The 55,705-nt window shown below is 71.1% G+C and carries 44 protein-coding genes and 3 pseudogenes; 23 read left to right on the top strand and 24 right to left on the bottom strand.

What is annotated here, in order from left to right; genetic code table 11:
- On the top strand, positions 1-782 hold a 782-nt coding region (locus tag AOK03_RS12895), incomplete at its 5' end, for an MFS transporter (protein ID WP_341845801.1).
- A gap of 52 nt (positions 783-834) precedes the next feature.
- Here the strand turns inward: AOK03_RS12895 and AOK03_RS12890 are convergent.
- Positions 835-1,638 carry a 2-phosphosulfolactate phosphatase gene (locus AOK03_RS12890; RefSeq protein ID WP_055565359.1) on the bottom strand — a complete coding sequence of 268 codons (804 nt, stop codon included), beginning with the start codon at positions 1,636-1,638 and terminating at the stop codon, positions 835-837.
- Positions 1,639-1,702: 64 nt separating this feature from the next.
- Between AOK03_RS12890 and AOK03_RS12885 the strand changes: the two are divergent.
- The 6 genes and pseudogenes from AOK03_RS12885 to AOK03_RS43435 all read left to right on the top strand — a co-directional run.
- A pseudogene (locus AOK03_RS12885) lies at positions 1,703-2,083 on the top strand (VOC family protein); the annotation flags it as partial.
- Between the two features lie 276 nt (positions 2,084-2,359).
- Positions 2,360-3,514, top strand: coding sequence for a hypothetical protein (locus tag AOK03_RS12880; RefSeq protein WP_055565358.1), 1,155 nt, complete (start codon positions 2,360-2,362; stop codon positions 3,512-3,514).
- Positions 3,515-3,521: 7 nt separating this feature from the next.
- Positions 3,522-4,685: a protein kinase family protein gene (locus AOK03_RS12875; protein WP_425264377.1), complete on the top strand. Its 1,164-nt coding sequence runs from the start codon at positions 3,522-3,524 to the stop codon at positions 4,683-4,685.
- A gap of 67 nt (positions 4,686-4,752) precedes the next feature.
- The gene (locus AOK03_RS12870) at positions 4,753-5,223 is read left to right on the top strand and encodes a DIP1984 family protein (RefSeq protein ID WP_055565357.1); all 471 of its coding nucleotides are present in this window, start codon (positions 4,753-4,755) and stop codon (positions 5,221-5,223) included.
- A 711-nt stretch (positions 5,224-5,934) separates the two neighbouring features.
- A complete protein-coding gene (locus AOK03_RS43440) occupies positions 5,935-6,111 on the top strand; it encodes a hypothetical protein (protein WP_208609536.1) in 177 nt (58 codons plus the stop codon).
- The gene (locus tag AOK03_RS43435) at positions 6,078-6,581 is read left to right on the top strand and encodes a DUF6192 family protein (protein ID WP_244177594.1); all 504 of its coding nucleotides are present in this window, start codon (positions 6,078-6,080) and stop codon (positions 6,579-6,581) included. The genes AOK03_RS43440 and AOK03_RS43435 overlap by 34 nt, the downstream gene beginning before the upstream one ends.
- A 560-nt stretch (positions 6,582-7,141) precedes the next feature.
- Here the strand turns inward: AOK03_RS43435 and AOK03_RS12855 are convergent.
- Positions 7,142-7,723 (bottom strand): MarR family winged helix-turn-helix transcriptional regulator, encoded by a 582-nt coding sequence (locus tag AOK03_RS12855; RefSeq protein ID WP_055565354.1) that lies wholly within the window; start codon positions 7,721-7,723, stop codon positions 7,142-7,144.
- 78 nt (positions 7,724-7,801) lie between these two features.
- Between AOK03_RS12855 and AOK03_RS12850 the strand changes: the two genes are divergently transcribed.
- Together AOK03_RS12850 and AOK03_RS12845 are read left to right on the top strand one after the other, a co-directional pair.
- Positions 7,802-8,551, top strand: coding sequence for an SDR family NAD(P)-dependent oxidoreductase (locus tag AOK03_RS12850; RefSeq protein ID WP_055565353.1), 750 nt, complete (start codon positions 7,802-7,804; stop codon positions 8,549-8,551).
- Between the two features lie 236 nt (positions 8,552-8,787).
- Positions 8,788-9,603, top strand: coding sequence for an SAM-dependent methyltransferase (locus tag AOK03_RS12845; RefSeq protein WP_055565352.1), 816 nt, complete (start codon positions 8,788-8,790; stop codon positions 9,601-9,603).
- Positions 9,604-9,630: 27 nt separating this feature from the next.
- On the opposite strand, the gene AOK03_RS12840 is transcribed toward AOK03_RS12845, so the two are convergent.
- The gene (locus AOK03_RS12840; protein ID WP_055565351.1) at positions 9,631-10,056 is read right to left on the bottom strand and encodes a pyridoxamine 5'-phosphate oxidase family protein; all 426 of its coding nucleotides are present in this window, start codon (positions 10,054-10,056) and stop codon (positions 9,631-9,633) included.
- A gap of 297 nt (positions 10,057-10,353) precedes the next feature.
- On the opposite strand from AOK03_RS12840, the gene AOK03_RS12835 reads away from it, so the two are divergent.
- From AOK03_RS12835 to AOK03_RS12825, 3 genes are read left to right on the top strand one after another with little or no spacing between them, the layout of a single operon-like run.
- Positions 10,354-14,049 carry a hypothetical protein gene (locus AOK03_RS12835; RefSeq protein ID WP_055565350.1) on the top strand — a complete coding sequence of 1,232 codons (3,696 nt, stop codon included), beginning with the start codon at positions 10,354-10,356 and terminating at the stop codon, positions 14,047-14,049.
- 2 nt (positions 14,050-14,051) lie between these two features.
- Entirely contained in the window at positions 14,052-18,200 is a 4,149-nt protein-coding gene (locus tag AOK03_RS12830; protein ID WP_055565349.1) for a hypothetical protein, read from the top strand.
- A gap of 9 nt (positions 18,201-18,209) precedes the next feature.
- Positions 18,210-19,106, top strand: a complete 897-nt coding sequence (locus AOK03_RS12825) for a chymotrypsin family serine protease (RefSeq protein ID WP_055565348.1) — start codon at positions 18,210-18,212, stop codon at positions 19,104-19,106.
- Here AOK03_RS12825 and AOK03_RS12820 read toward each other — a convergent pair.
- From AOK03_RS12820 to AOK03_RS12780, 9 genes are all read right to left on the bottom strand, one after another.
- Complete coding sequence (locus AOK03_RS12820) at positions 19,048-20,079, bottom strand: hemolysin family protein (protein ID WP_055565347.1); 1,032 nt, start codon at positions 20,077-20,079, stop codon at positions 19,048-19,050. The genes AOK03_RS12825 and AOK03_RS12820 overlap by 59 nt on opposite strands.
- Complete coding sequence (locus AOK03_RS12815; protein WP_055565346.1) at positions 20,076-21,425, bottom strand: hemolysin family protein; 1,350 nt, start codon at positions 21,423-21,425, stop codon at positions 20,076-20,078. The genes AOK03_RS12820 and AOK03_RS12815 overlap by 4 nt, the downstream gene beginning before the upstream one ends.
- Positions 21,426-21,490: 65 nt before the next feature.
- Positions 21,491-21,973 (bottom strand): GNAT family N-acetyltransferase, encoded by a 483-nt coding sequence (locus AOK03_RS12810; RefSeq protein ID WP_055565345.1) that lies wholly within the window; start codon positions 21,971-21,973, stop codon positions 21,491-21,493.
- On the bottom strand, positions 21,970-23,124 hold the full coding sequence (locus tag AOK03_RS12805) for an acyltransferase family protein (RefSeq protein ID WP_244177593.1): 1,155 nt from the start codon (positions 23,122-23,124) through the stop codon (positions 21,970-21,972). The genes AOK03_RS12810 and AOK03_RS12805 overlap by 4 nt, the downstream gene beginning before the upstream one ends.
- Positions 23,125-23,419: 295 nt before the next feature.
- Positions 23,420-24,874, bottom strand: coding sequence for an argininosuccinate synthase (argG, locus tag AOK03_RS12800; protein WP_055565344.1), 1,455 nt, complete (start codon positions 24,872-24,874; stop codon positions 23,420-23,422).
- A gap of 77 nt (positions 24,875-24,951) precedes the next feature.
- Positions 24,952-25,821, bottom strand: coding sequence for an alpha/beta fold hydrolase (locus AOK03_RS12795; protein ID WP_055565343.1), 870 nt, complete (start codon positions 25,819-25,821; stop codon positions 24,952-24,954).
- A 78-nt stretch (positions 25,822-25,899) separates the two neighbouring features.
- On the bottom strand, positions 25,900-26,310 hold the full coding sequence (locus AOK03_RS12790) for a hypothetical protein (protein ID WP_055565342.1): 411 nt from the start codon (positions 26,308-26,310) through the stop codon (positions 25,900-25,902).
- A gap of 103 nt (positions 26,311-26,413) precedes the next feature.
- Positions 26,414-27,013 carry a hypothetical protein gene (locus tag AOK03_RS12785; protein ID WP_244177592.1) on the bottom strand — a complete coding sequence of 200 codons (600 nt, stop codon included), beginning with the start codon at positions 27,011-27,013 and terminating at the stop codon, positions 26,414-26,416.
- A gap of 157 nt (positions 27,014-27,170) precedes the next feature.
- Complete coding sequence (locus AOK03_RS12780; protein ID WP_079074681.1) at positions 27,171-27,536, bottom strand: hypothetical protein; 366 nt, start codon at positions 27,534-27,536, stop codon at positions 27,171-27,173.
- Between the two features lie 195 nt (positions 27,537-27,731).
- Between AOK03_RS12780 and AOK03_RS12775 the strand changes: the two genes are divergently transcribed.
- Both AOK03_RS12775 and AOK03_RS12770 read left to right on the top strand, forming a co-directional pair.
- On the top strand, positions 27,732-29,780 hold the full coding sequence (locus tag AOK03_RS12775) for a hypothetical protein (RefSeq protein WP_063792491.1): 2,049 nt from the start codon (positions 27,732-27,734) through the stop codon (positions 29,778-29,780).
- A 62-nt stretch (positions 29,781-29,842) separates the two neighbouring features.
- Positions 29,843-30,145, top strand: a complete 303-nt coding sequence (locus tag AOK03_RS12770; RefSeq protein WP_055565339.1) for a hypothetical protein — start codon at positions 29,843-29,845, stop codon at positions 30,143-30,145.
- A gap of 165 nt (positions 30,146-30,310) precedes the next feature.
- Here the strand turns inward: AOK03_RS12770 and AOK03_RS12765 are convergent, their stop codons facing one another.
- The 3 genes from AOK03_RS12765 to AOK03_RS12755 all read right to left on the bottom strand — a co-directional run bounded on the left by AOK03_RS12765 (position 30,311) and on the right by AOK03_RS12755 (position 35,948).
- Entirely contained in the window at positions 30,311-33,040 is a 2,730-nt protein-coding gene (locus AOK03_RS12765; protein WP_079074680.1) for a tetratricopeptide repeat protein, read from the bottom strand.
- 218 nt (positions 33,041-33,258) lie between these two features.
- Entirely contained in the window at positions 33,259-34,314 is a 1,056-nt protein-coding gene (locus AOK03_RS12760) for a methyltransferase (protein WP_079074679.1), read from the bottom strand.
- Positions 34,315-34,478: 164 nt separating this feature from the next.
- A complete protein-coding gene (locus AOK03_RS12755) occupies positions 34,479-35,948 on the bottom strand; it encodes an MFS transporter (RefSeq protein WP_055565336.1) in 1,470 nt (489 codons plus the stop codon).
- A 213-nt stretch (positions 35,949-36,161) separates the two neighbouring features.
- Here AOK03_RS12755 and AOK03_RS12750 point away from each other — a divergent pair, with 213 nt between their 5' ends.
- The 3 genes from AOK03_RS12750 (at position 36,162) to AOK03_RS12740 (ending at position 38,901) form a co-directional block, all read left to right on the top strand.
- Positions 36,162-36,608, top strand: coding sequence for a MarR family winged helix-turn-helix transcriptional regulator (locus tag AOK03_RS12750; protein WP_055565335.1), 447 nt, complete (start codon positions 36,162-36,164; stop codon positions 36,606-36,608).
- A gap of 551 nt (positions 36,609-37,159) precedes the next feature.
- Positions 37,160-38,116, top strand: a complete 957-nt coding sequence (locus tag AOK03_RS12745) for an ATP-binding cassette domain-containing protein (RefSeq protein WP_055565334.1) — start codon at positions 37,160-37,162, stop codon at positions 38,114-38,116.
- Positions 38,113-38,901 carry an ABC transporter permease gene (locus AOK03_RS12740; protein ID WP_055565333.1) on the top strand — a complete coding sequence of 263 codons (789 nt, stop codon included), beginning with the start codon at positions 38,113-38,115 and terminating at the stop codon, positions 38,899-38,901. Before AOK03_RS12745 ends, AOK03_RS12740 begins: the two co-directional genes overlap by 4 nt.
- Here AOK03_RS12740 and AOK03_RS12735 read toward each other — a convergent pair.
- Both AOK03_RS12735 and AOK03_RS12730 read right to left on the bottom strand, forming a co-directional pair.
- On the bottom strand, positions 38,822-42,076 hold the full coding sequence (locus AOK03_RS12735) for an ATP-binding protein (RefSeq protein WP_079074677.1): 3,255 nt from the start codon (positions 42,074-42,076) through the stop codon (positions 38,822-38,824). The two genes, AOK03_RS12740 and AOK03_RS12735, sit on opposite strands and share 80 nt — an antisense overlap.
- Positions 42,073-42,660: a CGNR zinc finger domain-containing protein gene (locus AOK03_RS12730; protein ID WP_055565332.1), complete on the bottom strand. Its 588-nt coding sequence runs from the start codon at positions 42,658-42,660 to the stop codon at positions 42,073-42,075. Before AOK03_RS12730 ends, AOK03_RS12735 begins: the two co-directional genes overlap by 4 nt.
- A gap of 62 nt (positions 42,661-42,722) precedes the next feature.
- Between AOK03_RS12730 and AOK03_RS12725 the strand changes: the two genes are divergently transcribed.
- Positions 42,723-43,565, top strand: coding sequence for an alpha/beta fold hydrolase (locus AOK03_RS12725; protein ID WP_055565331.1), 843 nt, complete (start codon positions 42,723-42,725; stop codon positions 43,563-43,565).
- On the opposite strand, the gene AOK03_RS12720 is transcribed toward AOK03_RS12725, so the two are convergent.
- From AOK03_RS12720 to AOK03_RS12695, 6 genes are all read right to left on the bottom strand, one after another.
- Entirely contained in the window at positions 43,566-44,093 is a 528-nt protein-coding gene (locus tag AOK03_RS12720) for an SRPBCC family protein (RefSeq protein ID WP_055565330.1), read from the bottom strand.
- Between the two features lie 30 nt (positions 44,094-44,123).
- Positions 44,124-45,353, bottom strand: coding sequence for a DegT/DnrJ/EryC1/StrS family aminotransferase (locus tag AOK03_RS12715; protein WP_055565329.1), 1,230 nt, complete (start codon positions 45,351-45,353; stop codon positions 44,124-44,126).
- Between the two features lie 181 nt (positions 45,354-45,534).
- On the bottom strand, positions 45,535-46,632 hold the full coding sequence (locus AOK03_RS12710; RefSeq protein WP_055565328.1) for a GNAT family N-acetyltransferase: 1,098 nt from the start codon (positions 46,630-46,632) through the stop codon (positions 45,535-45,537).
- A gap of 215 nt (positions 46,633-46,847) precedes the next feature.
- Positions 46,848-48,029 (bottom strand): serine hydrolase domain-containing protein, encoded by a 1,182-nt coding sequence (locus tag AOK03_RS12705; RefSeq protein WP_079074676.1) that lies wholly within the window; start codon positions 48,027-48,029, stop codon positions 46,848-46,850.
- A gap of 141 nt (positions 48,030-48,170) precedes the next feature.
- Positions 48,171-49,412 (bottom strand): multidrug effflux MFS transporter, encoded by a 1,242-nt coding sequence (locus tag AOK03_RS12700; RefSeq protein WP_063792490.1) that lies wholly within the window; start codon positions 49,410-49,412, stop codon positions 48,171-48,173.
- On the bottom strand, positions 49,409-49,966 hold the full coding sequence (locus tag AOK03_RS12695) for a MarR family winged helix-turn-helix transcriptional regulator (RefSeq protein ID WP_079074675.1): 558 nt from the start codon (positions 49,964-49,966) through the stop codon (positions 49,409-49,411). The genes AOK03_RS12700 and AOK03_RS12695 overlap by 4 nt, the downstream gene beginning before the upstream one ends.
- 211 nt (positions 49,967-50,177) lie before the next feature.
- On the opposite strand from AOK03_RS12695, the gene AOK03_RS12690 reads away from it, so the two are divergent.
- From AOK03_RS12690 to AOK03_RS40790, 5 genes and pseudogenes are all read left to right on the top strand, one after another.
- Positions 50,178-50,618: a VOC family protein gene (locus AOK03_RS12690; RefSeq protein WP_055565327.1), complete on the top strand. Its 441-nt coding sequence runs from the start codon at positions 50,178-50,180 to the stop codon at positions 50,616-50,618.
- 301 nt (positions 50,619-50,919) lie between these two features.
- Positions 50,920-52,293 (top strand): MFS transporter, encoded by a 1,374-nt coding sequence (locus AOK03_RS12685; RefSeq protein ID WP_244177591.1) that lies wholly within the window; start codon positions 50,920-50,922, stop codon positions 52,291-52,293.
- A gap of 113 nt (positions 52,294-52,406) precedes the next feature.
- Positions 52,407-52,640 carry a hypothetical protein gene (locus tag AOK03_RS12680; protein ID WP_055565326.1) on the top strand — a complete coding sequence of 78 codons (234 nt, stop codon included), beginning with the start codon at positions 52,407-52,409 and terminating at the stop codon, positions 52,638-52,640.
- Between the two features lie 118 nt (positions 52,641-52,758).
- Positions 52,759-53,583, top strand: coding sequence for a hypothetical protein (locus AOK03_RS12675; RefSeq protein WP_055565325.1), 825 nt, complete (start codon positions 52,759-52,761; stop codon positions 53,581-53,583).
- Between the two features lie 57 nt (positions 53,584-53,640).
- Positions 53,641-54,903 (top strand): annotated as a pseudogene (locus tag AOK03_RS40790) (MFS transporter); the annotation flags it as partial.
- Here the strand turns inward: AOK03_RS40790 and AOK03_RS43955 are convergent.
- Positions 54,886-55,705, bottom strand: a pseudogene (locus AOK03_RS43955) (transcriptional regulator); the annotation flags it as partial. The pseudogenes AOK03_RS40790 and AOK03_RS43955 overlap by 18 nt on opposite strands.

Genomic DNA, 55,705 nt, shown 5'->3' with positions numbered 1-55,705 from the left:
TCGCCGACGCCGTGACCTGCCTTCTCTGGTCTCTCGTGGTAGGCCATGCCCTTCCCGGTGACCCACCGCGGGCCGTCCAGACTGCAGCCGAGGCCGAGGCCGGGAGCGGGGGCGGGGATGGGGGCGGGAGTGGGGGCGAGGGCGAGGTCAAGACCCTGACAGTCGCAGTCGCTCCCTGGCGCGACTCCACGCTGATCGCCCTCCTCGCCGCAGGCACGCTGTTCGCCCTCGTCTACCTCCAGATCATGGCCACCCTGCCCCTCGTGCTGGCACACCGCGGGCTGCCGCCTGCCGACGCCGGGATGCTGTTCACCACCTCGGCCCTCACCATCGTCCTTGGCCAACCCCTGCTGCGACTCAAGCCCCTCGCCGCGCTGTCCACACCTGCCGCCTTCGCCACCGGCTACACATTGCTCGCCGCGGGCCTGGCCGGATACAGCGCCGCACACACCCTGGGCGCCCACCTCGCACCGACGATCGTGTGGAGCCTGGGCGACCTCATCCTCGTGGGCCAGGTATACACGCTCGTCGCGGGCATGGCCCCTGCGCACGGCACCGGTCGCTACCTCGCCGTCTACGGAACCAGCTGGGGCATCGCGGGAATCGCCGCCCCGTTGATCGGCACCCAACTCCTCCAACGCTGGGGACCGACCGCCTTGTGGCTCACGATGTCCGCGGCCTGCCTCACGCTGGCGATCACTCAGCCGCGCCTGGCCCGCACCGCCACCGCGCGCACATCCCAAACGGCCGCGGCCTCGCCCCCGAGAACCTCCTCCAGCTAGCAGAAAGCCCCTCCGGCTCCCGAGCTCACCGAGCTCCTGGCCTGCCAGATCATCAGCCACGATCGGAGAACGCCCCGTCGACCAGAACGGGCACCACGGTGCAGGCATCCCGTTCCGTGGCGACCGCGACGTCGTCGACGAAGCCTCCGTCGATGAGTTCACGGCCCGAGACACCGGCGGTCACAGCGGCGGCGACGTCCGGTGTCGTCCGGAACGCGGCCGCTGCCAGACTCGCTTCCGGTGACAGCGACAGCGTCGGGACGGGCGAGTCGGCAGGTGCGTGCACGTGCACGTGCGCTGTACCGAGTTGCTCCTGCAGCGCGGCGATAATGGCGCCCGCGCCCAGCAAGTCTTCCATGGCGGGCCGCAGGCTGCCGTCCGGCCAGCGTTCGCCGGAGGCGATCACCGCTATGGGGCGCTCCGTGGTCCCGTAACCCTCACGAACGAGCCACTGGCTCACGGCTGTCGCGTTCCTGAGGGCCCCGGCGATCACGGGGAGTCCACCGGCGGACGCGGCGATGCTGGAGCCGTTGGGTGAGGGGAGTACCAGGCGGGGCGTGTACGGGGCGCGGCGCAGTGCGGCGGGCGAGAGGGACCAGGGCGAAGAAGCCGTGGCCATCCGACGTCCCACTGCCAGGTCCGCGCCCACGTCCTTCGCGTACGTGGCTGCCGTCTCGTCCCGCCAGCGGTACGGGAAGACCCGCGTCCCCGCCTCGACGGCCACCGTCACGGAAGTCGTGAACGAGAGCACGTCCACGACCACGACGCATGCCGCATCCGCCGCCAGTCGTTCCGCTCCGGTGGGGCCCCACTCGAACCGGACTCCGTGGGCACTCTGCAGATACCAGTCATCCATGACCGACGATCGTGCCAGTCGTGCCGCCTTGCCACGTCCCATGGAGCTGATGCAGGCTCGGCCGATGGTCTCGGTATTGCAGAACGTGGCGGTCGATTGCGCCAACGCCTATGAACTGGCCCGTTTTTGGAGCGAGGTGACCGGTCGTCCGTTGCATCCGGCGGACAGGCCCGGCGACAAGGAGACGCAGGTGATGCTGCCGGCGGGGCCGCTCCTGCACTTCAATCAGGTGGCCGAGCCCAAGGCGTCGAAGAACAGGCTCCACCTGTGCCTGCGCCCGGAGACGTCGCGCGAGGCGGAGGTCGAACGGCTCCTGGGCCTCGGCGCCACCCTGGTCGTCGACCGCCGGGAACCCGACGGCGCGGGGTGGGCCGTGCTCGCGGACCCCGAGGGCAACGAGTTCTGCGTCCTGCGCAGTGAGTCCGATCGGGCTGCCATGGCAGCAGCCGCGTCTCCTACGGCCGCGACGGCTCCAGTCGCTCCTGCTCCCGCTCCCGCCGCTCCCTCGCCTTCCTGATCTATTGAGCCGTTACAGAGCCCCCGAGGCGGGTAGGCGCCGATTCAGTCTTCACCCGTCACGGAGCCGCGGCCGTCACTCGTTGTGGGGCCGTAGAAGTCGAACGACAGCACCCGAAACAGGGCATAGCACCCAGCCCCCCTCTTCCATCGACAGGATCCCGGACCATACTGGTCGGGCCCCGATCACCTACAGAACGATTCCATGGCCAAGAACAGCACCTCCTCGACCACCGTCCCCGACACCGCGTGGCTGGGGCGCGGGCGCCACCTCGGGCCTGAGCCCGAGCAGGACGTCCGTCGCAACCTGATCGCCCTCAAGGCGGCCGGGGTGCTCGACGACTTCCTGGACCTCGATCCGAAAGAGGCGGCCCGTTCCACCGTTCTGCATCCGCGCGACGAGTCCGCCGACCCGGGCCCGTCCGCCCGGCGGATCTTCGAGGCCCGCTGGCACGTGACCGACGACGTCACGGTGCGCGCCCAGCTGACCACGTACGACTCCGAGAACCGGCGCAAGGACGGCGAGGGCGTCGCCTGGGTCCTCGCCGCCGAGGCGGAGCAGGTGTGGGACGCGCACTGGCCCTCCCCCGCCACCATGTTCTGGCCCGACAGCGACCAGGTCCCCTGGGACCACGACGCGACGTCCGACCTGCGCCTGCGATCGACCAACCACCTGCCGAAGGACGACGACGAACTGCGGCACCTGCTGCGGGACTGCACCCGGCAGAGCTGGTACATCCACGTCGTGGTGCACGAGGCGATGACGCCGGACGCGAAGGGGCAGCAGCCGATCTCGACGTTCCTGCCGCGCAGCCTGCGCCACCAGGTGGTCGAGCACCGGGGCACGCCGGAGCAGGCGCAGATCGCCGACTTCGCCATGAAGCGCGAACTGAGCGTGCGGATGCCCCGCGGTGGCGCCGTCGTACTGCCCACGGCACCGCAGAGCCCGGAGTACGACGCGGACCGCTTCACGGTGCGCTCGGTCTTCCTGGACGGCTCGGAGCCAACCGAACTCCTCAACAGGGTCGCAGAGTTCGCCGCGCTCCCCCGCCCCCTGTCGGCCGAGGCCGAGCAGGCTCTCACACGGCTGCGCCAGGGCTGGCACCTGCTCACCCCTGAGGAGGAGCTGACTCACGCCCAGGACATGGTCACCAAGTACGCCGAGGCTCTCGACGCCATGACGACTTCGCGCGACCTGTACCGCGAGGCGGCGGATGCAGCGCAGGCAGCGTTGGCGGAGGTGTCCGGCGGAGACGGTACGTCCGTGCCGACCGCGTCAGGGCAGGCCAAGGCGGACGGCGGCTCGCCGCTGAACGCCTTCACCAAGGCGTTCGGACGCTTCCGGGAACCGAAGAAGTAGGCGGCGGGTGCGAGAGCGGGGTGCGAGCTCCGGCCCGGGCACAGGCCCGGACTCGGACTCGGACCCGCGCTCAGGGGAGCGCCTCGCCGCTCACAGCGACGCTTCCACGGCCCTGAGCCTTCTCAGTGACCAGCAGCTGCACCGCCTCGTCGACTCCGCCGCTCCGCTCGGCGTGGGCATCGGTGGCAGGTCGGCCCTGCTGGGGGTCGCCGGTGTGCCGGTCTTCGCCAAGCGAGTGCCCGTCACCGAGAGGGAACTTCGGCCGGAGCACGTCCGGTCCACCGCGAACGTCTTCGACCTGCCCGCCTTCTGCCAGTACGGCGTCGGCAGTCCGGGCTTCGGCGTGTGGCGGGAGGTGGCCGCGCACACGATGACCACGAACTGGGTGCTCACGGGGCAGCACCACGCGTTCCCGTTGATGTATCACTGGCGCGTTCTGTCCGCCCCAGCCACTGCAACCGCTGCAACTGGCGCATCCGGCGCATCCAGCACAGTCCAGGGCCTCCCGGACGAACACGAACTCGCCGACGTGGAGCGGGCCGTGACCTACTGGGGAGGCGGGTCAGCGATACGCCACCGCATCGAGGCCCTCAAGCAGGCACCGGCAAGCCTCGTGCTGTTCCTGGAGTACTTTCCTCAGACTCTGCACGAGTGGCTCACCGAGCAGATGCGCATCGGTGGACGGGCCGCCGACCGGGCCTGCCGTCTGGTCGAGAAGGAGCTGATCACCGGCACCTCCTTCATGAACGACCGCGGGCTCCTGCACTTCGACGCCCACTTCCAGAACATCCTGACGGACGGCCGCCGCCTGTACTTCTCCGACTTCGGCCTCGCCCTCTCCTCCCGGTTCGACCTGTCGCCCGAGGAATCCGACTTCCTCGACAGGCACCGGACGTACGACCATGCGTATGCCCTCAGCTATCTGGTGAATACGCTGATCAGCGCGCTCTACGGATACGACAGGGCGGAACGGGAGGCGCTCATACGCGCGTGCGCCGACGGAGCCCCTCCCCCGGCCGGTCCGGCGGAGGCGCGAGCGATCCTCGCCCGGTACGCGCCGCTCGCCGCGGTGGTGACGGAGTTCTACGGCAGGCTGCTGCGGGAGAGCCGGGACATCCCGTACCCGCGCGAGGCGGTTCATCGGATCCTGGGGCATAAATCCGATGCGTAGGTGGGTGATCATCCCCGATACTCGTTCGAGCTCAGAGGGCTCAGAGACAGGGGACGGGGGAACCTGAGTGAAACTTGCCGAGGCACTCGCAGAACGTGCGGAGGCGACGCGCCGCGTCGAGCAGTTGCGGGCGCGCGTCATCAGCAGTGCGCGTCATCAGGAAGGCGAGACACCCCCGGAGGACGCGGCCCAGCTGTTGGCCGACACCGCCGAGGTGCTCGACTCCTTGGAGTCTCTGATCCGACGGATCAACCGGACCAACGCCACCGTGGACCTGGGCGAAGACGGCACGCTCACGGACGCGCTCGCGCGCCGGGACGTGCTGCGGCTGCGCCACTCCGTCGTCACCGCGGCCGCGGACGCCGCGGCGGGCACGGGCGAGCGGGGGTACGGGCGGCAGCTGCGGTCCGAGCTGATGATGCTCTCCGCCCTGCCCGTCGCGGAGCTGCGCGGCCAGGCGGACGCGCTCGCCCGGGACATCCGCGAGATCGACGTACGGATCCAGCGGGCGAACTGGGAGGTCGACCTGCTGGACTGAGCCGGTTCGGCGCGGCAGTCCCGCAATGATGTAAGGGTTCAGGGATACAAGATGTAGGGATGTAGAGGCCGACGATGGGGAGCAGGTAGCTGTTCCGGAGGCGTGCACACACCGCGGGCCGGCGGATTCCGGCCCACTCCTGGCGCGTGAAGAGCAACGCGGGGGTTCGACTCCCCGATGACAGTGCAGCTCAGCACCGCGTACAGGTGACAGTGCACCTTGCACAGCACATCACCACGTGCAGATCCGGGCAGTGAGGGCGGGTTCGGGGTTCCCCCCTGTCGTCACTCGGTCGAACAGGCCGAGCATTCCCCCAGGGGCATGGTCCCAGTGGTTGTCTTTGAACTCTGGCCGTGAGGCAGGGGCGGCTGGATGATCTGCTGTGTGGGGGCTGGCGGGACGACCCGGCGGTATTGCCGGGAGTGCGGTGATCCGTTGCCGGTGCCGGGTGCGGGCCTGCCGACAGCGGCGGGCGTCGCGTTTTGGTGTTGCGGAAACACCGTAGGCGAACACCTCGCCTGAACCTTAAACACCCCCTGCTTCGCAAGGGAGTTGGGGTATTTAGATGGGTTCCTCCGATGCTCCCGGCTCGCGCTCTGTCTGCGCCGGGGGCGGGGCCCGCGCGAGGGTGGTGGGCGACCGGGGCCGGCGCCCCTGTGACCGATCGCGCCCTGAGTGGCCGGGCCGGGCCCCGTGAGAGCGGTGGTCGTCATGACCGAGGTGAAGGACCGGGTCGGGAACGTCACCCGGCAGCGTTACGAACAGCTCGTCGCGCAGGCCAAGGAACTGATCGCCCAGGTCGCCCGCGCCCAGTTCACCATGGGCGACATGGCGTTGGAGATCGAGCCGTCACGCTGGATGAGAAGGTCGCAGCGGTCGGCGATCTGACCCGGGATGATGAAGTCGCCGCCCAGGTCGCCACCGACTTGCTGAAGCGGCCCAAGGTGAGCGAGCACGTCACCCCGGCCGAGAGGAAGCGGGTGGTCACCGAGCTGAGCCGCGATGACGACACCGCCCAGGAAGTCACCCGTGACCTGCCGCGCCGTCCGGCGGTGGCCCGCTCGACGATGCGCGACGACACCACCAAGGGACCTCAGATCTACGCGGATGGCGTCGCGCTGGTCGGCCGGACGCCCTCGGAGCTCGAGCAGTGGATCGTCGACCGTGCCGGGACCCGCGAGCCCTTCTCCGAGCTGTTTTATGCGAACCTCGGTGAACCCGGATCACGGAGCCTAGGCGTGGTGATCGGCGTCCAGCGGGCAGGTGACCGCCTGCTCACCCGACCGGGGTTCCTCCCCACAGGCGCCATGGACGCGCCGGTGAGCTTCCTTCCTTCCGAGGCATGGGCGCCCTACTGACCTGAAGTCGGGTCGCCGGGGGGAATCCCCCCGGCGACCCGGCCTCAAAGCGGGACTGTGTGTGCGTGATCCGGTGTCAACTCGCTGGCCGGTGAGCCGCCGGAGTCATCGGGCGGCGATCTCGCAAGGCTCGGTCGCTCTCACCGGTGACAAGCCGTGCTCAAGCCTGGGGATTGTGACGCTTTGTGTCCGTCGGCAGGTGGCGATGCTCGGCCCTGGAACGCAAGCATGCCAGGAGCGGCGGCGACTGGGGTGCAGGAGGCGCCGCCGCGGGAGGTGGTTCAGTCATCCTGGTTGACCGGGTGTTTCGGCAGACAGAACCTCGGCGCCCACATCACCACGCAGGCACCGCCAGCCCACCAGCGGACACCGGTGATGGCCAGGAGGGGTAAGCGGGTGCGGGCGGTGCCGAACGGTCAGACCAGGGCGTCACCATCAGGTCGGCTCCACCGAGAACTGGCGCCGGTTGAATACGCCGTTGCACCGGTGCCTCTGATGACCACAATGCACCCGATGAATCCCACCGCACGGTGGAGGCCGCGAGGTTCGAGGACAAGCTCTCAGATCTGGTCCAGGCCCACCTGGGTGATCCGCTCGTCCCCGAGACTTCGCTGGACGTCTTCAAGGAGGACGCCGAGGAGTTCGGTGAGCCTGGCCTGCTGGTCGGCGGTGAGGCCACTGATCAAGTCGGCTTCCCTGCCCAGCACTTGGTCCACCGTCGCCTCCACGAGCGCGTGGCCCGCTGCGGTCAGGGTGACCTCGACCGTACGGGGCCTGCCCTCGCCGGGGCGGCGGGTGACCAGGCCTTCGCGTTCGGCGCGGGCCACGCGCTGCGAGACGGCGCCCGCCGTGACCATGGAGAGGCGGCCGAGTTCGCGGGTGGTCAGGGTGTAGGGCTTCCCGCTGCGGCGCAACACGCTCAGCAGGTCGAGGGTCGCGGTGTCCACTCCGGCCCGGGCGAGCACCCGTCGCCGGTCGTCGCCGAAGAGCTTGGCCAGCTGCCAGATCGGCGTGACGATGCCGATCGACGTGGCGGGTGTGCCGGGGCGCTCGCGCTCCCAGGCGGTGGCGATGTCCCGTGCGGTGTACGCGGCGGTCCCCGCCGCGTCGGAACCTTCACCGGCCCGATCGGCCTTGACCATGTCACGCTCCTCATCCTCAGTGGTACGTTTACGTTTAGCTCTAAATTTAGACCTCAACGGATGTTCGGAGCTCAGCTTATGACACGCACCATCCTGATCACCGGCGGCGGCACCGGCATCGGCCGCGCGGCCGCCCGTCTCTTCGCGAAGCAGGGCGACTCCGTGTTCGTGACCGGCCGCCGCCCCGAACCCCTCGACCGACTGGCCTCAGAGACCGGCGTACGCGGTGTGGTGTGCGACCACACCCGGCCCGAAGCGCTGACCGCTCTCCTCGCCACGCTTCCGGACCAGGTCGACGTCCTCGTCAACAATGCCGGTGGGAACACCGACTTCGACGCCGAGAGCAAGGCGGGCCTCACGGTCGGCGAAGAGGCCGACCTGGTCGCGTACGCGCAGGCCTTCCGCGACAACCTGGACGCGAACCTCGTCAGCGCCGCGCTGACCACCAGGGCGCTGGACGGACGGCTCGCGGACGGCGGGGCGGTCGTCCACATCGGGTCGATCGCCGCCGCGCAGGGGTCCGGCGCAGGGGCCTACGGCGCCTCCAAGGCCGGGCTCACCTGCTGGAACCTCGACCTGGCCCGTGCACTCGGCCCCCGCGGCATCACCGCCAATGTCGTCGCGCCCGGCTACATCGCGGACACCGAGTTCTTCCGGGACCGGCTCGCGGACCAGCGGCGCGAACAGCTCGTGGCCGCCACCTCGACGGGTCGCGCCGGTTCACCGGACGACATCGCGGAGACCGTCGCCTTCCTCGCCTCCCCCGGGGCACGCCACATCACCGGCCAGGTGCTGCACGTCAACGGGGGTGCTTACATGGCCTGCTGACCGCCGAGCCGGTGCGCCGACCGGTGCCGCAGGTCCCGGTCGGCCTCCCGGACCCGGTGAACTCGCGCCCGCCCCGGCCCCGGAGAGCTTCAGGCATGACGTGGAACAGTGCCGCGAACCGTCACGCGGCGAAGCGACGCAGATCGATGCCGTGAACTTGTGTGCGCAACGCAGCTGTTGCGACGTAGGTTGTGCGATGAACATTCCACGCTACGGCTGAAAGACGGACGGTACCCATGACCGACCACGCCACCACGCCCGGTCCGGCGGCACACCAGAAGATCGACACATCGGTGCCGCACTCGGCCCGGATCTGGAACTACTGGCTGGGAGGGAAGGACAACTACCCCGTCGACGAGGCCGCAGGCGACGCGTACAGCGCGGTCTTCCCCGGCATCGTCACCGTGGCCCGCAGCAGCCGAGCCTTCCTGCGTCGCAACATCACGCACCTGGTCACCGAGGCGGGCATCCGCCAGTTCCTGGACATCGGGACCGGTCTGCCGACCGTGGACAACACCCACGAGGTCGCCCAGCGGCTCGCCCCGCAGGCCCGGATCGTGTACGTGGACCACGACCCGATGGTGCTCACCCACGCCCGCGCCCTGCTCACCTCCACACCGGAGGGCGCGACCGCCTATGTCGACGCCGACCTGTCCGACCCCGACCGCATCCTCGAGGCCGCCGCGGAGACGCTGGACTTCACACGTCCCACCGCCCTGATCCTCAGCAACATCCTGGGGCACATCGCCGACTACGACCAGGCGCGGACGATCGTCGCCCGGCTGCTGGAGGGTCTGCCCTCCGGGAGCTACCTCTCGATCAACGACGGCTCACGCGGCATCGACGCCGCGTACGAGCAGGCCCAGGACGCCTACAACGAGACCGGTGCCGTCCCCTACTTCCTGCGCCCCGTCGACAAGATCGAAGCGTTCTTCGAGGGGCTGGAGCTCCTGGAGCCCGGGGTCGTCTCGGTCCCCTTCTGGCGTCCGGACGCCGACGCTCCCGCCGCGGAGCCCATCGGTGAGCACGGCGGGCTCGCCCGCAAGCCGTGAGCGGGGCGGCCATCGAGCCGTGACAGGTCAGACGGTTCCCAGGTCCGCCGAGTACCAGTGCTCGGGCCGCAGGTAGTAGACGGTCTGATCGCCGTGCTCCTTGAAGGCGAACTGCACGTACGGTTCGACGTTCTCAGGTGAGAGATAGCGCGTCGAGATCTCTCGCAGCTGCTCGATGGTCGCCGCCTCGGTACGGACCACGGGACCCTCCACGGAGACGTACCGGATGGTCGGCTCCACGCGGTCGACCATCAGCGAGAACCGCCCCGCGGCGGCCAGCAGCCGACCCTTCTTGGAGTCACTGCCCGTCATCACCCAGAGCTCGCCGCCCGGGGCGTACTGGTACCAGATCGGCAGCGTGAGCGGCGCCCGTCCGTCCTCCGCGGCCACGGCCAGCGCTCCGATGTGCGGCTCGGCCAGGAACAGTTCGCGTTCTTCGACGCTGAGGGGCATGCGGAACTCCTTCGTCGGTATCGAGCGCCTGTCGAGTGGCAGTAGACCCCAACTCGCCCTCCCCTACAGGTATTCCGCTTCCGCGGACGGCGCCGCGCGCCCCAGCGCCTTTCAGCCGACCTCTTCACTCATTCGGGTGGTGGAGCAGCTCCGCCCGCGCGTGGCGTAGAGCGCATCCGAGAGCCTGGGCCGGAGCCATCGTGCGGGGAGGGGACAGGGAGCACGTCCGAGGCCTGTTCCTCTGAGGATCGGCGCCACATCGTTCGGGTTTCCTGACTCGCGTGACGGGAGAGTCACATGGCCGCGCCCCCACCGCCCGAGCCGTACCGGCTGCTTCGGGCGACCGACCTGGTCGATCTGCATTTCGCGTTTCCGGGGCTGCGACTGGAGCGCCCCCTCCTCGGTCCACGGCGGCTCGTGCGGCAGGAGGCAGGGCAACCGGCCTTCCTGGTGGTCACGTTCGGCCCCCAGCACGTCGTCGAGCAGGCCTTCTTCGAGGTGAGCCCCGGCCTGCCGGAGACGGCCGCGGCGCCGGTGGCGGGCGCGGCACCACCGCCGGGCAGCGAACCGCACAAGCCGCCACCGGTCGCCTCCCGCATCGGCGGGCGCAGCCTGCTGGTGTTCAGCGTCGCGGCCGACGTCATCATCGAGTACACCGAAGCGGGTCTGCTCACCGCGATGCGGACCCTGCCGCTCCATGTCGTGGACGCCGCCCGGGAACCGGCCGCGGCGGCCCGTCCCGCGCACGCCGTGGCCGACCACCCCCTCGACGTGTTCCAGGCGCTGCGGCTGGCGCGGACGGCGGCGGAACTGACCGCGCGGCACGGTCCGACCGGGCCCCTCGCCGCACAACTCCTCGCCGCCGAGCAGCAGCCCCAGGTCACGGGCGGATCGGACGCCGTCGCCGCCCCCGGCCCCGAAAACCCCCTGGCGGACCCCGCCCGGCCACGCACCGGCATCGAGCTGCCCTACCGGCTGCTCCTCTCCCCGCCCCAGACGGCGACCTGGACGCACCCGGCCTCGCTGCCCGACCCCGACGGCCGGGTCGAGCTCTGGCACACCCGGATGCCGACCGGGCACGCCCGCGCGGTGTGGACCCGGGACCCCGGCTTCGATCCGGCCGACGCGCGCGCCCTGCCCGCCGGGGGCAACGAGTTCACGATGGCGCTGGACCGCAAGGACCGGTCCTCGGTCGTGCATCTGAGCTCCAACCGGAACCTGCCGGGCGGCTTCACGCCCGCGCCGCTCGACGTCGACAACCTCGTCCTGTCCGCCATGGGGGGCTGGCTCGACTCCTTCGGCCGCTGGGACCGGCCCCCGACCGGGTTCGACGTCACACAGTGGCGGCACCGCGCCGCGCTGGGCCGTGATCACTACGTACGCGTCATGTACCGCGGCCGACTGTGGCCGTTCGGGCATCTGGCGGATCTGGTCAAGGTCACCGAGCGCAAGTTCGACCAGTCCCGCCCGGACCGGGCCGCCTATCTCAACCAGCGGTTCTTCATCATGGTGCGCGAACCGGTGCGCGCCTACGGAAGCCGGGAGGACAACAGCGACCAGCAGCGGCTGCGCCGACTCTTCCCGTTCACCGGCGTCCGGCTGCTCACCCTGGTCACGCCCGACCTGCAGAAGCCGCAGACGATCCCGGGGCTCTCCTCGATCGGCGGCGATCCCGACGAGAAGCTCGCCTTCTTCCCCGTGTCCGCCACCGAGGATCCCTTCCAGTTCCAGGTGAGCATGACCGACCTGGAGGGGCGGCTCCTGGAGTTCCGCACTCCGATGGCCTTCGTCGGCAAGCTGGTGCACGAGAACAAGGCCGATGTGCAGGTGATCGTCGACCACTACCGGAGCCTGGTGCCCGAACCGGCGCCGGAGCCACCGGACCTGAGCGACCCCGCGGTCCGGCGGGCCGTCGCGGACGTGCGGGGCCAGTCGATCGCGTACGCACCCAGTCGCAAGCCCGGCGACACGACGCTGTCCACGGGGCAGCTGATCTGGGGCGCGGTGACCACGGAGTCCATTCTGGGACTGGATCCCACCGACCACCCCCGGTTCCTGCCGACCGTGCGGTGGGCGCGGGCCGTGATCCCCGCGCTCAGTCAGTTCGGCGGTCCCGGCGCCGATGGGACGCAGTCGGTGTTCTATCCGGAGCCGTATGTGCGGGCCGCCTTCACCGACTCGAACAAGGGGCAGGTCTTCGTCGAGCTGGCCGCGCCCGTCGACCTGACGTTCCGCGGATCCGGTCAGACCTCCGGCGCCCTCGCCCAGCCCAACTTCCCCGTCGCCGGGCTCTCCCGGCTCACCGGTCCCGTCGCCGCCACGACGGGCACCGCGGCGGGCGCCGCCCCCGTCGACAAGTGGGCCAAGCTCGCCCAGGGCCGGTTCAACCCGCTGGACTACTTCGGCGAGCTGGCCGGGGCCAAGCTGTTCGGGATGTTCCCGCTCACCGAGATCCTGAGCGAGATCGGCCTCGACAACCTCAAGGCGCCGAACTTCTTCACCGCGACGGTCGACGCGGTCACCGGCTTCCTCGGCGACCTCCGTGGGCTGCGTGATCTGCTCACGTCCGTCGAGGAACAGTTCCCGGAGACCGTGGACCTGGTCCTGCGCGTGACCGACGCCGCGGTGGTCTTCGCGCAGGTCCTCGTGGACTACATCGTCGGCCAGCTGGAGGGGGCGCCGGACCCCACCACCATCGAGGAGGTCGAGAACGCCTTCAACGCGTTCGCCGACGCCCTCGCGGCGCTGCGCATCGGGCTGCCCGCCGGGGTCGACGCCGGGGTGCGGCAGTTGCTCGGGCGGATCGCCGACACGGCCGCCACCTGGGACAGCGCGGTCGGACAGGCCCTCGCCCTGAAGAAGGCGATCGAGCTCGCCGCCCTCGGGGCCAAGCTGCCGGACGTGGTCAACTCGCGGCTGCAGTGGCAGCCCGACATCAAGGCGTGGACGCCGGGCAAGCCGACGCCGACCGTGCCCGAGGACGCCGTGTTCTGGCCGACGGGGAAGCTGACGCTCGTCACCGATCTGCGCGGCTCGCTCCGTCCCGACGTGCCGCAGGCCGCGGACGTCACGTGCACGCTGGGCAAGTTCGACCTGCGCATGGTGCCCGGATTCGACGCGGTCGTGCTGCACTTCGACGAGATCCGGTTCAGCATGCGCGCCGGGCAGAAGCCCGACGTCGAGGTGAAGTTCGGCGGCGTCGACTTCGTGGGGAACCTGGACTTCGTCCAGACCCTGCGGAACATCATTCCGCTCGACGGTTTCAGCGATCCGCCGGCCATCACGGTCGACGGTTCCGGGATCCACGCGAACTACTCGATGCAGTTGCCGAACGCGGCCGTCGGCGTCTTCAGCCTGGAGAACCTCTCGCTGAACGCCGCGCTCTCGGTGCCGTTCATCGGGGACACGCCGCTGCAGGCGGGGTTCGCCTTCTGCCGCCGCGAGGCGCCGTTCCGGCTCACGGTGTCGATGCTGGGCGGCGGCGGCTACTTCGGGATCGTCCTGAATCCCAAGGAGATCGCCGTCCTGGACGCGGCCCTGGAGTTCGGGGCCGCCGTGTCGATGAACTTCGGAGTCGCCAGCGGCAGCCTGTCAGTGATGGCCGGCATCTACTTCCGGCTCGACCTGGCGCAGAACAGCGTCACCCTCGTCGGTTATCTGCGGGCGCGCGGCGAGGTCGACGTCCTCGGCATCGTCTCCGCCTCCATCGAGCTCTACATGGAATTGGGCTACAAGGACGGCTACGCGATCGGCCGGGCCACCCTGACGATCAGCATCGAGATCGGCTTCTTCGAGACGTCGGTGACGATCAGCTGTGAGAAGAAGTTCGCGGGCAGCGGCACCGGAGCCGCCGCGTTCGCCGCGGGCACGCCCTGCCCCGAGATCAGCCCGCCCACGTTCGTCGATCTGATGTCGCCGTACCCCGACCCGGTCACCGGCGCCCGGATCGACCCGGTCCTCGACTACTGCACCGCGTTCGCGGAGGTGGGCTGACCATGGACAGCATCCGATGGACCGTGCTTCCCGACGGCGTCGCCGACGCGGACACGGTACGTGTGTCCGTGCTCGTCAGTCCGAGCCTCACCGGGATCGGCGCGCTCGGCCAGTCCGCGTACTTCGCGAAGTGGCCGGAGCGGCTCGCCGCGCTCCTGCCCTCGCTGTGGCTGGAGTTCGACAGCCCGGCAGGCACGCGCGTCACGACCCTGCGGCCGACGGGCCGCTATCCGGCGGCCGATCCGGCCCTGTGGCGGACCCTGTTCGACGACTCCACCTTCGTACGGCCCCCGCAGCGCCCGCCCACCGCACTCGCCGCCGAGGAGCAGCGCACGCTGCGCTCCTATCCGGGCAAGCGCGTCCACGACGAGGTCACCGGGCTGTACGAGGCGGTCGCGGTGTACACCACGCAGAGCAGGCTGCGTACCGCATGGGCGCGGGAAGAGCGGTCGTTGTGCGAGGAGCCGCCGACGGACCACCGCGGCTGGGAGCTGCCCGCACTGTTCAGGGTGACCGACTTGATCTCGGATCCGGTGCTCGAACTGGGTCGCAGTCTCAAGGACGGGTACGCGATTCTGGAGGACGTCCTGCAGCCGCGCGGTCTGCGTGCGACGGGGGACGACGACGGTCACGAGCCCCGCTTCATGGACCGTACGAGCGATGCGTACAACGGCGACAACAAGAGGATGCTGCCGCTGGCCGAGGCGGCCAGGTTCTACGACCGGGGCAAGGCGCCGTCCGCGCCCGGGCTCGCGGAGGAGCCTGCGCACCGCATCGACTTCCATGAGGCGTGCGGTCTTTTGGGCGACTACCCGGAGTTGCAGCGCAGGTTCGGGCTCGTGCTCGATCTGAGCTTCGCGATGCCTGCCCGGGTCGTGGACGGGGCGAAGGTCCGCGTGCACTTCGACGACCGGCTGCCCGAGTCGGCCGATCTCAACACCCCGGGCAAGTGTCCCTGGACGCAGATCCGGTACATCCGGGGCAGCGTCTTCGAGGCGGCCGCCGGGGACAGTGGGGTGGTCAGCGGCCGGATGCTGGACCTCGGCGACCCCGAGGTCTGGCACCTCACCGAGCTCGACGTGGACGGGGCGGCCCTCAAGCACGTCGACTACGCACGCTCGATGGACGGCCTGTGGAGCGGTGGCCGACTGCCGGCGGGCACGGAATCGGTGGCCCAGCTGGTGTCGGGCACCGGCACCCCGGCGGCGCGCGGCGCCGGGATCACGCTGCTGCACACCGACCGCGACCGGCACCTCGCCGGGCTCATCGGCGCCGACGTGCGCCGCCAGGTCCACGCGGAGGAAGCCGTTCTGACCGCCGTGGACCTGCTGCGGGGCTACCGCGTCGACATCGGGGTCGTCGATCCGGCGACCGGCCGGGTCACACAATGGCGTTCGTTGCTGCGCCGCAAGGGCCGGTACACCATCCGCCGCCCCGGGCAGCAGCCCGTCGAGGTCCAGGTTCGTCCGGACGAGGGTCTGGTGCGCGCCAGCGCGGTCACCGTCGACGCGGCCGACGACCGGCAACTGTACGGCCACCAGGCCGTGTTCGGCTGGCACGGCTGGAGTCTCGCGGCGCCCCGCCCGGGCCGGACCATCGGCCTGGACGACCAGCCGAAGGCACCGGATCCGCCCGTGTCGCCTGATGTGCCGCTGGACACCAAGTTCGCCCCGGAGCCGGGATCGCTGCCCGCCCTGCGCTTCGGCCGCACGTACCGGATGCGCGCCAGGGTCGTCGACCTGGCAGGCAACGGACTCGACCACACGGCGAACACGCCGGACGCGGTCCACTCCGACGCGATCACGTACGGCCGCTGGGAGCCGGTCCCCCAGCCCGTGGTGATGCCGCTCCTGCCGTTCAACGAGGGCGAGTCCACCGAGCGCCTCGTCATCCGAAGCACCGTCACCGACGAGGGCCGCGAGGTCTCCACCGACGAGTACGCCGTGGACCGCTCCGACGTCCCCGACCATGCGGCGCGCTCGGAGGTCGACGATCTGGACCGGCGGTACAAGCCGATCGCGGAGCGGCATGTGGCGCCGCCGAAGACCGCCCTGCAGATGGCCGAGGAACACGGCGTGTTCGACGCGGCCTTCGGTCCCGGCAAACCCGCCGAGGCACGCGAGGAGTACGTCGCCGTCGCGTCCCGCGAGGCCGGCTCCTTCCTCGACACGAAGGTGCGGGACCCGGAGTGGCCCTATCTCGAGCACGATCTGCTGCGCGAGGGCGACATCCACATCGCCAAGCACAACGTGCACGACCCGCTGCCGCTCACCCCGCTGCCCCTCCCCCGGCGCGGCGCCTGCCTGGAGCAGGGCGAGTTCGTGGTGCACAGCGCCGACCAGCTGATCCTTCCGTACCTGCCGGACGTCCTTGCCGAGGGCGTCATGCTGCGCGGTCTGCCGGGTGACACGGAGAACCGCAAGATCCCCTTCCCCGGTCCGTGGCCGCAGGCCAAGCCGTTCAAGCTGCGCATCAGGGAAGGCGACCGGGCGCCCCACTGGCACGACGGTCTGCGCGAGCGGGTGCTGGAGGTGTTCCTCACCAAGGGTGAGATCGCCACGGTCCGGCTGAGTTGCTATGTCGACGCGGCGAAGCTGCCGCTGCTGCGGCAGTGGAGCCTGCTGACCGCGTCGCCGTTCTGGGCGGATCTGCCCGCCGCGGACAAGGCCTTCGTCACCCGGGCGAGTGCCGACGGCGAGAACTGGATGCTGACGCCCTGGGTCGAGCTGACCCTGGTCCACGCGGTGGAGAAGCCGGTGCTCCGCCCGGAGCTCGCCGACCTGGCCCCGCACCGTGCGGCCGAGCAGACCGCGACGCAGCTGACCGGGACGCTGACCAGCCATGCCGAGAGCAGCGGCCACGTCGAGCTGGACGCGCACTGGAGCGAGTGGCTGGACGACGTCGCCCGGCCCGAGCCGGTCCGGATCGACGGCCACACGCATCTGGAGGACATCACCCTGGCGTACGCCGCGGACGAGGCACGCGTGGACCGCACTCACGAGTTCGGCGACACCCGGCACCGCAACGTCCGCTACACCCCTACCGCCGTCACCCGGTTCCGCGAGTACTTCCACCCCAGCATCACCCAGGACCGGGCCAACGTCACCCGGGTCGGCCCGGCCGCCGCTCCCCTGCCCGTGCCCAGTTCGCGCCGCCCCGAGCCGCCTGCGGTGGCGTATGTCGTGCCGACGTTCCGCTGGGAGCGGTCCGTCGACGAGGAGAGCCGTGCGGTCACCCGGCACCGCCGTCCCGCCGGTCTCCGCGTCTATCTGAACCGGCCGTGGTTCTCCTCGGGGGACGACGAGATGCTGGCCGTCCTGCTCGATCCGGGCGGCACGGTCCTGCCGGACACCGTCGCGACCCGCTGGGGCGTGGACCCCGTCTGGGCCGATGCGACGGTTCTGCCCAGCCCTGCCGCCGCGCACTTCCCGAACGCGGCGAAGCGCCTGACCGGGCTGCGACTCGCGGAGTCCCCCGACGCGGCGCCGGTGACGGTCGACGCGGTGGCCTTCGCTCCGGTGTTCCACCCGGAGCGTCGGCTCTGGTACGTCGACATCGACGTGGACTTCGGTGGCGCGGACGTCACCAGGAGCACGTACTTCCCGTACGTGCGGCTCGCGCTGGCCCGCTATCAGCCGTACTCGGTCGATCCGCTGCATCTCTCGAAGGTGGAGCGTGCGGAGTTCGCGCAGCTCGTGCCGCCCCGCTCGGTCACCGGTCGCCGGGACGGCGACCGGCTCACCGTGCGGCTGGCCGGTCCGGCGACGTACAACGAACTCGGGGAGCTCAGCGGCACCGGCGTCGCCGCCGCGGCCGCGAGCCGCCGGGTCGTCGTGACCCTGCAGAGCCGGGCGACGCTGCAGACGGACGAGATGGACTGGAAGCAGGCGGGTGCTCCGGTGGAGCTGGCGTGCCGGGCCGAGGGCGGCGCGTTCGTGTGGGACGGCGGCATCGCCGTGCCGGGCGTGCAGCTGCTGACCTCGTACCGGCTTCTCGTCCAGGAGTACGAGCTCTATCGCACCGATGCGGACACCGCCACGGACACCCTCACCGTGAACGGCACCGCGGTGCCCGCGGCCCGGCGTCCGGTGCATGCCGACTACTTCGGGCTGAGCGTCGGCGTGCTCGGCCGGATCGACTTCGAGCTCTAGGAGGACCGGATGACGAAACGGCCTTTCGTCCACTGTCTGCTGGCCCTGCTGCTGGCCCTGACCTGGTCCTCGCCCGCGTCCGGTGCCCCGGCGAGCCGGTTCAACGACCCGCAGCCGCATCGTGGCGGTGCCGAGTACCGCGTGACCTACGGCGGTCGGACGTTCGCCTGTTCGTCGGGGTTCGCCATGCGCAGGGTCGAGGGCGGCAAGCGCGCCATGGCGACCGCCGGGCACTGCGCGCCGACCGGGACGGAGGCGACCTCGGGCGAGTTCCGGTTCGGCACGTTCCTCTCGTCGTTCAACAACGAGACGGTGGATGCCGCGCTGATCAGCGGCACCCGCATCAAGCCGCAGGTGTACGCGCCGACGCTCTGGACGGACGGCGGTACGCCGAGCACGCCCGTCGCGCGCCGCGTCCTCGGTAAGGCGGACGGCCCCGTGGTCGGCCAGAAGGTGTGCGTCAGCGGGAAGGTGACCAAGCTGGTCTGCGACATCGAGGTGTACCACCTCACCCGGGGCGAGTCCTGCGACGCGGAGCATCCTGACGTGTGCACCCGTGGCCTGGTCCTCGCGGGGAAGGAGGGCGTGAACATCGTGCGCGAGGGCGACTCGGGCGCTCCGGTGTTCGTGCCGATCGACACGGAGATCGACGGGCACAAGGTGTACGGCGCGATGCTCGTCGGCATGCTGGTCGGCGGCGGGCCACGCATCGAGGGCGGTCCCGAGGACCTGATCACGTTCCACACCGTCAAGCAGGTCGAGTGCGCCCTGTCCGCGAGGGTGCTGACGACGGTGGAGGCGGAGTCGGGCGATACGACGCCGCCGCCTCCCCGGGAGGACTGCGCGGTCAGGCCGCTCGTGGGCGCGGTGGGTGCATCAGGCGGGCCAGTAGGTCGTCGAGGGTGACCATGCCGGTGAGGCGCCCGGTGTCGTCGCTGACGACGGCGAGGGAGGCGCGGTGTCGGCGCAGTTGTTCGATGGCGTGGCCGACGGTGTCCTTCGCGGCCAGTTCCGGTACGGGGCGGGCCAGTTCGCGCGCGGTGACCGCCGTGCGGCTTCGGGCGCGGGCGATCAGGGCGTCGCGGGCGTGCACGGAGCCGAGGATCAGCGGGCCCTCGAACACCAGGAGTCGGCTGCGGTCGTGTGCGGCGGCCGTGGTGAGGATGGCGTCGATGCCGGCGGCGGCCGGGACCGAGATGATCTGTCCGGCGGGTGTCTGGAGGTCGCCGACCGGCGAGTGCGGTTCGGTGAGGGAGTTGGTAATCAGCTCCGAGTCGTTCTCGCTGATCAGGCCGAGGCGTGCGGACTCCTCGACGAGGTGGGTGAGCTGTTCGCGGTTGTGGACCGGGGCGAGCTCGTCGCGCGGGGTGACGCGGCAGAGCCGTACCAGGGCGTTGCTGACCCTGTTGAGCACACCGATGAGCAGGCGTACGACCTTGACCACCGCGCGGAAGGCGGGCGAGAGGAGCATGGCCGAGCGCTCCGGGTGGGCGATGGCCCACGATTTGGGTGCCATCTCACCGACGACCATGTGCAGGAAGACGACGACGATCATCGCGAAGGCGAAGGAGACGCCGTAGCTGAGGCCGCTGGGCAGGCCCCACTTGTGCAGCAGCGGGTCGAGTTCGTGGGAGATCGCGGGCTTGGAGATCGAGCCGAGGCCCAGGGTGCAGACGGTGATGCCGAGTTGTGCGCCCGCGAGCATCAGGGACAGCTCGCGCATTCCGGCGAGAGCGGCCTTGGCGCCCCGCTGTCCGTCGGACGCGGCCTTCTCCATGCGGTGGCGTTTCGCGGCGACGAGCGCGAACTCGGCGGCCACGAAGAAGCCGCTGCCGATCAGCAGCAGGACGGTGATGAACAGCGCCATCGGGAAGCTCATGCGCTCGGCCCCTCGTCGTTCGAGCCGTTGAGGAGGGGCTCGGAGAGCCGTTCCAGGCGCACCTGCTCGGCGACGTGCCGCTCCAGGGTGCGGACGTCGATCACCACGGTGTCCCCGCCGGGCAGGTGCACGGTGAGTCTGTCGCCGACGGAGGGGAAGCGGCCGAGCCGGTCGACGACGAATCCGGAGACGGTGTCGTAGTCGTCCTCCTCGGGCAGCGCGATGCCGGTTGCCTCGGCGACCTCGTCGAGGCGGCGTCCCGCGTCCACCAGCCAGCCCCGTCCGTCGGCGACGGCCAGCTCGACGACGGTGTCGCTCTCGTCGGCGATGTCGCCGACCAGCTCCTCGGCGATGTCCTCGTACGTGACGATGCCCGCCACGCCCCCGTGCTCGTCGAGGACGACGGCGAACTCGTCGTCGCGCTGCCGCATCTGCTCGACCGCGTCGGGCAGTTCGAGGGTGTCGGGCAGGAGCAGCGGGCGTCGGGCGACCGCGCCGGCGGTCGTGTCGGCCAGGCTTGCGGCGGGCAGCCGGGTGAGCTCGCGGATGCCGAGGACGCCGCCGATGTCGTCGGGGTGGTCGCCGAGGACGGGATAGTTCGAGTGGCCGTGCCGGGCGATCAGTTCGATGGTGTCGACCGCGCTCGCCTCCTTGCGGACGAAGACGGCGTCGGCGCGCGGCACCATGACTTCGTCGAGGGTGCGGTCGGAGAATTCGAGCGCGTGGTCCAGGAGCGCGGCGGTGTCCTTGGGGAGGTTGCCCTGCTCGTGGGACTCGCCGATGAGGTGGCCGAGCTCCTCCAGTGTCGCGCCGTGGTGCAACTCCTCGACGGGTTCGATCCCGACGCGGCGCAGCAGCCGGTTGGCGGCGCTGTCGAAGATCCGCACGACCGGCCCGACCACCTTCAGATACGCGAGGGTGGAGGCCGCCAGGGATTTGGCGAGGCGCTCGGGCACGGCGAGCGCGAGGTTCTTCGGTGCCAGCTCGCCGAGCACCATCTGAATGACGGTGGCCAGGACGAAGGCGAGGATGACGGAGATCCCGCCGACCGCGCCGTCCGGGATGCCGATCCCGGTCAGGGCGGGCCTGAGCAGTGTGGACACGGACGGTTCCGCGATGAAGCCGACGACCAGGCCGGTGACGGTGATGCCGAGCTGCGCGCCGGACAGCATGAAGGACAGCCGCTCGAGGACCTGCAGGGCGCGGGCCGCGCGCTTGTCGCCCGCTTCCGCTTCGCGGGTCAGGGCGAGGCGGTCCGCGGAGACGTACGCGAATTCCTGCGCCACGAAATAGCCGGTGCCGACGGTGAGGACGAAGACGGCCAGCAGGCCGAGCGCGGCGCTCATCGGTGCGTCGATGCGCAGGCGGGCGGGGGGTCCGTCGGTCTGGCGGACAATGCGCTGCTCCTCGTTCAGGGTGTTTCAGGACAACGGTCCTGGTCGGCCTGGGGTTCCCTGATCACTTTCCGCCGCCGGAGCGCCGCGTGCCACCCGATGCGGCGCCGGGCCTCGGTGGTGAGGGGGCCGGGGCGCATGCGGGGGTCCATGTGCGGGCAGCGGGTCCCGCCGGGCGGGAAGGCGGTACCCGTCTCGTCCTCCATGGCGGCGAAGAAGCGGCGCCCCGCGGACGACTGCCGTGACGTGGACCAGGTGTACCCCGCGCAGGCGGCGAGGGCGGTGTGCAGGGCGTGCCGTCCGAGGCCCTGGCCCTGCCAGTGGGCGGCGACGGCGATGCTGCCGATGTAGCCGCGTCGGCAGGGGTGGCAGACCTGGTACTCGAGGCTGCCGACTTCCCGGTGGTCGGCGTCCAGAACGGTGACGGCCCGGCGTCCCGCGGGCAGCGTCTCGACGATGCTCTCGTAGTGGACCGCGGGAGGCCGGGCCGGAGGGGTCACTCGGCTCTTTCCCTGTATACCTGCCCCTTGGCGAGGGCGGTCGCGTCCTGTTTGAAGGCCCAGGCCATCTTCGGCTCCATGGCGAAGCGGAACATGCGCTGCACCGGTGGGGTGCACAGGAGCGTGATCACGGTTCCGGCGAGGAGGGTCACGGTGATCTCGCCGAGCGGGCGGTGGATCCAGTCGTGGTCGTACCAGTCCCAGAAGCGGGATCCCTTGGCGAGGAAGCCGTGCAGCAGGTAGCCGTACAGCGTGCCGGCGCCCAGGGCCGTGAACCACAGTTTGCGTCCCGGCACCCAGGCGAAGAAGCAGGCGACGAGCACCAGTGAGCAGCCGAAGAGCCCGATCGTCATGACGGCGCCGGACCAGCCGGGGGCGGCCAGTTCCTGGGCGCTGTCGCGGCGGTAGAACCACGCCGCGTTCATGCGCGGGGCCGCCCAGTAGGCGAAGGCGAGTGCCATGGCGAAGACCGGCAGGGCCAGGATCCGCGCCTCGCGGCGGCGCACCATCTGGAAGTGGGCCGGTTTCAGGACGAGGCCGAGGACGAAGAAGGGCAGGAACTGCAGGACGCGCTGCAGGTCGAGGTCGTCACCGATGTCGGGCGACACGGATGCGAGGACGGCGATGGCGAGCGCGAGGGGCAGCGGCCATCGCACCATCTTCCAGAGGGGTGTCGTGAGCCGCCAGATGAACAGGGCGGCCAGGAACCAGGTCAGGTACCAGGGGTCGAGCAGGCTGATGGGGTAGTCCGGGTCGCCGCCCGCCCACCGCTTGAAGAAGGTGTACGCGATCTCAAAGATGACGTAGGGCACGGCGATGCCCGTGACCAGGCGTTTGATGCGGTTCGGGCTCGCGTCGAAGCTGCGGGAGAAGTAGCCGGAGATGACGATGAACGCCGGCATGTGGAAGGTGTAGACGGTGATGTAGAGCGCGGCGGCGGCCCTGCTGTCGCCCCGCAGCGGTTCCCATGCGTGCCCCATGGCGACGAGGACGATCGCCAGGTACTTGGCGTTGTCGAAGAACGAGTCCCGCTGCTTGGCCGGCTTCGCCGTGTCCGAGGTCCTGGTCGCGGCAGTGGCAGGGCCCGGTGCGGGCCGTTGGGGAGGCAGCGCCAGCGCATGGCGGCCTGTCGGCCGTGAGATCTCACTCAAGATGCCTCCCACAGTGAACCTGGGCCTGCGAAATCGCGTCTTGTCTCAAATGCGGGTGATGCGCCGTCGCAGAACATCTCCGGCACCTTAGCCATACTTCTACAGTCGCGTAAAACCCCACTGGTCGTGGGGCCCACCACACGGGGCAGGCGCCACACAGGACGGACGACACACGTCGACCGCACCCGAGTACCCACAAAGACGTCAACGAATCAACGGCGCCGCCGAAACGGACAGGGGCCGGTTCGACACCTCCTGGTGTCGAACCGGCCCCTGGTGCGCTCGGTGCGTGCGGTCAGTCCGTGCCGAACTCCATCGCGGCGCGGTCCAGCGCCGCGTCCTCGGTGGAGACCTGGCCGCGGGAGGCGATGGCCTCGGCGCCGCCCTCCGGCATCTCCGGCATGGTGCCGATCAGGCCGGTGGCGGCGGCCTGGGCGGCGCCGATGGACGGGTTGGCGGTGCCGATCAGACCGAGGCCCGCGTACTGCTCCAGCTTGGCGCGCGAGTCGGCGATGTCGAGGTTGCGCATGGTGAGCTGGCCGATCCGGTCGACCGGGCCGAACGCCGAGTCCTCGGTGCGCTCCATGGACAGCTTGTCCGGGTGGTAGCTGAACGCCGGTCCCGTGGTGTCGAGGATCGAGTAGTCCTCGCCGCGCCGCAGCCGCAGCGTCACCTCGCCGGTGACGGCCGCGCCCACCCAGCGCTGCAGCGACTCGCGGACCATCAGGGCCTGCGGGTCGAGCCAGCGACCCTCGTACATCAGCCGCCCGAGGCGCCGGCCCTCGTTGTGGTACTGCGCGAGGGTGTCCTCGTTGTGGATCGCGTTGACCAGGCGCTCGTACGCGGCGTGCAGGAGGGCCATGCCGGGCGCCTCGTAGATGCCGCGACTCTTGGCCTCGATGATCCGGTTCTCGATCTGGTCCGACATGCCCATGCCGTGGCGTCCGCCGATGGCGTTGGCCTCCATCACCAGGTCGACGGCGGAGGCGAACTCCTTGCCGTTGATGGTCACGGGGCGACCCTGGTCGAAGCCGACCGTCACGTCCTCCGCGGCGATCTCGACCGACGGGTCCCAGAACTTCACGCCCATGATCGGTTCCACGGTCTCGACGCCCGTGTTCAGGTGCTCGAGGATCTTGGCCTCGTGCGTCGCGCCCCAGATGTTGGCGTCGGTGGAGTACGCCTTCTCCGTGCTGTCCCGGTACGGCAGCTCGTGGGCGAGGAGCCACTCCGACATTTCCTTGCGGCCGCCGAGCTCGGTGACGAAGTCCGCGTCCAGCCAGGGCTTGTAGATCCGCAGCTGCGGGTTGGCCAGCAGGCCGTACCGGTAGAACCGCTCGATGTCGTTGCCCTTGAAGGTCGAGCCGTCGCCCCAGATCTGGACGTCGTCCTCGAGCATCGCGCGGACCAGGAGGGTGCCGGTGACGGCGCGGCCGAGCGGCGTGGTGTTGAAGTACGCGCGTCCGCCCGAGCGGATGTGGAACGCACCGCAGGTCAGCGCGGCCAGGCCCTCTTCCACCAGCGCGGCGCGGCAGTCGACCAGGCGTGCGATCTCCGCGCCATAGGCCTTGGCACGGCCGGGCACCGAGGCGATGTCGGGCTCGTCGTACTGCCCGATGTCGGCGGTGTAGGTGCACGGGACGGCGCCCTTGTCGCGCATCCACGCGACCGCGACGGAGGTGTCGAGACCGCCCGAGAAGGCGATGCCGACGCGCTCGCCGGCGGGGAGGGAGGTGAGGACCTTAGACATGGGAAGAGTATGCATCATCTCGCATGGTCATGCAAAGACGGCGTAGTGGGACGCGCCCGGGACGCGTCCCGGTCGGCTTACGAGGCGCCGTCGAGGACCTCGCGCAGTCGATGCGCGAACTCGTCCGGCTTCCCCGGATATCCGAACTCTCCGTCGCAGAACCCGCCGTGATGGCTCGGGAACACGACCGCCCGCTGCCCGAGCAGTTCGGCGGTAGCGGCGGCTGTGCGCCCGGTCTGCACGCCTTCGGACTCCTCGCCCACGGCGATCACGATGCGGGTCGGTGAGGCGGCGAGCGCGTCGACGTCCGGCCGATAGCCGCTGACCGCCCAGGACCGGTCGGACAGCAGCGGATCGTCACGTGAGCCGTCATCCTCCGTGGGCATCCCGAACGCGGCGGGATCGGCCTCCGGCTGGGCGAAGTACGCGTCGGTGAACTCGCCCTGCCACGAGGTCATGGCCACGAACGCGGCCATCCCGGCCCCCCATCCCCGCTTCTCGTAGGCCTCCCGGACTCCGTCCCTGGCCCGCACGGCCGCCGCGCCGTCCGGCGTGAGGGTGATGAGCGGCGGCTCGTGCGCGACGAGAGTGGTGACGTCGGCGGGGTACCTCGCCACGACCTCCAGCGCGGTGACCGCTCCGCCGCTGCTGGCGAACATCTCGACCGGCCCGGCCCCGAGCGCCTCGATGACGGCGTGCACGTCGTCGGCCTGGATCTGTGGCGTGTGGTCGACCCGCCCGTCCTTACGGGTGCTGCGCCCGAGCCCGCGCGGGTCATAGGTGGCCACGGTCCGCTCGGGGAAGCGCGCGGCGAGCGCGGCGAAGCCGGTGGCGTCCATGGGCTGCCCGATCATCAGCAACGGCGGGCGTCCGTCTGCGGTCGGCAGCGGCCCGCGAACGTCATGGACGAGGTCCGCGCCGGCTGTCTTGAGTGTGTGAGTCTCCATGTCCGTGCAGACCGGCCGCGTACCGGAAACTCATCGGCGCAACGGCCGACGGGCTGACCGGCGCCGAGATCCGGAAACTCAGGTCGCCCCGTCGAACGGAGTGATGCGGCGGTACGCGGCCCGGGCGTACCACACCCGGGCCGTCGCAGTGCCGATGAGGGCGGCGGCCAGCAGGCACGCCACCCAGCCGGGGTCCCGGTGCCCGGCCCAGGAGAGTTCCCCGGTGGGGTGGGCGGCGAACACGTTGAGCAGGGCCCAGCAGAGCAGGGCCGTGCCCGGTGCCGCGACGAACCGGCCGAGCATCCCGACCAGGGCCGCCAGAACGGACAGCGCCGCGAGCGCGAGGCCGGTGCGGTCGAGCGCGCCGAGCAGGTCGAACGCGATGACCAGCACCAGGGAGCCCGAACAGGCCGTCGTCCAGACGAACGGCGTGGCCAAGGGTTCCGGGACGGCCCTTGCGCCCTTGGCGATGTACCGCCACTCCACCACCGTCGTTCCTCCCCACCACCGGGTGCCGGGTGCCACTCCGGCCCCCGGCCTCTCCCCCGGTCGGCCGATTGTCCCACCCCGTGTCGGGAATGCCGAGGTCGGATCAGTAGAGCTTGTTCACTGCCGTGGCGGTCGTGGTCTTGAAGTCCGCGACCTGAGCGTCCGCGAAACCGCCCATCTGACCCCAGTGCACGAGCGTCACCGTGTTGCCGTCACGGCCCACCGAGAACATGTTGATGTCGTTGGCCCCCCACGTGGCGGTCGTGTGGACGCCGTACACGTGGGCGCCCTCCTCGGCGTTCACCTTCCCGTAGTACTTCTGCTCCGCGGTGATGTCGGGGTACTCCTGCATCACCTTCTTCGCGCAACCGTCGAGGTTCTTGCGCAGCAGAGCGGCGAAGTCCTTGGCCCGCTGCTCGCTGCGCTCGACCACGGTCACCTGGAGCGCGTTGGTGTCGAGGTCGGTCCGGTAGGCACGGTGCACCGAGATCGACGGCAGTGCTTCACCGACGCACATCGGCAGCGGGTCGGGCTGCCCTGCCGTGACGGGCCCGGCGGTCCAGGCCGACGAGGCGTGCGGCGGCAGCTCGCTCGGCGACAGGAAGCGGGGTGTGCCGGCCGCGGCGGCCGGTACGGTTCCGGCGGCGACGCCCGCTGCTGCCAGCGCGGCCCCCACGGCGAGCAGTCCCTTGTTCACACGCATGTTCGTCTCCATTGTTTCCCCCAACAACTCATCCGGTCGGCGTGCTTGTCCGGGACCATGTGCGCGTCGGAAACCGCCCCCTTGATCCCACGCTCCATACGACCCGCGACCCCACGAGCTCGTTGCCCTTTCCCGCGTCACAGCTCTGTCTCCGGTGTCACTGAACGGCAACAGCGTGACACCGCCCGGCAGTCACCGCGCGCGCAGCCACTCGGTGCAGCAGGGTCTGCCCCGGGTGGTGGGCCGCCGTCCAGGCCCGATCCGCTTCGGTGATCTCGTCGTCGACCCACGCGATGGCGCGTCCGGCCGCATGCGCGACGAGCGTGCGCGTCTTCCAGTGGAGTCCGACCCGTTCGTCCGCGTCCGACGGTTCGGGCCACTCCACCAGGGGCAGCCGGGGCAGGCCGAGCCGCAGGGCGGCCGTGGACAGCAGCGGATGCGCCGCGGCCTCCCCCATAGCGGGTCCGGCGGGGTACGTCGGGTATCCGTCGGGCAGTTCCTGCGGTGGGGCGCCGAAGGGGATGAGCGGGCCGTCGACGTCGAGGAAGAGAAGGGGGGCGCCTCTGGGAACTGATCATGGCGTCACGTCAGCGGCGCACCCCCGCCGGGTCGTTGGCGTCGAGCGCTGCCTCCACCTCGGCTGTGACCAACGCATGATTCACTCGTTTGACGGAGGTCAGGACGCAACGTCGTCAGCCTTCGGAAGGTCTTTCGACCGATGAGCACATCGCAACGGCGCCGGGCCTCGGCGTTCGAACCCGTGGCCCTCGACCACGCCGAGGCCGTCATCGTGGACCAATACACGCGGCTCGTACGCCTCGCCTACCTCATACTTCCCGGAAAAATCAGCCGTCACCGGCGTGTACTCGCCGCCCATTCCCTGGTACAGCGCGCCCTGCCCGGCTTCCGGGAGCGGCACACGAAGGCCCGGATTCCGCTGCAGCGGAGGGGCCGTGGGACTGACGGCACGCCGGAGACGGAGCCCGCCAGGGCGGGCACGGCGTGGATGACCGCGCGTGTTCTGGGCGCGGCACTGGCCCACGACCGACGGCCGCGCGGGTGGCCGGACCGTCTGCCGCCGCCCCGCGCACTGCGCCCGGTGCTCCCGGTGGTCTGGGGACTGCGGCTGTTCCCCCGCGCGGGCGGCGCGGATGAGATCGCGCTCGCGCAGGTCCTCTCGGAGGTGTCCGCGCCCGCGCGCGCGGCGTTCGTGCTCTGCAAGCTGGACGGTCTGCCGCGCACCGAGGTCGTGGAACTGCTCGCCGCGGCCGACGTCTCCGATCCGGAGGCCGCACTGCAGGGCGCCTGCCGCGTCGAGGAGACGGTCGGGGACGCGGCGGGAACGCTGCTGCGCTCGCAGGAGTTCGACGCCTGTTCCGTGCAGACCCGGCCCACCGATCTGCTGCGCCGCCGACGCCGGATCCGGCTCGCCTGGTGCGCGGCGGGCATCGCCTCCATCAGCTGCGCGGCGCTGCTGACGGTCGGCCCCGTGCCCCTCTCCCGCGACGAACCGACGCGGCCGGTCGGTTCGCGCTCGGCCATCAGTGCCGACGCGTTGACCCGCACCTCGTCCGACGTCTGGGCCGACACCTCACGGGTGGACTTCAGCGCGTGGCCTGCGCGTGGTTCCCGCGTCGACGACCGCGCACTGCTCACCCGCGCGCTCGCCGCCTGGACGGACCCGCCGGCCGGCACCCGCGTCGGCGCGTCCGAGGCCACGACCACCGAACCGCCGCCCAAGGGAACCCAGTTGCTCTACGCAGGTGACGTGGGCGGCGGGGCGGTCGTACTGTTCCACGACGGCAGGCGCGTGGTCCGCTACGTGGAACCGGCCACCCCGACGGAACCCGCGTCCCTGGACTTCTCCCGCGCCGACGACTCCGACGTGACCACGGCCGCGGCACTCGCCGTCAGCCGCAAGGACGGCAAGATCCGTTACCTCACCGCTCCGTGGATCGCGGAGGCCCAGACGCGCGATCTGCTGCGCCCCAACTCCCCCGGCCGACCGCTCGACGTGTCCGGCCAGGGTCTCACCGCGGCCGTCGACGCGCCCTCGGCCGCGGGATCGTGCGACAGCATGCCGGTGCTCCAACTGCGCTCGTCCAACCGCATCGTGGAGAAGCACGCCTTCCTCGTCGCGGACCTCGGCGAGCTGACTCCCGTGCACCTCAGCTACACCCCGCTGCCCGGTACCGGCGCCCCGGCCCGCCAGCCGCGCGAGGCCACCAGCGGCACGGCGTTGCAGAGCTGGGCCCGGGGCGCGTGCCGCCTCTCCGAGCTGCGCGGCAGCGGTGTGCGGGCCGTGAACCATTGGGATTACGCCGCGCAGGACCTGCCCGAGAAGGGCGGCAGAGCCGTGTGGTCCTGCACGCGCGCCTCGACCTGGCGCGGCCCGGGGAGCGTCCTGCTCCAGTTCCGCACGTCCACCGAGGCCGCGACGGCTCCGGCGAAGGTCGTGGGGCGGGCCCGCTCGACCGCCGCCTGCAGCCGGTTCGGCCAGCACGTCGTGGCCGACACGCGGTGGACGGCGGGCTCGGGTCACCGGTACCTCCTCGCCGCGGGCAGCCGCGAGGTCACCCGGATCATGGTCACCGGGGACGTCGACACGGAGCGGCGCGGCCGCGCCCTGGCCGTCCGGGCACCCGAGGACGCACGGGTGACGGTGCGGGCACACCTCGCGGACGGTGAGGACCTGGACGAGGTGAGCTCTGGTACGAACCCGCGGCCCGGCCCGGCAACGGCCGGTTCGGGCGGCGGACGTCGATGACGTAGTCGTACGCGTGCCGCCAGCCGTGGGGGCCCGCGTACGCATCGGCGAACGTGAGACCGGTGAGCCTCGCCGCCGCGGCGGTCATCCCCGCGGCGGCGACCAGCCCTCCCGCGAGCGGACAGGTCAGCAGCAAGCAGCCGCACCTGAGCGAGCCCGCCGACCGGGGTCAGGACCAGCGACACCGCGCCCACCCCGCGCCGCAGGCGTTCCCTGACGAGCACCACCGCGTTGACGATGACCATGGATCCGGCGGCGGCCGCGACGAGGGCCAGGGCGAGCAGGTAGTCGCGCTCTTCAGGCAGGATTCCGGGGATGGTCGCCTTGAACGTGGGCGTGAAGGCGGCCCAGGCGGCCTGCAGTAGGAAGATGAGGACGTACGCCTGCCACACCTGGTCCACGAAGGGCAGGACGAGCGCGGTCCCGGCCCGGACACCGTCCATCGTCGCCATCAGGGTGCTGCGGGGCACGCGATCGGCGAGGGCGCTGATCAGTGGGCCGTACGCTCCCTCGGTACTGGAACGAGGCCGTCAGTCCCGTGCGGTACGGCGGCCCTCGGTCGTGGCGGCTTTGGCGCCGATGCGGTCGTAGAGGCGGGCCGCCTGCCGCAGGTCGGCCATCGCGGCCTCCGCGTCGCCCGTGAGGAGTTGACTGCGCGCCGCTCCCTCCAGTGCGGTGGCTTCGTCGAGCGGGCTGCCCACCAGGCGGGCGAGTTCGAGGGCCTTGCGGTAGGCGGTGAGACTCTCCGCGGCACCGGTCGCCGCGGTGCGGAGGGCACCGACGCTGTTCCAGACCTCCGCCTCGCCCTGGGGGTCGCCGACCTGCTGGAAGAGGTGCAGTGCCTGTTCGTAGAGGTCGGCGGCGGTCGCGTACGCACCGGCTGAGTAGTGCGTGCGCCCCAGGTCGTGGAGAGCGTTGCACCGGCCGTGAGGGGAGCCGATCTCCTCAAACAACTCCAGTGCCTGCCGGTGGAGGTCGGCGGCTCCCTCGTTGTCACCTGCCGCGTAGCGGACACGCCCCAGGTTGTTCAGCCCGTTCGCCCGGCCGTGCCGGTCCCCCAGCTGCACGAAGAGCTCCAGCGCACGCTCGTGGAGTGCCGCGGCCGCCACGTAATCCCCCATCACGAAACGGGCGCGCCCCAGGTTGTTCAGCCCGTTCGCCCGGCCGTGCCGGTCCCCCAGCTCCTCGAAGAGCTCCAGCGCACGCTCGTGGAGTGCCGCGGCCGCCACGTAATCCCCCATCACGAAGCGGACACGCCCCAGGTCCTGGAGCGCGTTGGCCTGTCCGTGCCGGTCGCCCAGTTCTTCGAAAAGGGCGAGCGCTCGCTCCTGGAAGCCGGTCGCCGCCTCGTACTCTCCCGTCAGGTAGCGGACGAAGCCGAGGCACAGGAGCGTGCTGCCCTGACCGCAGCGGTCGCCGACCGCGTCGAAGAGGGCCAGGGCACGCCCGCTCAGTTCGGTGGAAGCGGTGTAGTCCGCGGTCATGTACCGGACTCGGCCCAGGCCATGGAGCGCATTGGCCTGGCCGTGGCGGTCACCCAGCTCTTGGAAGAGAGCCAGTGCGCGCGCGTGGAAGCCGCTCGCCGCCGCGTAGTCGTCGGCCGTGGCGCGCACGCGGCCGAGACCGTGGAGAGCCTGCGCCTGCCCAGAACGGTCACCGAGTTCCTCGAACAGGGCCAGCGCACGCTCGTGGAAGTCGGTCGAGACAGCGAAGTCGCCTGTCGCGTATCGGATGAAGCCCAGTTCGACAAGGGCGTGGGCCTCGCTGTGCGGGTCCCCGGTGGCGCGGGCCGCCGCGACCGCCCGCTCGTGGAGCGCCACGGCTTGGGACCAGGGGCCCTCGCGGAGCAGGAACGGAGCCAGGGCGGCGGTGAGACCGACGACCTGCTCCCGCTGCTCGTGGTCGGCCGCGTGGTCGAGACAGGCCAGTACGTTGGCCCGCTCGGTCCGCAGCCAGTTCAGGGCGCTGCCCGCGTCGGGCAGCCCGGGACATACGGGTCCGCGCGCCCAAATGACCCTCTCGGCCTGCTCGGCGGTGCTCCGGTAGTACTCCACGAGGCGTCCGAGCGCGCGATCGCAGTCGTCGGCGGTCTCTTCGCAGGCGCTGCGATGGGCGGCGAACTCCCGGAGCAGGCCGTGGAGGCTGTACCGACGGGGCGCCATCTCCTCCAGCAGGTGATCCGTGTAAAGCGCCTCCAGTCCGTCGCGTGCCTCGGCGTCCGAGATGCCGTCCAGCGCGGCTGCGGCGCGCAGGTCGATGTCGGGTCCGGGGTGCAGGCCCAGTCTCCGGAAGAGCCGGCGTCGACCGGGCGGCAGGTCCTGGTAGGAGAGCGCGAAGGCGGCGCTGACCGCGCGCTTGCGGGCGACCAGATGGTCGAGCCGGTCCGTGGTGGCGGTGAAGTCGGCTGCGAGGTCCGCCAAGGTCCAGGTGGGGCGGTGGGAGAGGCGTCCGGCGAGCAGCACGATCGCCAGCGGCAGCCGGCCGCAGAGCTCCACGATGTTGTCGAGCACCTCGGTGTCGCCCTCACCGATGCCGACCGCATGGTCGGCGGCGGCGTCGTGCGGAGCGCCGCGCGTGCCGCGGTGTGCCAGGCGGCCGAAGAGCGTCATGGCCTCGTCGTGGGGCAGCGTGCCGAGGGACCACGGTTTACCACCGTCGAGGTCGACCAACCGGCTGCGGCTGGTCACCAACGTGAGACAACTCGGTCCGCCGGGCAGCAGCGACTCGATCTGGTCGCTGTCGGCGGCGTCATCCAGCACGAGCAGGACACGGCGGCCCGCGAGTTGATCGCGCCACAGGCCGCTCCGGCCGTCCAAGGAGGTGGGCAGACTGCGCGGGTCCATGCCGAGCCCCGCGAGAAGCGTCGCGAGCACGTCCACCGGGTCCGCAGGGGCCTGCCCCTGCGCATGTGCGCGCAGGTCGACGAAGAACTGGCCGTCGGGAAATTGACCAGCGAGGAGGTGCGCGGCCCTGGTGACGAGAGCCGTTTTGCCCACGCCGGGCATTCCGTTGATGGTGTGGATCCGTACCTCGCCCGACGCGATCGCGCCCAACAGCAGCCGCAGCTCTTCGTCACGTCCCGTGAAGTAAAGGGTGTCCCTGCGGAGTCCGCGGATGACCGTGGGCCGCACCGGGGCGGGCGCCTCGTGCACGTGCGTGGTCCTGTGGAGGTCCCGGCCCGCCTGGTAGGCCTCCCCCGAGCCGTCCGCCGCGGCCTCTTGCCGTACCCGCTGGGGCGGCGGGCCCTCAGCACTGGTCATGCGGGGCCGGACAGCGTGTGGAACACGTCGCGACCGGCCCGGCCCCCGACACCGCCCAGATTCATCTCCCACCCCCACCGGAGAAGCCCTCGGGAGAAGCACTCGAAAGGCTCTCGTAAAGCCCTCGGAGAAGCCTTGCTGCCACTGGGCCCCACTGTAGAAGGCGGGCCGAAGGCGCGGGAAGAAACGAGCGGACGCGAGGCGGCGCGCGGCCGTCGCTACACGGCGGTCGCCTCGAGCACGCACATGGGGCCGCCCGTCTGCACCACGCGGTCGAGGCGGAAGCCCGAACCCGTCAGCAGGGACTGCCAGTCGGCACGACTGCGTTCCCGTCCTTCCAGCATGCCCATCATCGTGAGGTCGAGCAGCGTCGCGACCTCCGGGGCCGCTCCCTCGTCCAGGACGGTTTCCACGAGGAAGAGGCGGGCCCCGGTTCCGGCGGCCTCATGTACGCGGTCCAGCAGGGTGGCGCACTGCTCGTCGTTCCAGTCGTGGAGGATGAAGCAGGCCAGATACGCGTCCGCGCCCGGCGGCACGCTCTCGAAGAAGTCGCCGCCCCAGGTGCCGATCCGGTCGGACACCCCGGCCTCGCGCAGCACGGGCGCGGCGGCGGTCACGACGTGCGGCAGGTCGAAGACGGTGCCCCACAGCCACTCGTGCCGCCGGGCGAGCTCGGCGAGCGCCGTGCCGTCGGCGCCGCCGATGTCGACCAGGTGGTGCACCTTGCGCAGGTCGAGGCTGTCGAGGGCGTCCTGCCGGAGCGCGAGCAGGTTGCCCATGGCGGCAGTGAAGCCGTCGAGCCTGTCCTGCTCCTCCGCGAGCCAGTCGAAGAGCGGCTTGCCGAACTCCCGTTCGGCGGCGGGCACTCCGTCGTGCAGGGTGGACCAGAGGCCGGCGAAGGGCCCGTAGTGGGTGTCCATCCACATGAGGGCGACATCGCGCAGCGAATCGGCCGCGTCGGTGCACAGGGTGTGTCCCAGGGGGCCGAGGCCGACGGTGTCCTGGGCCGCGTCGAACGCGAAGACCTGCTCGGCGGCGAGCGTGCGTACCAGCCGCCGCAACAGGTCGGGGCGGACACCGGCGGCCGCGGCCACCTCGGCGACCGGCCTGGGGCCGTCGGCCAGTTGGTCGGCCACGCCCGCGCGGGCGACCACGTAGAGGGCCTGGGATACCTGGAATCCGCCGAGCAGGCGCAGCATCGCGACGGCCGGGGCGCGCCTGCCGGTGGCGGAATCCGTGTCGGCAGCGGAAGTGGAGGGTCCGTTCAGCAACATGATCGAAGGCCTACCCCCGGGGATGATCGCGCACCACCCCCCTCGCCCGTCTGTGGCCGAAAGACCCTCCGCCGTCACGCCGAACGGGCCACCCCACCCCGCTCTCCGGCGCGCCGGGCAAAGCCCCAGGTCAAGCCACGGAGCAGAGCTGAATCAGGCGCCGATCAGGCCTTCGTCCCCGGCGCCTCGGCGGCCGTGGCGGCAGCCTGGACCGCGGCGGGTTCGGCTCGGCCGACTGACTGACGTACGGGGATCAGCGAGGCGACGATCGCGGCCGTCAGAGCCACTCCGCAGCCGATCGCCAAGGCGACGCGGAAGCCGTTCTCGGAGGGCAGGGCGTAGCCCCCGAAGTCCGTGGTCAGCTGCGCCAGGACGACGCCGATGACGGCTGCGGAGACCGAGCTGCCGATCGAACGCATCAGGGTGTTGAAGCTGTTGGCCGACGCGGTCTCCGAAGGGGGCACGGCGCCCATGATGAGGGCGGGCATCGCACCGTAGGCGAAGCCGACGCCCGTGTTGCAGACGATCGTCACGATCAGCAGGCTCCAGGTGGAACCGGAGCTGATCAGGGGCAGGCCGAGGCCGTAGCCCGCGGCGATGACGAGACTGCCCACGGCGAGGGTGACCTTGGGGCCGCGGGCGGCGGACAGCTTGGCGCCCAGGGGCGACATGGCCATCATCATCAGACCGGCCGGTGCCATCCACAGGCCCATGGCGACCATCGACTGGCCCAGGCCGTAGCCGGTGGCTTCGGGGAGCTGGAGCAGCTGCGGTACGACCAACGACTGGGCGTACATGGAGAATCCGACCAGGACCGAGGCGGCGTTCGTCATCAGTACCTGGGGCCGGGCGGTCACCCGCAGGTCGACCAGGGGGTCGCTCAGGCGCAGTTCCCACCAGGCCCAGGCCAGCAGCGTGACGACGGCGCCGGCGAAAAGGCCCAGCGTGGTGGCGCTCCCCCAGCCCCAGTCGGCGCCCTTGGAGACACCGAGCAGCAGGCAGACCAGTCCGGCTCCCAGGCCGACGGCACCGAGCCCGTCGAAGCCGCCGCGCGCCGTGTCCTCCCGGTCCTCGGGCACGAGGGTGACGATCAGGGCGCCGACGGCGAGGGCCAGCGCGGCGACGACCCAGAACAGCACACGCCAGCTGGCGTTCTCGGCGATGGCGGCCGCGAGCGGAAGACCGAGCGCGCCGCCCACGCCCATGGACGCGCTCATGATGGCGATGGCCGAGCCGAGACGCTCCGCGGGCACGATGTCGCGCAGCAGGCTGATGCCGAGCGGTACGACACCCATGCCCATGCCCTGCAGTCCGCGCCCGGCGATCATCGGGACCACGGACGAGGACACGGCGCACACCACTGAGCCCACGAGCAGGGGCATCAGGGATGCGAGCAGCATGCGGCGCTTGCCGAACATGTCACCGAGGCGCCCGGCGACGGGCGTGGCCACGGCGGCGGCCAGCAGGGGGGCCGTGATGACCCACGAGGCGTTGGACGGGGAGGTGTCGAGCAGGTCGGGAAGTTCCGCGATCAGCGGCACGACCAAGGTCTGCGTGATCGCCGCCACGATGCCACCGAAGGCGAGGATGCCGATGACGGCTCCCGGCCGGGTCGCTGGTTGTGCACTGTCCACGGGTGCTCCCTGTTGCTGCCATGCCGTGGCACGACACCACGGGATCGTTGTGCACCGTACACGAGATGTGCATGGTGCATGAGACGTGCACCATGCATCCCATGTGCAACATGCATACAATCCGTGATATATCTACTCCAGGGCGGCCGCCTGGACCGTCCCGGCCCGTCCCGACCGGGAGGCAAGCCGAAGGGGAGCCGAAGGGAAGCTCACATGGACAAGCCGCTGGATCAGATCGAGTTCGAGACCATGCTCCTCGGCCGCCACATGAGCCTGCTCACCTCGCGCGGCGGCGAACGCCTCGATCGCAGCGCCTACATCCTTCTCAGCCGCATCCTGGCCGAAGGGCCCATGTCCATCGGCCAGTTGAGGGACGCGTTCGGCCTGGACACCTCCACCCTGAACCGGCAGACCGCCGCGATGCTGCGCGCCGGTGTCGTCGAGCGCATTCCCGACCCCGACGGCGGCATCGCCCGCAAGTTCGCCATCACCGAGGAGGGCGAGCGGCGCCTGGCCAACGACCGGTCCGAGAACCTCACGGGCCTGGGGAAACTCCTCGCCGACTGGACGCCCGAGGAAGCGACTCAGCTCGCGGACTGCCTCGGCCGTCTCAACCGTGACATCGAACGCCTCGACGGCCGCCCCTGGCCGCGCGACTGAGCGGCTCAGCGTCCGCCGCCCGCTCCCCATCCGTCAGCGAGGCCCGAGTCGGTCGGCCGACGGCGACGACTCGCCGTCCAGCGCCGTCCAGCGCCGTCCAGCGCCGTCCAGCGCCGTCCAGCGCCGTCCAGAATAGCCCTGGACAGAGTCGCCGCCCGCTGCCATCGTCGAGGAGGAGACGCACGAGACAGACCGGTCTTTCTGCCCTGCCGACCATGGCTCACCGTCCCGACTCGCAACCCCAACCACCACCACAGGTCCCGGTGTACTCACCAACCGGCAGGCAGCCGACGCGGGAGAGATCCGGCCACCTGCCCGCCACCGGGAGCCGTCCCGACGGGTGGGGCCGCGAAGCTCCCTGGCGCGCCCCTCCCGCCAGGTGAGGCCGCCCCACCCGTCGGACGCGCAACGCGCGCCCTTCAGCCTGAAACCACCGTGAGACCGCGCTGAAAGCGTCCCGCCCCACCCTCTGTCGCATGACGACAAGAAGCACGGCGGGGACAACAACCGCCACCACCGCATCCACCGGTTCGCCCGCGCCCTCACCCGCCATGGCCATCGCCGCGCACGGGCTGCGCAAGACCTATGGCGACAAGACCGCCCTCGACGGCATCGATCTCGCCGTGCCGGGCGGAAGCGTCTTCTCCCTGCTCGGTCCGAACGGGGCCGGGAAGACCACCGCCGTCAAGATCCTCTCCACCCTCGTCTCCCCCGATCCGGCCTCCGGCGAGGTGCGTGTCGGCGGATTCGACCTCGCCGCCGATCCACAGGCGGTGCGTGCCGCGATCGGTGTCACCGGACAGTTCAGTGCGATCGACAGCCTCCTCACCGGTGAGGAGAACATGCTGCTCATGGCGGACCTGCAGCACCTTCCCCGCCAGGAGGGCCGTCGGGCCGCCGCCGCGTTGCTGGAGCGCTTCGATCTGGTGGAGGCGGCCAAGAAGACCGCCCTCGGCTACTCCGGCGGCATGCGGCGTCGGCTCGACATCGCCATGACCCTGATCGGCAGGCCGCGGATCATCTTTCTCGACGAGCCGACCACCGGCCTCGATCCCCGCTCCCGCCACAACATGTGGGAAGCCGTGCGGGAGTTGGTGGCCGAGGGCGTCACCGTCTTCCTCACCACCCAGTACCTGGAGGAGGCCGACCAACTCTCCGATCACATCGCCGTGTTGAGCGGCGGCAGGATCGCCGCCGAGGGGAGCCCCGACGAGTTGAAGCGGCTGGTGCCCGGCGGGCACGTGCGGGTGCGGTTCGACGACCCGGTCGCGTACCGGGCCGCTGCCGCGGCACTGCGGGAGGCCGGCACCGACGACGAGGCGCTGTCACTGCGGGTTCCCGGCGACGGCAGCCAGCGCGAACTGCGCTCCCTCCTCCACCGGCTGGATTCGGCGGGCGTCGAGGCGGCCGAACTGACCGTGCACACCCCCGACCTGGACGACGTGTTCTTCGCCCTGACCGGCAGCGACGACCAGCACACGACGCAGTCCCGGGAGGCCCACAGGTGAGCGCCCTGTCCCTCGCCCTGCGCGACTCGTCCACGATGTTGCGCCGCAATCTCCTGCACGTGCGGCGCTATCCGTCCCTCACCTTGAACGTTCTGCTGACACCGGTCGTCCTGCTCCTCCTCTTCGTCTACATCTTCGGCGACGTGATGAGCGCGGGCATCGGCGGCGGGGCCGACCGCTCCGAGTACGTCGACTATCTGGTTCCGGGCATCCTGCTGATGACCATCGGCGGCACCCTCGTCGGCACCGCGGTATCCGTCTCCATGGACATGACCGAGGGCATCATCGCCCGCTTCCGCACGATGGCGATCCACCGCGGCTCCGTGCTCGTCGGGCACGTCGTCAGCAGCGTGCTGCAGTCGGTCGCCAGTGTGGTCCTCGTCGGAGCCGTCGCCGTGGCCATCGGTTTCCGGTCCACGGATGCCACCGCCGTGGAGTGGCTGGCGGCGTTCGGGCTCCTCTCGCTGGTCGCCCTCGCGCTCACCTGGATCGCCGTCGGCGTGGGGATGATCAGCCCGAACCCCGAGGCGGCCGGCAACAACGCGGTGCCGCTGATCATCCTGCCGTTCCTCTCCAGCGCCTTCGTGCCGATCGAGGCGATGCCGGGCTGGTTCCGGCCGGTCGCCGAGTACCAACCGTTCACACCGGCCATCGAGACCCTGCGCGGTCTGCTCCTCGGAACCGGGATCGGCGCCAACGGCTGGCTCAGCGTCGCCTGGTGTCTGGGTCTCGCCCTGTTCGGCTACTTCTGGTCGGCGTCCCTGTTCCAACGCTCCCCGGGCTGAGCAGGAGCGCGCGGGCTGCCGCGCGCAGTCCGTCCCGCCCCAGGGCGGCGTACGCCGACACCGCGTCGGCGTACGCCGCCCTGTCGGTGGCCTCGGCCGCCTGCCGGGCACGGTCCGCCGACATCGTCGGCTGGAACTCGCGCAGCACCCGCATCCGCTCGGCCAGCGCGATCATCCGTACGGCCGATGCGTCACCGGACACGGCCCCCGCCATGCCGAGCGCGTGCAGCACCGTCCCCACGACAGGGAGATCCGTGGCCGGGGCGGACGGGCCGGACAGCAGGGCGCGCAGCCGCTGCCGCAGCCGGTCGACCGGCTCCGCGACGAGGTCTGGACGACCCTCGTGTGCGTGCGCGGTCACCGCCGCCGACTGGATCTCCAGCGCCCACGGGTCGGCCCAGGGGTCGCCGCCGTACAACGGGCTCGCCTCGGGCAGCCGCTCCACGGCACTGCGCCAGAGACCGAGGCCCGTCTCCGTCAGTCCGCGGGCGAGCGCGATCTCCGCGCGCGTGCCGAGGGCGGGGCTGTAGAAGGCGTCCTGCGGCGGCAGATCGTCGTCCTCCGCACGGTGGAGCCAGTACTCGGCCTCGTCGGGGTTGCCGCGCTGGAGACAGGCGAGGGCCAGGCCCTGCCGGATGCCGACGTAGTCGTGCTCGTCGCCGAGCCGCGGCAGCACGTCGAGTACGGCCTGCAGGTGCTCGTACGCGGCCTCGCCCCGCGCCATCTGCAGGCACAGCTCGCTCAGTCGGGCGTGGCCCATCACCCGCAGGACCGGGCTGTCGACCGGCCCCAGCGCGGCGATCATCCGGTGGGCCGAGCCGAGCGCGCGGTCGAAGTCGTGCTCGTACTTCCATACGTAGGTGGCGACGCATTCGGCGACGGCGGCGACCAGCGGCTGGTCGCTCGCGCAGAGTTCGCGCAGCACGGCGTAGTCGGGGGGCCGCATCGTGGGGATCGCGCTCAGCACCACCGCGGTGGCGCCCAGCAGCGTGTCCGGTGCGGCCGGGGGCAGCCGCCGCAGGATGACCAGCTGGCGTACCGCGTGCGGGCCGCAGTCCATGAACAGGCTCGCCGTGCACAACACCGCTGCCGCGCGGGCGACTTCGACGTATTCGGGTGCGGGGCGGTAGTGCGACAGCGGTGGGCCGGTCTCGGCGGCGAGGGCGACGAGGCGGGAGTAGTTCAGGTCGGTGGACCACAGGGCGGCGAGGACGGCGGTGAGGGCCGCGGTCGCGGGACCGTCCGCACGGGCCAGCGCGTACCTCAGGGCCAGGACGAGATTGTCCTGTTCGGGCCTGATCCGCTCCCGGGCGGCATGGGGGCTTTCGGGGTCTTCGAGGGCCGCGGGGGCCGTAGGGGCTGCGGGTCCTGCGGAGTCGACGAGCAGGTCGTGGTTCGCGACGCCGAAATCCCGTGCCCAGGTGAGGAAGTGGCCGACGGCCGCCTCCTCCTCGCCCGCCTCGGCGCGCCGGGCGGCGCTGAACTCCCGTACCGTCTCCAGCATCCGGAACCGCACACCGGCGGGCGCGTCGGCGACGGTCAGCAGCGACTGGTCCACCACCTGCTGCACCACGGACAGCGCGTCCTCACCGAGCACCTTCTCCGCCGCTTCTGCGGAGAAGCCGCCGGGGAAGACGGAGAGCGTGCGCAGCGCGGCCGCGGCCTCCGCCGTGAGCAGGTTCCAACTCCACTCCACGACCGCGTGCAGCGTGCGGTGCCGCTCCGGTACGTCCCGGGCGCCGCCCCGCAGCAGGGCGAACCGGTCGCCGAGACGGCGGGCTATCTGCGGCACGGAGAGGACCCTGACCCGGGCGGCGGCCAACTCCACGGCGAGGGGCAGCCCGTCGAGGTGCTGGCAGAGCTCGGCCACCGCGTCCGGCGGCAGCTCCACACCGGGCCGGGCGGCCCGGGCCCGCTGCGCGAACAGTTCGGCCGCGATGTCGGGGCCCAGCTCCGGCAGCGCGTACAACGCCTCCGACGTGAGGTCCAGCGGGGCACGGCTGGTGGCGAGCACCCGCAGGTCCTTCGAGGTCGACACCAGGGTCCGTACGAGGTCGGCGGCGCCCCGGACGATCTGCTCGCAGTTGTCGAGGACCAGCAGGGCGGGCCCGGCACCGAGCACGGCACGGATGCCCGCCACCGGGTCGGCGGGGACGTGGCCGCCGAGAGTGCCGTGCCGCCCCTCCCCCGCGCCGAGCGCGGAGGCCACTTCCGCGGCCACGTCGTCGTCGGCGGTGACACCGGCGAGCGGCACGAAATGCACCACGCGCTGTTCGGCCCGGCGGCTGACGGCGTGCGCGAGCCGAGTCTTGCCGAGGCCGCCGGGGCCGACGACGGTGACGGCACGTGAGGCGCGCAGCAGCCGCAGCACCGCCGCGATGTCCTCGTCCCGGCCGAGGAGTTGGTTCGGCTCGTGTGGCACGCCGGGTCCGGCGGCGGGTGTCCCGCCGCGCAGCAGCTCCTGCTGTACGGCCCTGAGCCCGGCGCCCGGTTCCGTGCCGAGGGCGTCGCGCAGCTCACGCCGGTACGCCTCGTACCGCGTCACCGCGGCGGACGGGCCTGCCGTCGCCGCCTCGCCGCGCAGGGCCTCGGCGAGCACCTCCTCGTCGCGCGGGTGCTCCGCCGCGATGACGGCCAGCGGGGCGGCGGCCTCCGCGTGTCGTCCGAGGCGGGCGAGTGCGAGCGCCCGTGCGCGCACGAGGGTGTCGCGGACAGCGGCGCGGTCGGCGCGCAGCGCGGCCACGAGGTCGTCGGTGGTGCCCGCGCCACCGGGGACGCTCTCGGGCGCCCCCTCCCACAGGGCGATTCCGGCCTCGGCCGCCACCAGCGAGCCCGCATGGTCCCCCGCCCTGGACCGGTCGGCGCTCGCGGCGGCGTGCAGGAGGACGGCTGAGCTGTCGACCTGCTCCTCGGCGAGTGCGAGTCGGTACCCGGCCGGCGTGTTGGCGATGACGTCGGCACCCAGCTGTGCCCGCGCCCTGGACACGAGGACCTGCAGCGCCTTGCCCGGCCGGTCGGGCAGCCGGTCCGGCCACAGCCCCGCCACGAGCCGCTCGACGCTGCAGCCGGTGCGCAGGTCGCCCGCGAGCAGCGCGAGGAGGCCGCGGAGCCGGGGCGCGGTGACTTCTCGGCCGCGGTGGGCGACGCGCGGGAGCAGCGTGAGGTCGGTGGTCACCCGGCTTCCTCCGGAAGCTGCCGGGCCCGGTGCCTCGCGACGTTCAGGCGGTTGCCGCAGAGCCCCGGCGTGCAGTAGCGGCGGCGGCCCGCCTTGCTGGTGTCCACGAACATGCCGTCGCAGACGGGCGAGGCGCAGGGCCGGACGCGCTCGCCGCCGAGCGTGTGCAGGACGCCGAGCAGACCGGTGCCGATGAGTGCGGCCAGCTCGTCGGCGAGCGTGGCCCCGGGTCCCGTCGCCACGAACCACTGCCAGTGGCCGTCGGTGTCCCGCTCCAGGACCGGGCGTGTGCCTGCGCGTTCGACCAGTGCGTTGGCGCGGTCGGCGAGGCCGTCCTCGTCCCCGGACTCCAGCAGGGAACGTACTTCCCGGCGCAGTGCCAGTACCTGTTCCAGGTCCCTGTCCGTCGGGGCGCGCGCCGAGGACAGCGCATCCGGGGCCAGGTGGTGTTCGGCGAGGAAGTGCCCGAGGGCGGCCGCGTCCACGAGGACCTCGCCGGTGCTCCTGCGCACCAGGGCAGACGTGTTGACGAGGTCGGTCGCCACACCGGCCCCGAGGGTGTAATCGGAAAAAGAAGACTTCACGCCTTACTCCTGCTAGCGTAATCGGAGAAAGGACATTATACCGCTTACCCCGGGAGGGTCGCGTGAGCACGCCCACCAAGTCCACGCCGTGGAGGCCGAGTCAGCGGGTTCAGGTCACCGCGGGCGAGGTCGCGACCGATGTCTTCGGCGACGGCCCTCCTCTCGTCCTGGTCCACGGCACGCCCGCCTCCTCCTACCTCTGGCGCAACGCCGTGCCGGAGCTCGCCCGCCACCACACCGTCCACGTGTGGGACCTCCTCGGGTTCGGCGAGTCCCGCCTCGCTCCCGACGCCGCACCTTCCATCGCCCAGCAGGCCCGCACGCTGGCCGAACTGGTCGAGCACTGGGGGCTGACGGCCCCACGCCTGGTGGGGCACGACATCGGCGGCGGAGTCGTGATGCGCGCCCACCTGATCGAACAGGTTCCGGCGGCCGGACTCGCCCTGCTCGACGCCGCCGTCATCGGCCCGTGGAACACCCCGTTCACGGATCATCAGCAGCGTCACGCGGAGGCGTACCGCACGATGCCGACACATGTGTTCGCCGACATCGTCGACGCACGGCTGCGGACCGCGACCCACCTGCCGATGCCCGAGGCCGACGCCGCCGCCTACCTCGCCCCCTGGAACGGGGCCGAGGGTCGACGGCGGTGGATGGAGCAGGTCTGCGCCGTCACCTTCGAGGACACGCGGGATGTCGTGGAGCGTCTGGACCGGGTGACCGCGCCGACTCTCGTGCTGTGGGGCCAGGAGGACCAATGGCTCGCGCCCGCCGCGGGTGAACGCCTGGCGGCGGCCATCCCCGGCGCCCGGTTCGCCACCATCGCCGCGGCCGGGCACTTCATCGCCGAGGACCGGCCCCGCGAGACGGCCGAGGCACTCGTGGAGTTCTTCGGCAGCCACTGATCAGGGGTTCCGGACGCCTTCGCCCTCCAGTTCCCTCTTGAGGTTGCGGAGGGTCCGGTCGATGTTCCCCACCTGGAAGACCGCGAAGGTCTTGCCCCGCGTGGCGATCCGGTCGAAGACTCCGGCCACGGAGTCCGGCCAGGAGCGCCGGTCGTCCGTCCAGGTCTCGGTCACCCGCGTCACCACTCCCGCCCCACCGGCTTCTTCCTCGAAGCGGTACTCCCAGGTGGCGATGGGGGCGCTCAGGCGGGGACGCTTCAGGCCGATCGCGTGCACCCGAAAGGCGAAGCGGCTGCCCGGGTCCGCGGCGGTCACCGTGCAGCGGGTGGTCCAGCGGAACGCTCCGCGCTTGTTGTGCCCGTCGAAGACCAGCCCCACCGAGGCCGGTTCGTCCGGTTCCGGTACGGTCGCGCCGAGGTTCTCGGGGCTCCAACGGCCCATCTGCGCGGGCCTGCTGACCTTCGCGTACACCTCCGACGGGGACGCCTGGACCAGGATGCTGCGGGACACGGCGAACGTGCGGGCCATGGGGAATGCTCCGTTCCTCGGCCCCCGACCTTACCCGCCAGTAGGTCCCACGGGAAGCGCCAGATCATCACGGGAGCCGAGCGGCGGATGCGCCGGTGCCGCCCGTTCCCTCGTCAGCGCCTTGGTGATCTTCCGGGCCAGGAGCGGGTCGGCCGGCAGCGTGTGCGCGGCGAACCAGCGGGCGGCCGAGGGGTCGGGGGACGGTTCCACGAACTCCGCGCCCGCGTAGTCGTCGAGCGGCGGATCGTAGATGTATCCGGCGACGACTCCGTGTCGCACCAGGCGATCGACCAGCGTGTCGCGGTCCTTGACCAGGAGCGGCACGCGGAAGAGCGGTGGAGGACCGTCGTCCGCGGGCCGGTCGCGGAGCGCCCGGGTGGCCCAGCCGGTGCCCGCCAGCAGCGACGAGCCCGCCTTGCGCCGGGCTAGGTCGTCGTCGAGCCGGGCGGTGCGCAGCTTCAACTGGCCGCGGACCAGCGCCCCATGACGGGCGCGATAGCCGTGGAGGTCGACGCGGATCCACGGTTCGTACGCGGTGAGACCAGGCTCCCCGGCCGCGCAGCACGTGAGGCGAGGGGCGTGCAGGTCCATCCGGAAGGTGTCGCGTTCCAGCATTCCGAGTCGCTGCATGGTGCGCCACACGGGGCGCACCAGATGCAGGCCGCGCACGGTCGAGCGGGCCAGGGGACGCAGCGTGGTGGACAGGTCGGCGCGGAGGCTGCGCGGCAGCATGAGCTCGTCGCGCAGCAGTTCCAGCTTGCGGCGGGTGCGCTCGTCCTCGACGGCGAGGAAGCCGCCCGCCATCGCCGCCACGTGCTTGGAGAGGCTGAACGCAGCCGCCGTCCCGAACGTCCCGATCGGCTGTCCGTCCACCTGCGTCCCGATCGCGTGGGCCGCGTCCTCGAAGAGCGGGATGCCCAACTGGGCGCATCGGCGGCGCAGTTCGACGACGCGATCGGGTATTCCGTACAGGTTCGTGGTCAGGACGGCGTCCACGTTCCGCCAGGTCTCCTCCGGCACGGCGGCAGGGTCGATGTTGCCGTCCCAGACGGAGACCGGCGCCTGCACCGGGCGCAGTCCCGCCGCGAGGACCACGAAGAGGATCACGTCGTCGTTCACCGGCGACATCAGGACGCGTGCGCCCGGCCTGCACCAGTGGCGCAGCGCCAGGTACAGCGCGAGCCGCGCCGAGGGCGTGTAGACGCACTCGCGCCCCAGTCGCCGCGTCATGGCCGCGGCGAGCCCCGATCCGTACGGCATCCTCACCTCTTCCGTCAAAGGAACGCGAGCAGACGGCCATCGGACAGCCGCATGGGCTGGACGGCCCGGGGAGGTCGAAGGGCTGGGGTACGAGGACCTGGTCGCAGGTGGCACTCGGCGACCGGTCACGTCGCGTTGGGCGCGCGGCCGGACGGCACTCGACGCTCGGCCGGGCCGTGGCTCAGCGCCCGCCCGCGTGGCGCGACGTGCGCATCGTGCCGACGGTCTTCAGCAGCCGGTCGGCCGGCTCTCTGAGCCGGGGGTGGGCCAGGACCGTGTTGCGCAGGCCGCGCACCGGTCTGCGCCACAGGCGGTGCGCCGCCGCCACCGGGTGGGGGCGGGTCGCGAAGCCTTCTCCCACGCGCAGTTCGCGGGTCTTGAGCCAGTCCTTGTACTCCTTGTCGCCCCGGCCCATGTCCATCAGCCGCACGCCGTCCCGGCCCGCCGCCTCCGCCATCCGCAGATGCATCATCAGGCCGGGCGAGTAGTAGCTGAGTTCGGGATCGTACGCGGTGAACCAGGCGGCGAGGACGGTGCTCGACGTCGGCCCGAAGTGCGCGGCCACCGGCCGGTCTCCCGCGTACACCACGGACAGCACGCCGGTGAAGTGGTCCTCTCGGACCTGGAAGAGGTCGTGCACCAGGTCGACGATCCAGGGCTTCGCGAAGCGGTCCATGCGGCCGGTCCTGCGGTATTGGGCGGACTTCCAGCGCATAAGGGTGAGCAGCAGCCGTGGGTCGCGCTCGTCGTAGACGAACCGCATCTCGCCGATGTCACGGCTCAGCCGGCGTTCCTTCTTCAACATCGTCTTGGCCTGGCCCGGATAGGCGCCGCGCAGCCATTCCGCGTAGGTCTCCTTCTCGCCGACCTTGAGGTCGAGGACCGGGGAGGCGAACGTGCCCGTGACGTACGCGCCGAACGGCTTCTGGTCCTCGACCAGATGGTCGAACTCGAAGACGGAGAGGCCGCAGGCCCGCAGCAGGGCACGGGAGTTCCAGGTGATCCCGGGCCGGTGCACGAGGGCCTGGCAGTCGGAGAGCCCGAGGCCGATGGCCCGGCCCACTCCGAAGGCGTTGCGCTCGAAGGGGAGGAAGCCGACGGCCTCCCCCTTGTCGCGCAACACCGCCACGTGCGTTCCGCCACGGTGCCGTGCGATGCCCATCGCGAACTCCGGCGCCAGGAAAGGGTTCGCGAAGCGGGGCGACTCGTCCATCGCCCGGTGCCAGGCGGCGCGGAGCGCGGGGCTCAGCCCGTCGAGCCGGTGGATCGTGATGTCCATCTCAGACCGACCGTCCTTCCGCGGGCTCCACGCGGCAGATGGATCTGTTGCCGGATCTGGTGCTGGGTCTGGATCTGGATCTGACGGAACTCATGGCTGACCGCTCCCCCGTTCCCCGTCCCCCTGTCCTGCGAGGCTCAAAGGTCGCGAAACCGTACGCATGTGTCAAGACCGCCGACAGCGAGCGGGGTCAACCCGGCCAGGTCGGCGCCGAGTCACTCGCAGTACTCGGCGTCGACGATCGCCTGCATGGAGTCGGCGCCCCAGTCCGCGTTGTAGCTGAAGGCCAGTTGGTGTCGGCCGTCCTCGGTGCCGACGGCCATGGAGAGCCAGCCCACCATGCCGCCGCCGTGGCCCCAGAGCGTGGTGCCGCAACTGGTCTTGAGCCGTGTGAGACCGAGGCCGTAGGCCATGTCCGGTGCGTCGGGCGAGGTCACGGTCGTCTTCATCGCCTTGAGCTGCTCCGGCGGCAGGAGCCTGCCTCGCAGCAGCGCGTGGTAGAACCGGTTGAGGTCGCCGGTGGTGGAGACGATGTCGCCGTCGGCCCAGCCCTGCGAGCCGTTCATCTCGGTGATGTCGTCGATCCGGTCGGGGTCCGACGCGAAGAGCTTGGAGTAGCCCCTGCTGCTGGGCCGGGGCAGGTGGATCCCGTTGCCGGGGTTGGTGGTGGCCTTCAGCCCCAGGGGCTTGATGATGCGGTCGCGCACCTCGGCCTCGTACGTCCGCCCGCCTGTCCTCTCGATGATCAGTCCGGCCAGGATGTAGTTGGTGTTGGAGTACGAGTGCTTCGCGCCGGGCTCGAACAACGGCTTGTGGGCCAGGGCAACGGCCACGTGCTTCTCGGGCGGCAGGGTGTCGTACCGGTGCTCCAGGTATCCGTCGCCCCGCAGGTACGTCCTGCCGTATTCGTCGTCGGCGAGGTAGTCGAACAGGCCGCTGGTGTGGTTGAGGAGCTGTCTCACGGTGATTCTGCGGCCGTCGTTCCCGTTGCCGCGCACGAGACCGGGGAGGTGGCGCTCCACGGTCTCGTCGAGGTCGAGGCGCCCCTCCGCCTCCATCTGGAGAAGCACGGTCGCGACGAACGACTTGGTGATGCTGCCGACGCGGAACCGGTCGTTCTTGCCGCGCGGCGCGCCCGATTCGAGATCGCCGACACCGGCCGTCGACGACCAGACGCCGCGGGGGTCGCGGGCCTGCGCCGTGATGCCGGGGGTGCCCGCGCGTACGGCCGCGTCCATCGCGCGTTGGGTGGCCCGATGGTGGTGCTTGTTCGCAGAGGCCTTGTTCGCAGAGGCCTCGTCCGACGCCGCTCGGGCGGGAGCGACGAACGCGGTGGTCGCCACCGCTGCCGCCACGAGGCCCACTAAGCCGCTCTTCGCACTCTTCCGTAACGCCATGCCGCACTCCTCGTCATCGTCCGCAGAGGGCTCTGCCGCCCCTGCAGCAAGACCGTGGGGCGGTGTCGCGGGTTGAGCGGGCGGCGGCATGGAAGGGCGTTTCCTTGGCCCGAACGAAGCGCCGACGGGGTGGCCGCCCGGTCAGGCACGGTCCCCATCCGGCAGTCGCCGCCCGGCGGTCGCGGTGAGGTAGGCGGCGAGTGTGGCAGCGGTGAGGGCGGCGGTCATGATGGCCGCCATGGGGGCCGGGCTCTGGGTGCCGAAGTATCCGACGAGGGGGGGTGCCGCCGCGCCGAGCAGGAATTGACCTCCGCCGAGGAGGGCGGAGGTGGCTCCGGGAGCGGCGCGTCCACGGCTCTGCGCGACGGTGAGCACCGCGGGGAAGAAGACTCCGAACGCGGTGAGGCAGATCAGCAGGCACAGCCAGGTGAGGGGCATGACGCTGCCGATGGTGGTCTGGAGGAGGAGAAGGACGGCTGCTCCCGCGGTGGCGAGGGCGCCGCTGATGACGAGGAGCCGTTCCGGGGAGGTGCGTCGGGCCAGATGTCCGTAGGCCAGGCTGCCGGTCATGTTGCCGAGGGCGTTGACGCCGTAGACGAGGCTCGCCAGGGCCGGGGACAGGTGGTAGATGTCCCGGAAGACGAAGGTCGTTCCCGCGATGTAGGCGAAGACGGCAGCTCCGCCGAAGGCGAGCGCGAGCACCGGTGCGAGCAGTGCCCGCCGAGTGAGGATGCTTCCGATGGCGCGCAGACCGGCGGCCGGCCCGCCGGTGATGCGTGCGCTCGGTGGGTGGGATTCGGGTATCCAGCGCAGGATGCCCCAGGCGAGGAGCAGGCCGACGAGGGCGAGCAGGGCGAAGACGTAACGCCACGAGACGACCAGGAGCAGTGCTCCGCCCGCCAGCGGGGCGATGACCGGGGCCGTGGCGCTGATCGCTCCCAGCCTGGCGAAGACGGTGGGCAGTTGACGGTCGTCGAAGAGGTCCGCGACCACGGCGCGGGCGACCACGATACCGGCCGCGCCCGTGACGCCCTGTCCCACCCGTGCCGTGTCGAGCACGTCTGCTGTCGGTGCCAGCGCGCACACGGCGGAGAAGACGGCGAACAGCAGCGAACCGCCGACGAGGACCGGGCGGCGGCCGGTCGCGTCGCTGAGGGGGCCGAGGACGAGCTGCCCCAGGATCATGCCCACCAGGAAGCCGGTCAGCGACAGCTGCGCTCCGGCGGCATCCGTCCCCAGAGACCGTGCCAGGTCGGGGAGCGCGGGCACGTACATGTCGGTGGCCAGCGGGCTGGCGGCGCTCAGCCCGGCAAGGACGATCAGCAGTCGGGCGTGCGACCGGCGGGAACGGGGCGGTGCCGCGCCGGTGGAGGAGGTGGTCATAGCGCGGGAGCCGCTCCCGGCGCCCGGCCGGACGCCTCGTCGGCCCCCCGTTCGCCCCCGCCCGCGGTCACGCCGCCCGCGGTCACATCGCCCGCGTGCACGTCGGCCGCCGCGACCTCATCGAGCAGACCGGCTGCGATCTGCAGCACGGCGCGCTCGGCCGGCGACAGCGTCTGCCGCAGCGCCGCGGCCAGCCAGGCGTTGCCGTCCCTGACGTGCTCGCGCAGCGCCTCCCGGCCCGCCTCGGTGATCGAGATGTTCTGCCGACGGGCATCCTCCGAACTGCGCGAGCGCAGGATGCGGCCCTGTTCCTCCAGTTCGTTGAGCACCCTGGTCAACGACTGGGCCTGCAGGCCTTCGACGACGGCCAGTTCGGAGGCGGTCGACACCCCGTCATGCCGCAGGTTCGCCAGGACCGACGCGGCCAGCCGGGACAACGGGCGGCCGGGGCCCGGCTGCTCGGCCCGCAGCCGCGAGGCGAGTCGGGACACGGCCCACCGCACGGACTCGGCCAGCACCAGATCTTGTTGCTCCTGCTCTGCGCTCCCATCCATGAATACAAAGCTAAAGCTTCACGAAAGTGGGACGCAAGCGCGTGTGACAGTCAATATTAGTAAGCATCTGCGTTTGAATCGGAGGTCTACGGAGGCGCGACCGAATTTCCCGGAGTTGGCGGTCCGACGGATGTCGAGAACGCGCCACCGGCTCCGACCCAGGGACATCAGCGGCCACCACCGGCCGCACGACAGAGAAGGAGAAGCCAGCATGGCGATTCAGCGGATGGACAACGTCGGCATCGTCGTCGAGGACATGGACGCCGCCATCGCGTTCTTCGTGGAACTCGGTCTGGAGCTGGAGGGCAGGGGGGAGGTCGAGGGCCTCTTCGCCGACCAGTGCACCGGACTCGACGGCGTCCACTGCGACATCGCGATGGTCCGGACCCCCGACGGTCACAGTCGGCTCGAGCTGGCGAAGTACCGAAGCCCCGCGGCGACCAGCGCCGGGCCGCGCAACCGGCCGCACAACGTTCTGGGCACCCACCGCGTCATGTTCGCCGTCGACGACATCAAGGACACCGTGGCCCGCCTGCGCCCCCACGGTGCCGAACTCGTCGGCGAGATCGCCCGGTTCGAGGACAGTTACCTGCTCTGCTACCTCCGCGGCCCGGAGGGCATCATCGTCGGGCTGGCCGAGCAACTGCGTTGACCTGAGCGCAGGCATCGACGCGGGCAAGGTCCACGTCGTCACGCCGCAGCCCCCTCCACGACCGGCCGGGCCGGTGTCCGCCAACGCGGCACCCGCCCGGCCGACGTCGTTCCGGCACCCCCCACCCCTTGCACGTGATACCCCATGGGGGTATACATGACTCCGCTGATCACATACCCCCTGGGGGTACTCACCTCCGCAAGGTCGAGGGTGGTCTCCCCTTCCTCAAGAGAGGCCGGTCATGTCAACCGTCAATCCACGCCGCTGGTGGGCCCTTTGGGTGCTCGCCACGGCATAGTTCATGGTCATCATGGACACCTCGATCATCGGGGTGGCCCTGCCCGAGATGCAGAGGGACCTCGGCTTCTCGCCGGGTGACCTGCAGTGGGTGTTCAACGCCTACGTGATCGCCTTCGGCGGACTCCTGCTGCTCGGCGGCCGCCTGTCCGACCTGCTGGGAGCCCGGCGGGTGTTCACGGCCGGGTGGGTCGTCCTCATCGCCGGATCGGTCGTCGCGGCCGCCGCGCAGACCGCCTGGGTGGAGGTGTTCGGCCGGGCCGTCCAAGGCGTCGGCGGCGCACTCATCACACCCGCCGCCATGACCCTGTTGATGGTCCTCTTCGCCCACGACCCGAAGGAACTCGGCAAGGCGATGGCCCTGTACGGCGCGGCCGCACCGGCAGGCGGCACGGCCGGTGTCTTCCTCGGCGGCGTCTTCACCGAATGGCTCAGCTGGCCCTGGGTGTTCATCATCTACGTCCCGATCGGCCTCGCCACGCTCGCCGCCACCGGCCTGCTCCCGGCGGTGGCGCCCCGCCGCGGCGCCGTCGACGCACTAGGTGCCGTCACCGTCACCGCCGGTATCGCACTGGCCGTGTTCGCCGTCGTACGAGCGCCGGAGATCGGGTGGACCGCCGCGCAGACCCTGCTCGGACTCGGCGGAGCCGTCGCACTGCTGGCCCTCTTCCTGGTGATCCAGAAGGCCGCGCGAGAGCCGCTGATGCCGCTCGGCATCTGGCGGGTCCCGCGGCTGGGACCGGCCAATCTGGCGATGACGCTGCTCGGCGCCGCGTGGATCCCCATGTGGTACTTCCTCAACCTCTACCTCCAACAGGTCCTCGGCTACGGGGCGTTCGCCTCCGGCGCCGCGCTGCTTCCGATGACCGGCCTGCTGATGGTCTTCATGACGACGATCACGGCACGCCTGCTGGGCCGCTTCGGCGCCAAGCCGCTGATCGGCGCCGGGCTGCTGATCCTCGCCGCCGGGCTGCTGTGGCTGTCGGCAGTGGAGCCGGCCGGCACCTTCGTGGTCGACGTCCTGCCCGCCTCGCTGGTCGCCGCGCTCGGCATGTCCTTGGCGTATATCCCCGCGATGATGGCCGCCCTGTCCCGCGCCCCGCAGGAACAGGCCGGACTCGCTTCCGGCATCGTCAACACCACCTATCAGGTGGGCTCGGCCCTGGGCCTGGCCGCCCTCACCGCCCTGGCCACCACTCAGGGAGCCGACCGGCCGGGCGACCTGCCCGCACTCACGGACGGCTTCAGCGCCGCGTTCCTCGGCGCCGCGATCGTGGCGGCGGCGGGCGGGATCGCCACGCTCCTCGTCATGCGTACGGACAAGACCGCCGCGGCCGGGCAGCCGCGGGAGGAGGCGGGTGAGCGAGTGGGTGCCTGACGACGGAAACACCAGGCGTCCGTCGTCCGCGCGAGGACGACGGACGCGGCCCACTGACCACTCCCCCTGATCAATCTTCCCTGACGAATCCCCCCGTAGAGGATCCGATGACAATGACGCACCGGCCGATCTCACCCGACGACCAGGAGAAGGCAGGGCGAGCCGCGGCTTCCTGGGAGCTGCTCCGCAGAGGAGTCACCCATCCCCTGACCCGTATGGCGGCGGCCGCGCTGCTCCAGGCCCTGGCCGCGCATCTCGGCCGGAGCGACACCGGAACGCGGCCGCCGGCCGGTGACTGCCGGAGCGCGGCGAGCGGCGAGCGTTCCGCGTGCCTGGACACCGCGTAGCCCAGGCCTGAGGGACCACCCGCACACCGCTTTCCATATACCCCCCTGGGGTATATGGTTCGATCGTCGCCCTGACCGGACAACGCAGGAAACCGCACCAACTCCTAGGAGAGACGCCATGCAGAACCACTCCGCCCACGCCCGGACCGACCACGGCGCCCACGGCGGCACCCAGCCCGGTGGGCTGTCGGTCTCCGCGAACGGGTACACGCTCGACCTCGACTCGACGATCCGCACCGCCGGTCTGCAGCCGGTCAGCTTCAAGGTGATCGGCCCCGACGGGCACGCGGCGACCGAGTTCATCGCCGAACACGAGAAGGAACTTCACTTCATAGCCGTCCGGCGCGACACCGCCGGGTTCCAGCACGTGCACCCGGTGAGGGACGAGCAGGGGACCTGGAGCACCGAACTGGCCCTGGAGCCCGGCGACTGGAGATTCTTCGCCGACATCCGCCCGGCGGGCCAGGACCGCTCCATGACGCTGGGAATCGACGTCGCGGTCGCCGGACCGTACGACCCGCGGCCGCTTCCCGAGCCCACGGGGATCGCACGGATCGGCGAGTACGCGGTCGCGCTCGACGGCGAGCTCGTGCCCGGCGAGGCGAGGCAACTGACCCTGACCGTCAGCCGGAACGGCCGCCCCGTCACCGACCTGCAGCCGTACCTGGCCGCGTACGGACACCTGGTGGCCCTGCGGGTCGGCGACCTGGGCTACCTCCACGTCCACCCGGAGGGCGAACCGGGTGACGGCACCACCACGCCCGGCCCCGAGATCGCCTTCATGGCCGTCGCGCCCACCGCAGGCACCTACCGCCTGTACCTGGACTTCCAGCACGACGACACGGTCCGGACAGCCGAGTTCACGGTGCGGACCACCGCGGCCGCCCCCGAGCACAGCGGCCACCACGCACACGCACACGAGGGCCACCACGCACACCACTGACCGTATGAACGCCCCCTAAAACCGTGCCCCGCCGCATGGACACGGAAGGAACCCGCCATGCGTCTGTTCGCCGTCCGCGACTACCGCCACCTCTTCAGCGCCCAGGTGATCGCCCTGTTCGGGACGGGGTTGACCACCGTGGCCCTCGGACTGCTCGCCTACGAACTCGCCGGACCGCGCGCCGGGACGGTCCTCGGCACCGCACTGACCATCAAGATGGTCATGTACGTGTTCATAGCCCCGCTGGCTGCCGCCTACGTCGACCGGCTGCCCCGAAGAGCCTTCCTCTTCGTCCTCGACGGGGTCCGCAGTGTCGTGGTCCTCGCACTGCCGCTGGTCACCGAGGTCTGGCACGTCTACGCCCTGATCGGCCTCCTCCAGGCCGCCTCCGCCGCGTTCACCCCGACGTTCCAGGCCGTCATCCCCGACATCGTCACCGACGACTCCGACTACACGCGGGCGCTGTCCGCCTCACAGGTCGCCTCCACCATGGAGAGCCTGCTCAGCCCCGTGCTGGCAGCCGTCGCCCTGACGTTCCTGAGCTTCGACCGGCTGTTCCTGGGCACTTCCGCGGGATTCCTCGTCTCCGCCCTGCTCGTCCTGTCGACGCGCATCCCCGACGCCCGCCCCAGCACCCGCACCAAGGCGTGGGACAGAGCCTCATCGGGGATCCGGACCTTCTTCAGGACGCCGCGGCTGCGCGGCATCATGGCGCTCGACCTCGTGGTCGCGGCGGCAGGGTCGATCGTCGTCGTCAACACCGTCAACCACGTCCGTGACGAGCTCGGCGGCTCGCAGTCACACGTCGCCTGGCTGCTCGCCGCCTCCGGCACCGGAACCCTCCTGGCCGCTCTCGCACTGCCGCGCTTCCTCGACCGGATCGCCGCCCGCGCCGTCATGCTGACCGGCGCCGGAGTCCTCGTCGCCGCCACCACCACCGCAGTGACGCTCATGGCGGCCGGCCTCGTCACCTGGACCGGCACGGCGATCGTCTGGACCGGCATCGGCGTCGGCATGGCGCTGATCATCACGCCGACCGGGAAGGTCCTGCGCGCCTCCGTCGAACGGAACGCGATCCCCGAGGCGTTCGCGGCCCAGTTCTCCCTGTCGCACCTGGCCTGGCTGATCACCTATCCCATCGCGGGATGGCTCGGCACGAACGGCGGCTTCACCCTCGCCTGGTCCCTCCTCGCGGCCCTTGCCGGAGCGGGAGCGATCGGCGCCCTCCTCCTGTGGCCGCGCCACGACGGACAAGGCGCCACGACCACACCGCTCACCCCTCTCCCGCCCGGCGAGGACCGGTCAGCCCTGCCCTCGGCCGAGGGTGTACCGGTCCTTGACCTTCACCTCGGAGACCGAACGCCCCTCGGGAAAGACGCCCTGCCAGTCACCGATCACATGGAGCTCGTCGGTGCCCATCGCCCGTACGACGGTGAGGCCCTCGTCGTACGCCTTGTACGCCTTCATCCAGAGGTTGGCGAACGCCTGAGAGCGGATCAGGTGCATCCAGTCCGGACGGTACAGCTCGCGGTTGTAGTTCGACTCCCCCATGGTGGCGACGAACTTGGAGTACATCGCCTTCACGTACTCCAGCGTCACCTCGTCGTCCTCGGCGATCGCCCGGTCGCGGGCGTCCTTGAGGGCGATGCGGAACTTCTCGAGGAGCCCCTCGGTCGCGCCCGAGGTGTACGACTCGTGGATCGTCGGCGGCTCGCACAGCCCGTACTTGGCTGACGACAGGCGCAGGAGCAGGCGCAGCGTGGGCTCGGTGATCCAGAGCGGTCCCGGCTCGTCGCGGTTGCCGATCGGGTTCGGCAGCACCCCCTCGTGGTCCCAGTGGGGCGGGGTGACGAGGTGGACACCCGCGCGGCGCCGGTCGTGGCCGAAGCCGGTGGAGTGCTCCAGCTGGCCGATGGGGAGGTGCGTCTTGAGCGCGGAGAGATAGGCGCCGTTGATGTCGAGGGCCGTCACCTCATGGGCGCCCGGCGGCAGTTCGGGGCGGGTCCACTTGGGGCGCGCCTCCCAGATCTGGTCCGCGCCGCGCGAGGTCTGCTTGCGGAGGATGTCGGGGATCCAGGGATGCGCCACGACGTCGTAGCGACCGCCCTTGCGGGTCTCGTCC

The sequence above is a fragment of the Streptomyces atriruber genome, from assembly GCF_001418325.1.
Taxonomy (GTDB): Bacteria; Actinomycetota; Actinomycetes; order Streptomycetales; family Streptomycetaceae; genus Streptomyces; species Streptomyces atriruber.
The sequence above is the reverse complement of the archived record's forward strand: the minus strand, read 5'-3'. Positions and strand labels throughout refer to the sequence as shown.

Excerpts from the sequence above, each read along its gene's own strand:
- AOK03_RS12890 (WP_055565359.1), bottom strand. The coding sequence starts at position 1,638 with ATGGATGACTGGTATCTGCAGAGTGCCCACGGAGTCCGGTTCGAGTGG.
- AOK03_RS12880 (WP_055565358.1), top strand. The coding sequence starts at position 2,360 with ATGGCCAAGAACAGCACCTCCTCGACCACCGTCCCCGACACCGCGTGG.
- AOK03_RS43440 (WP_208609536.1), top strand. The coding sequence starts at position 5,935 with ATGACCGAGGTGAAGGACCGGGTCGGGAACGTCACCCGGCAGCGTTAC.
- AOK03_RS12855 (WP_055565354.1), bottom strand. The coding sequence starts at position 7,723 with ATGGTCAAGGCCGATCGGGCCGGTGAAGGTTCCGACGCGGCGGGGACC.
- AOK03_RS12850 (WP_055565353.1), top strand. The coding sequence starts at position 7,802 with ATGACACGCACCATCCTGATCACCGGCGGCGGCACCGGCATCGGCCGC.
- AOK03_RS12845 (WP_055565352.1), top strand. The coding sequence starts at position 8,788 with ATGACCGACCACGCCACCACGCCCGGTCCGGCGGCACACCAGAAGATC.
- AOK03_RS12840 (WP_055565351.1), bottom strand. The coding sequence starts at position 10,056 with ATGCCCCTCAGCGTCGAAGAACGCGAACTGTTCCTGGCCGAGCCGCAC.
- AOK03_RS12835 (WP_055565350.1), top strand. The coding sequence starts at position 10,354 with ATGGCCGCGCCCCCACCGCCCGAGCCGTACCGGCTGCTTCGGGCGACC.
- AOK03_RS12830 (WP_055565349.1), top strand. The coding sequence starts at position 14,052 with ATGGACAGCATCCGATGGACCGTGCTTCCCGACGGCGTCGCCGACGCG.
- AOK03_RS12825 (WP_055565348.1), top strand. The coding sequence starts at position 18,210 with ATGACGAAACGGCCTTTCGTCCACTGTCTGCTGGCCCTGCTGCTGGCC.
- AOK03_RS12820 (WP_055565347.1), bottom strand. The coding sequence starts at position 20,079 with ATGAGCTTCCCGATGGCGCTGTTCATCACCGTCCTGCTGCTGATCGGC.
- AOK03_RS12815 (WP_055565346.1), bottom strand. The coding sequence starts at position 21,425 with ATGAGCGCCGCGCTCGGCCTGCTGGCCGTCTTCGTCCTCACCGTCGGC.
- argG (WP_055565344.1), bottom strand. The coding sequence starts at position 24,874 with ATGTCTAAGGTCCTCACCTCCCTCCCCGCCGGCGAGCGCGTCGGCATC.
- AOK03_RS12795 (WP_055565343.1), bottom strand. The coding sequence starts at position 25,821 with ATGGAGACTCACACACTCAAGACAGCCGGCGCGGACCTCGTCCATGAC.
- AOK03_RS12785 (WP_244177592.1), bottom strand. The coding sequence starts at position 27,013 with ATGCGTGTGAACAAGGGACTGCTCGCCGTGGGGGCCGCGCTGGCAGCA.
- AOK03_RS12775 (WP_063792491.1), top strand. The coding sequence starts at position 27,732 with ATGAGCACATCGCAACGGCGCCGGGCCTCGGCGTTCGAACCCGTGGCC.
- AOK03_RS12765 (WP_079074680.1), bottom strand. The coding sequence starts at position 33,040 with ATGACCAGTGCTGAGGGCCCGCCGCCCCAGCGGGTACGGCAAGAGGCC.
- AOK03_RS12760 (WP_079074679.1), bottom strand. The coding sequence starts at position 34,314 with ATGTTGCTGAACGGACCCTCCACTTCCGCTGCCGACACGGATTCCGCC.
- AOK03_RS12750 (WP_055565335.1), top strand. The coding sequence starts at position 36,162 with ATGGACAAGCCGCTGGATCAGATCGAGTTCGAGACCATGCTCCTCGGC.
- AOK03_RS12745 (WP_055565334.1), top strand. The coding sequence starts at position 37,160 with ATGGCCATCGCCGCGCACGGGCTGCGCAAGACCTATGGCGACAAGACC.
- AOK03_RS12720 (WP_055565330.1), bottom strand. The coding sequence starts at position 44,093 with ATGGCCCGCACGTTCGCCGTGTCCCGCAGCATCCTGGTCCAGGCGTCC.
- AOK03_RS12715 (WP_055565329.1), bottom strand. The coding sequence starts at position 45,353 with ATGCCGTACGGATCGGGGCTCGCCGCGGCCATGACGCGGCGACTGGGG.
- AOK03_RS12710 (WP_055565328.1), bottom strand. The coding sequence starts at position 46,632 with ATGGACATCACGATCCACCGGCTCGACGGGCTGAGCCCCGCGCTCCGC.
- AOK03_RS12705 (WP_079074676.1), bottom strand. The coding sequence starts at position 48,029 with ATGGCGTTACGGAAGAGTGCGAAGAGCGGCTTAGTGGGCCTCGTGGCG.
- AOK03_RS12700 (WP_063792490.1), bottom strand. The coding sequence starts at position 49,412 with ATGACCACCTCCTCCACCGGCGCGGCACCGCCCCGTTCCCGCCGGTCG.
- AOK03_RS12695 (WP_079074675.1), bottom strand. The coding sequence starts at position 49,966 with ATGGATGGGAGCGCAGAGCAGGAGCAACAAGATCTGGTGCTGGCCGAG.
- AOK03_RS12690 (WP_055565327.1), top strand. The coding sequence starts at position 50,178 with ATGGCGATTCAGCGGATGGACAACGTCGGCATCGTCGTCGAGGACATG.
- AOK03_RS12685 (WP_244177591.1), top strand. The coding sequence starts at position 50,920 with ATGGTCATCATGGACACCTCGATCATCGGGGTGGCCCTGCCCGAGATG.
- AOK03_RS12680 (WP_055565326.1), top strand. The coding sequence starts at position 52,407 with ATGACGCACCGGCCGATCTCACCCGACGACCAGGAGAAGGCAGGGCGA.
- AOK03_RS12675 (WP_055565325.1), top strand. The coding sequence starts at position 52,759 with ATGCAGAACCACTCCGCCCACGCCCGGACCGACCACGGCGCCCACGGC.